Below are 55,850 nucleotides of genomic sequence, written 5' to 3'. Positions count from 1 at the left end.
GAGATGTTCGGCACGCCGGTGACGCGGTTGACCCGGGCGATCGTGGAGGGCGCGACGAAGACGAACACGGCGCAGGCCAGGAGCAGCAGCCCGCCGACGGCGCGCAGCAGCGGGTCGTTCCAGAACCGGATGATGGTGGGCAGTTTGATGGCGAGGGCGGCGGCCAGGACGGTGGCCGGGACCCACCAGAACTCGGTGTAGAACCCGCTGAGGAATCCGCCCATCGCGCCCCCTTCTCGCCCCCGCCCCGCGGCGCTGTCGAGCGTACGCGCTGGAAAGTCCTGCGCAACCCATTGACGGGCCGGGCCCGCGAATCTACGGTCCCGTTCGAAGTTACGAGCGGCATACGAAATATCGAACGTCCGTGGTGGATGCCGACGGACACGGAATCTCGCAACAGATGGGCAGGGCATGGGACGACCTGGCCTGAATCGCAGGCAACTGCTCGCCGCAGCCGGCGGGTTGACGGTCGCCGGGAGCTTCGGCTTCGCGGCACTCGGCACCGGGGCCGACGCACTCGCCTCCGGCGCGGACACCCGGGTGCGCTACTGGAACCTCTTCAGCGGCGGCGACGGCTACAACATGATCGCGATGCTGGACGCCTTCCGCGCCCGGCACCCCGGCATCGAGGTGAAGGACTCCACCCTCCAGTGGGGCAGCCCCTTCTACACCAAGCTCGCCATGGCGGCGGCCGGCAACCGCGCCCCGGACCTCGGCGTCATGCACCTGGGCCGGGTCCCCGGTTTCTCGCCGGGCCGCCTCCTGGACCCCTGGGACACCGAGCTGCTCGCCCGGTACGGCGTGCGGGAGGCGGACTTCAACCCCGAGCTGTGGCGGCGGGCCGTCGTCGACGGCAAGCTCTACGCCCTCCCGCTCGACATCCACGTCCAGCTCTGCTTCTACCGCAGGGACGTGCTGAAGAAGGCGGGACTGCTCGGCGACGACGGCCGGATGGTGCCGGTCACCTCCACCGACGCGTGGTTCGAGGTGCTGAAGGAGGCCAGGAAGGCCACCGGGAAGGGCCTTCAGACCATCGGCCTGTGGCACAACGACCAGAACTTCCAGTGGTGGTTCTTCGTCGCTTTCTACACCCAGCTCGGCGGCACCTGGTTCGACGACGCCCGCACCGGGGTCACCTTCGACACCGACAAGGCCACTCAGGTGCTGGAGTTCCTGCGCCGGCACATCGCCGACGGCTACGCCGACCCGGGCTACGGCGGCGGCGCGGGCGCCGAGCAGTTCGTCAACGGCGCCCCGTTCTGCTGGGAGGGCAACTGGTCGGTGCCGGTCTTCGACAGCGCGAAGCTCGACTACGGCGCCGTCCCGCTGCCGCCCGTCTTCGGCAGGGCCGCCACCCACGCCGAGTCCCACGCCTTCGTGCTGCCGCACCAGGCCGGCCGCGGCGGCGCCACCAACGACGCCGCCCACCGGCTCGCCGCCTACGTCGTCACCCACGCCCGGCAGTGGGCGGCCGGCGGGCACATCCCCGCCTACACGCCGACCCTGTCCTCGGCCGCGTACCAGCAGCTGAAGCCGCAGAGCGAGTACGTCTCGGCGATGGACCACCAGGCCACCGAGCCGAAGGTGTGGTTCGCCGGCTCCACCGGCATCCTCGCCCAGCGCGTCGGTCCGCTCGTGGTCTCCGCCACGACCGGCTCCGCCCGGCCGGACGCCGTCGCCCGCCGGATGAAGAGCGCCCTCGCCCAGCTCCTCGCCGCGAAGAACCCCATGGATGGCAGGACCGCCGCGCAGGGAGGTGCAGCCGCATGACCACGACCGGTGCAGAGACCGTCGTCCGGCCGGTGCGCGCCAGGGCCGTCGCCGCCGACGCCACCGTCCGCCGCAAGCAGGGCTTCCAGCACGGCGGCTGGTTCGTCGCCCCCTTCCTCGCCCTGTTCGCGCTGTTCGTGATCTGGCCGCTGCTGCGCGGCCTCTACCTCAGCGTCACGGACGCCAACATCTCCGGCGAGGGCGCGAGCTTCGTCGGCCTGGACAACTACCGCGAGGCCCTGAACGACCCGCTGATGTGGGACGCGCTCGGCCACAGCACCTTCTTCACCCTGCTCGTCGTGCCCTGCATCACCGTCCTCGCCTTCCTCCTGGCGATGCTGGCCCACCACATCGAACGCGGCAAGTGGCTGTGGCGGCTGTGCTTCTTCATGCCGTTCCTGCTGCCGTCCACGGTCGCGGCCAACCTGTGGCAGTGGCTGTTCAACCCGGGCACCGGCATGGTCAACCACGTCTTCGGCCTGGACACGCCGTGGCTGACCGACAAGTCCTACGCGCTGCTCGCCGTCGTCGTCTGCACCCTGTGGTGGACGGTCGGCTTCAGCTTCCTGCTCTACCTCGCCGCCCTCCAGGGCATCCCCGCGCACCTCTACGAGGCCGCCAAGCTGGACGGCGCGAACGCCTGGCACCGCATGGTCCACATCACCCTGCCGATGCTGCGCAACATCACCGGACTCGTCGTCGCCCTCCAGATCCTGGCCTCCCTCCAGGTCTTCGACCAGGCCGTGGTGATGCAGGACTTCGGGCCGGGCCCCGAGGAGTCGACCCGCACGTTCGTGCAGTACACCCTCGAACAGGGCTTCACCAGCTACCGCGTGGGCTACGCCTCGGCGGTCTCCATCATCTTCTTCGTGCTCATCGCGGCCGTCGCCCTCGCCCGGATGTGGCTGCTGCGCAACCGTGAGGAGGGCGGCCGATGACCACCGCCGCAGCACAGGTACGGACCCGGCCGCGCAGGGCGTGGACGCCCAGCCAGATCGTGCTCACCCTCCTCGGCGCCGCCGTCTCCGCGGTGTTCCTCGCCCCCCTCGCCTGGGCGCTGTTCACCTCGCTGAAGTCGGAGACCGAGGCCGTCGAGGTGCCGACCCACTGGCTGCCCCGGGACTGGACGGGCCAGGCCTGGACGGCCCTGTTCGAGACCGGCAACATCACCAACTGGTTCATCAACTCCCTGGTCGTCTCCGTCTGCGTGACGGCGGTCGTGCTGCTGGTGAGCGCGCTGGCCGGATACGGCTTCGCCCGCACCGAGTTCCGCGGCAAGGCCGTGCTGATGGGCGTGGTGATGGCGGGGCTGATGATCTCCCCGGCGGTGCTCGGCGTCCCGCTGTTCACCACCGTGCAGCAGCTGGGCATGGTCGACACCTACTGGGGCATGATCCTGCCCCAGTGCGCGCCCGCCGCGATGGTCTACATCCTCTACAAGTTCTTCCAGGGCGTCCCGCGCGAGTTGGAGGAGGCCGCCTTCATCGACGGCGCGGGCCGCTGGCGGGTCTTCTTCACCATCATCCTCCCCCTCTCCCGCCCCTCCCTCGCGGCGGTCGGCATCTTCACCTTCATCAGCTCCTGGAACAACTTCCTGTGGCCCTACATGGTGACCAACAACCCCGACCTGATGACCATGCCGAACGGCATCGCGACCGTCATGAACTCCTACGGCATCCAGTGGGCCCAGCTCATGGCCGGCGGTCTGATGGCCGGCCTGCCCCTGATCGTCGTCTTCGTCTTCTTCCAGCGGCAGATCGTGGCGGGCGTCGCCCACACGGGATTGGCAGGACAGTGACCGTGCGCAGAACCCTCACCGCCGTGGCGACGGCGACCCTCCTCGCCCTGCTGCCGCACACGGCGCAGGCCGCCGACCCCTACCCCGACCCCCGTCCGATCACCGGCCAGCAGATCATCCACGACCCCACCGTCTCCCGCCTGAAGTCCGGCGGCTACGTCGCCTACTCCACCGGCGGCGTCATCGGCGCCCGCCTATCCGAGGACGGCCGCCACTGGGCCGACGCGGGCAACGCCTTCACCACACCCCCGGCCTGGTGGTACGAGTACAACGACACCGCCGACCCCTGGGCCCCCGACCTCTCCTGGCGCGACGGCCGCTACTGGCTCTACTACGCCGTCTCCTCCTGGGGCAGCAACCACTCCGCGATCGGCGTGGCCACCTCGCCGTCCGGCCTGCCCGGCACCTGGACCGACCACGGCAAGGTCTTCGCCTCGGAGACGACCGACCCGTACAACGCCATCGACCCGGCGGTCGTCCGGGCCGACGGCAGGCTGTGGATGGCCTTCGGCTCGTACTGGACCGGCATCCGCATGGTCGAACTGGACCCGTCGACCGGCAAGGCGATCGAGAACGCCGAGGTCCACCACCTGGCCACCCGCCCCGACGAGCCGTACGCCGTCGAGGGCCCGGAGATCGTCAAGCACGGCCGGTACTACTACCTCTTCGCCTCCTACGACACCTGCTGCTCGGGCGTGGACTCCACGTACAAGATCCGCGTCGGCCGCTCCACGTCGGTGACCGGTCCGTACGTCGACAGCACCGGCAAGCCGATGCTGGAGGGCGGCGGCGACCTGCTCCTTCAGGGCCACGGCCGCTACATCGGCACCGGCGGCCAGTCGGTCTTCACCGACCGCGGCGAGGACTGGCTGGCGTACCACTACTACGACGCCGAGGACGAGGGCACGCCCAAGCTGGGGCTGAACCTCTTGGACTGGAAGAAGGACGGCTGGCCCGCCGTCCGCCAGGGGCGCGGGGAACTGCGCGAGTGACCACGACGAACCCGCACCGGAACACGTACCGAAAGGACCCCATGCGAACCGCCCACTTCACCCTCGACCCCGCCTTCACCGTCGCCGAGGTCGACCCCCGCCTCTTCGGCTCCTTCGTCGAACACCTCGGCCGCTGCGTCTACACCGGCATCTACGAACCGGACCACCCCACCGCCGACGAGGCGGGCCTGCGCCGGGACGTCCTGGACCTGGTCCGCGAACTGGGCGTCACCGCCATCCGCTACCCCGGCGGCAATTTCGTGTCGGGCTACAAGTGGGAGGACTCCGTCGGCCCCGTGGACGAAAGGCCTCGCCGCCTCGACCTGGCCTGGCGCACGACGGAGTCCAACCGCTTCGGCCTGTCCGAGTACATCGCCTTCCTGAAGAAGATCGGCCCGCAGGCGGAACCGATGATGGCCGTCAACCTCGGCACCCGGGGCGTCGCGGAGGCCATCGAACTCCAGGAGTACGCCAATCACCCCGCCGGCACCGAACTCTCCGAGCGCCGCATCGCCCACGGCGACAAGGACCCCTTCGGCATCAAGCTCTGGTGCCTGGGCAACGAGATGGACGGCCCCTGGCAGACCGGCCACAAGACCGCCGAGGAGTACGGCCGCATCGCCGCCGAGACCGCCCGCGCCATGCGCCAGATCGACCCGTCCGTCGAACTCGTCGCCTGCGGCAGCTCGGGCCAGTCGATGCCCACCTTCGCCGAGTGGGAGGCGACGGTCCTGAAGGAGACCTACGACCTCGTCGACTACATCTCCCTGCACGCCTACTACGAGCCCCTCGACGGCGACGTCGACTCCTTCCTCGCCTCCGCCGTCGACATGGAGTCGTTCATCGAGAACGTCGTCGCCACCTGCGACCACGTCGGCGCCCGGCTGAAGTCCAAGAAGAAGATCAACCTCTCCTTCGACGAGTGGAACGTCTGGTACCTGTCGCGCACCGACGCCCAGGTCGCCGCCCTGGACTGGCCCGAGGCGCCCCGGCTCCTGGAGGACAACTACAGCGTCACCGACGCGGTGGTCTTCGGCTCCCTGCTCATCGCCCTGCTCCGGCACGCCGACCGGGTCACCGTCGCCTGCCTCGCCCAGCTCGTCAACGTCATCGCCCCGATCATGACCGAACCGGGCGGCCCGGCGTGGCGGCAGACGACGTTCTTCCCCTTCGCCCAGGCCTCGAAGTACGGCCGCGGCGAGGTCCTCGACGTCCGCGTCGACTCACCGACGTACGAGACGAAGAAGTACGGCGAGGCCGACCTGCTGCACGCCACCGCCGTCCGCGCCGAGGACGGCACGGTGACCGTCTTCGCCGTCAACCGGAGCCGGACCGAACCGCTGCCCCTCCAGGTGGCCCTGAACGGCCTGGACCTCGGCCGGGTCGTGGAGCACAGCGCCCTCGCCGACGCCGACCCGGACGCCCGCAACACGCTCGCCGAGCCGGAGCGGGTCACCCCGCACCCGGTCGAGGGCACCGAGCTGCGCGACGGCGTGCTGCACGCCGTCCTGGAGCCGCTGTCCTGGAACGTGATCCGGCTGGCGTAGCCGGCACCGCCCCCGCGGTCACCGGCCCCGCGCTCACCGGCCGGGGGAGTCCACCGGCGTCACCGGCACTCCTCCGGCCGCCGCGCCCAGCAGCTTCAGGCGCACCTCACCCGGCCCGGCGGGCGTGCCGCCGTCGGCCAGGACCGCCAGCGCGAGCGTGTTGGCGGCGCCGCGGGTGCGCAGCACGCCGCCCGGCAGGGCGAAGGTGTGCGGCGGTCCGCCCCCGTTCACGTACTGCCCGAGGTTCCAGCCGTTGAGGAAGACCTGGACCAGGTAGGCGCGGTCCGGGTCGTCGGCGAGGGCGAGCCCGATCGAGGCGTCCACGTCCGGGGCGACGTCCAGCCGGAAGGAGGTCCGGTACCAGGTGACGCCCTGCCGCCGGTCGGCCCGGGGGAGCGTGGCCGGCTCCCAGTCGCCGTCGTCGTGGCCCGGCAGGTGCCAGCCGTGCCGTTCCCCGTACAGCCCGCCGTTGTTGAGCGGACCGCGCACCGGGTCGGGCGCGCCGGCCCCCCGCAGCCGCCACCGCACCTCCGGCACGGCGCCCTCGAAGCTCGCGCCGATCAGCCCGCGCGCCGCCTTGTGGGTGCCGTGGGCGTCGACGTCGGCGCTGTGCCCCATGGGGCGGACGAGGACGGACAGCACCGGCGCCCCGGTGGCACCGCCCCCGCGCAACCGCTCACGCAGCCGCGCCGGCACCGGGAAGCGGGCCGTCGCCGTCCGGGTGCGCCGCGCGGCGTCGGCGTCGGCGGCCTCGGGCATCCGCCGGCTGCCCAGCGGCTCGCCGTCCAGCCAGGCCATCAGCACACCGTCGCTGCCCGCGCCCCAGGTGAGCGCGACCGCCTCCAGCCCGGCGGCGTCCGTCAGCCGCCCCCGGTACCAGACGTCGCCGTAGTGGAAGCCGTAGTCGTCGGCGAACAGCACCGGCTGGTGACGCGGCACGGGCGTCGGACTCGCCGACCCGCGCTTGCCGGCGACCGTCCAGTCCCGGTCGTCGAAGCCCGGCGCGGACTCCGGGTTCTCCGTCCGCCGCCGCCAGCCGTCGAGCGCGGGCAGCACCATGGACGGCGGGCCCTGCGGGCGGCGTTCGGCGGTCATGCTCCCGTCAAGGCCGCGCTTGTTGCGCAGGACGGTGCCGTTCCAGCTGACCCGGGTGGCGCCGTGCGGGCCCCACACCTCCACCCCGAGGTCGTCGACGACGTCGCCGGTGAGCACCACGGTGCCCTCGCGCACGGCGGCGGAGCGCAGCAGCGCCGGGCCGTAGACGAGGAACGTGCCCGAGGGGACCGTGCACGGCCACAGGCGCAGCGAGGTCTCGTCGTCGGCGAAGAGCAGCAGCAGCGTCCGGTCCGATCCGCCGCCCTCGACCCGCACCCGGGTCAGGCCGCCCTCGCCGAGCGGCGCGGTCACATGGAGCCGGCCCCGCTGGTAGGCCCAGGCCGCCTCCCGGTCCAGCCGTGTGGGCTGCGGATCGCTCGGGCAGTCCAGCACCACGTGGGCGGTCTCCCCGCGCCGGCCGGTGAACACCGCGATGTCCCACCGTCCGGCGGTCAGGAACGCCATGGGCTGGGCGGTGCTGTACACCAGCTTCCGCTCCCCGCCCAGCGGCACTCCGGTGACCAGCAGCCGGGCGTCGCCGGCCGGCACGGTGACCGGCGTCCCGACGGCGGTGCCGGGCAGCGTCGCGGAGACGGGCGCGTCGGAGTCGTTGCGCAGCACGTACACCTGGGCGTCGGTGTCGGGATTGGCCAGGTGGGTGACGGCCAGCCGGTCGTCCGACGCCCGCACCGCGGGGGCCCGGTCCAGCCGGGCCAGGTCCGGCAGATGGCGCAGGAGATGGCCGAGCTGGTGGGTGACGGCCAGTTCGTCCGTCGGCTGCCGTCCCGCGTCGAGGGCGGCCCCGGCGCCGTGCACCACGGGCGCGCCGGCCGCGGCCAGCCAGCCCCAGGAGGTGCCGCCGAAGGCCAGTGAGGTGCCGGGACGCGCGCCGCCCCCGGCGAGCCGCTCCAGCCGCCGCTGCCGCTCCTCGCCCGCGCCGTGGCTGGGCCGCCCCTCGGCGTACCCGCGCACCAGCGGCACGTCGATGCCGTCGGCGCGCACCCTGCGCCGCAGCCGGGCCAGGTAGCGGCTGTCGGGGGCGTCCTCCAGCTCGTAGAGCAGGACCGTGCCGCGGCCGTGCGTGTACAGGTGCCGGGCGGCGACGGCGTCGACGGCGCCCAACCAGGCCTCGGCGTGCCGCAGATACGCCGGGTCGGTGGTCCGGGCCCGTCCGCCGGTCGCGGTCAGCCAGCCGGGCAGGCCGCCGGCGTCGACGCCGGCCCCGCCCAGGTACGGCCCCGGCCGCAGGACGACGTACAGGCGCTCCTCGGCCGCGGTGCGCAGCAGCAGGTCCAGGTCCCGGACACCGGTGAAGTCGTGGCGGCCGGGTGCGGGGCAGTGGTGGTTCCAGGGGACGGGGAGGCAGACCGTGTTGTACCCGTGCGCCCGCATCCGCTGGAGCACGTCCCGCCACAGCGACGGGCTGGGCAGCCGGAAGGCGTGCAGTTCGCCCGGCCACAGCACCAGCCGACGGCCGTCCACCAGCAGCGAGTCGCGGTCGAAGGCGACCTGGTGCGCGTGCCCGTCGGCGGTGGGCGGCGCGGGCGGGGGGCCGGTGAGCACCTCGGGGCCGCCGGCGGAGGGGTGCGCCGCGCCGATGCTGCCGCCGCCGAGCGTGAGACCGAGGACGGTGGTGCCGGCAAGGGCGCTGAACGTACGTCTGGTCAGCTCCAAGGGAGCGCCTCCTGTTGCCTGTGCTGTGCGGCGTGCCCGGTGCGTCGGCGCGGGTTCACGCGCCGTTCATCACCGGGCCATTGTGTACGTCCGCGCGGCGACGGCCGAATCCCGGCGCGGTGCGGCGCCGGACACCCGTGCGTTTCACGCCCGGTTGTGCGGGTGTGAACGGCCGGGGACGCCTCTGTCCGAGGGGAGGGGAGCGGCGTACTTTCTGGCATGCGCATGACGCGCACAGGATGCACACCTCGTGTGCACACCCCCCTCGCGCACAGGAAGGGAGAGCCATGGCCACCGGCCTGCTCCTCGGCGGCGCGCTCGCCGCGCTGCTCACCTCCGTGCTGCCCGCGCAGCACCCCGCCGACGGGTTCGACGACCCGCCCCCGGACAGAATCGTCATCAAGGTCGCCACGGTGAACGGCTCCGGCTGCCCGCAGGGCACCGCCGCCGTCGCCGTCTCCCAGGACAACACCGCGTTCACGGTGACCTACAGCGACTACCTCGCCCAGGCCGGCGGGAACTCCGACCCCACGGCGTTCCGCAAGAACTGCCAGCTCAGCCTGATCGTCCACGTCCCGCAGGGCTTCACCTACGCCGTCGCCAGCGCCGACTACCGGGGCTTCGCCTCCCTCCAGCCGGGCGCCCGCGGCACCCAGCGCGCCTCGTACTACTTCCAGGGCTCCCCGAACACGGAGTACCGGACGCATCCCTTCGCCGGCCCGTACGACGACAACTGGCAGGCGACCGACAGCACCGACTGGGCCCAACTGGTCTGGGCGCCCTGCGGGGTCCAACGCAACTTCAACATCAACACCGAGCTGCGGGTGAGCGCGGGCTCGACCAACCCCGACGAGGTCAGCTTCATGACCATGGACTCGACGGACGGCGACATCAGCACGATCTACCACTTGGCGTGGAAGGAGTGCTCGCGCAAGTGAGCCCGGGGGCCGCCCGCCGGGCGGGCGGCCCGACGGTCACTTCACGACGTGCGTGAGGAAGTCACCCCAGGCCGTGGGGGAGAGGGCGAGCTGAGGCCCCTGCTTGTCCTTGGAGTCGCGGACGTGAACGGTGCGGGGGCAGGCGGCGACCTCTACGCAGTCGCCGTCGCCGCTGCTGCTGTAGCTCGACTTGAACCAGGTCAGTTCGCTGGTGCTCATAGGTCTCCTCGCATCCGCTCCAACAGGCTCACGGAGTCCTGGAGGGTGAGAGCCTGCGAACGCATCCTGGCATACCGCTTCTGGAGCACGCTGATCTCCTTCGGGTCAGTGACGAGCATGCCCCCGCGTTGCCCCTCGCAGTAGGCGAACCACTTGTTGTCCGGAGTCTCCAGCAACTGCATGGGACCTGCCAGCCCTGCGTGGGACTCTTGCACCAACGGCACGATCTGGATCTCGACGTTGCGTAGTTCGGCGATCTCCAGCACGTGATCGATGAGATCCCCTGTGACCTCCACACCGCCCGTACGCCGTAGGAACAGCTGCTCCTCGAGGATGAAGCCGAACGTCGTGTTTGGCCTTTCCCGCAGCAGTCGCTGCCGCTCGGCCCGTGCTTGCCACTGTGTCTCGGTCTGGGCCTCGTCCAGCAAGGGCCACTGGTCGGCGAACAACTGCCGCGCGTATGCCTCCGTCTGCAACAACCCCGGAATCAACCGGCATTCGTACGTGTACAGCGTGATCGCCGCGACCTCCAACTGCGCCCACCGCCGAAACCACGCCGCCAGCCCCGGCTGCCGGGCCAGATGCTGCGCCGCCCGCTGCAAGGCCCCCGTGTTCCCCAGCACTCCCTCCGCCCGCTCCGCGAACTGCGGATCCGGCATACGTCGCCCCAGCTCCACCGAAGCCACGGTGTGCTTGGACAGCCCCACCAGACCCCCGAATTCCTCCCGGCTCAACCCGGCATGCTCCCGCAGGGCCTGGACGACCGCCCCGAACGTCCGCAGACTGTCCGAGGACTCCGGCTCGCCACCCGTCCCGGCACCGCCCGTACCCGCCACACCATCGACCACCGTCGGTCACCTCCCGCGGCCATGGTCACGGCCGGTGACGAGTACTGTCCAGTCCGTGACCGCGTACGCTCGCGCAGCGTACGCGCCGCCTACCTGGTGAACCGCCCCCGGGCGCGGCCACATTGGCCGCATGACCCCACCGCACACCCCCCAACCGCCGGTCACCGTACGTGTGTTCACCCAGCGCCTCAGCGCCACCCCGCGAGGCGCCCGCCTGGCCCGGCGCCTCGCCCTGGCCCAGCTCCACGCCTGGGGCGTCCCGCACGGCAGTGGCACCTCGGAGGCCGTCGCCGTGATCGTCGCCGAGCTGGCCGCGAACGCGGTGACCCACGGCCGCGTGCCGGGGCGGGACTTCGAACTGCGGCTGTCACTCCCCACGGGCAGCATCCGCATCGAGGTCAGCGACACCCGCACCGACGCGCGACCCCCCGAGCCCGGAGACGTACGCCGCCCCGCCTCCTGGACGAGCACGGCCGCGGACTGGTCCTGGTCGAAGCGCTCGCCGACCGCTGGGAAGTGCTGGACCGCGACCCGCAGCCGGGCAAGACCGTCCGCGCGGAGGTCGACGTACCGGGATGGCTGCCCCTCTTCGGCCCCGTCCGCTGACCGCCGCTGTTGCGCGAACCGTTGACGCGCAAGGGGTTCGATTCTACGGTCCGTTCGAACTTGCGAGCGCTGTCCGAGATGTCGGACAGTTTCGAACCCCATCCGCAAGGAGGATCCGCGTGAGCCGCACCTCCCGCACTCTCCGCAAGCGCACCGCCCTGATCGCCCTCCCCACCGCCGCCCTGCTGGCGCTCATCCCCTCCACGGCCTCGGCGTACCCGAACCCCGGCCGGGTCACCGGCTCCGTCGTCACGCACGACCCGTCGATGATCCGCACCGCGTCGGGGCAGTACCTGCTCTACGCCACCGGCGGCGGCATCTCCCACAAGACCTCGTCCGACCGCATCGCCTTCCGGGCCGGCGCCGACGCGTTCGCCTCGCGGCCGAGCTGGTGGTCGCGCTACTCCTCGGTCCCGGAGGCCTGGGCACCCGACATCTCGTACCACGGCGGCAAGTACCTGATGTACTACTCCGTCTCCTCGTTCGGCTCGAACACGTCGGCCATCGGCCTCGCCGGTTCCACCACCGGGCAGCCCGGCAGCTGGACCGACTACGGCATCGTGTACACGTCCAGCTCCTCCAGCGACTACAACGCCATCGACCCCAACCTCTTCGTCGACGACGACGGCAAGTGGTGGCTGTCGTTCGGCAGCTGGTGGACCGGCATCAAGATGATCCGCATCGACCCGGCCACCGGCAAGCAGCACGCCTCCGACCGCACCCGCCACTCCCTCGCCTCCCGCCCGACCGGCACCAAGGCCGTGGAGGCCCCGTTCGTCGTCAAGCGAGGCGGCTACTACTACCTCTTCGCCTCCTACGACACCTGCTGCGCGGGCACCAGCTCCACCTACAAGGTGAAGGTGGGCCGCGCCACCAGCGTCACCGGGCCCTACCGCGACCGCAACGGCGTCTCGATGATGAACAACGGCGGCACGCCCGTCCTGGAGTCGCACGGCAGCGTCATCGGCCCCGGCGGGCAGTCGATCATGAAGGACACCGACGGCGACCTGATCGTCTACCACTACTACGACGGCAACGACAACGGCACGCCCAAGCTCGGCATCAACCTCCTGGACTGGAGCAGCGGATGGCCCGTCGCCTACTGACCCTGCTGGCCGCGCTGCTGCTCGCCCTCTCGCTCGGGCAGCCGTCGGCGAGCGCGGCCTCGTTCGCCAACCCCGTCAAGGCGGTCAAGGGGGCCGACCCCTGGATCGTCCACCACGACGGCCACTACTACCTGGTGTCGACGAGCTGGACCGACGTCATCACCATCCGCAAGGCGCCCACCCTCGCCGGGCTCGCCACCGCGCCCAGCGTGCAGGTGTGGCAGGGCGACGCCGCCTCCCGGTGCTGCAACATCTGGGCGCCCGAGCTGCACTTCGTCGACGGCCGCTGGTACCTGTACTACGTGGCCGGGCAGAACGTCGCCGACTACAACCCCACCCAGCGCAGCCACGTCCTCCAGAGCGCCGGCTCCGACCCCATGGGGCCCTACGCCTACCGCGGACAGCTCAACCCCGCCTGGATGCTGGACCCGACGGTGGCCACCATCGGCGGGCAGCTGTACCTCTTCGGCAGCACGCACGACGGGACGCAGAACATCGTCGCGGCACGGATGTCGAACCCGTACACGGTCAGCTCCTCGTTCTCCACCGTCTCCCGGCCCACGCACGACTGGGAGCGCTCGGGCGCCCCGGTCAACGAGGGGCCGGAGATCCTCCAGCGGAACGGCCGGACCTTCCTGGTCTACTCGGCGAGCGGCTGCTGGACGCCCGACTACAAACTCGGGCAGCTGGAACTGACCGGCGCCAGTCCCACGTCCGCCTCCTCCTGGACGAAGAGGCCCGTCCCCCTCTTCCAGCGCAGTGACGCCAACGGCGTCTACGGGCCGGGGCACAACGGCTTCTTCACCTCGCCGGACGGCCGGGAGAGCTGGATCGTCTACCACGCCAACGACTCCGCCTCGGACGGCTGCGACAACGGCCGGACGGCACGGGCGCAGAAGTTCACCTGGAACGCCGACGGGACGCCGAACCTGGGCACCCCGGTGCGGCTGGGCGCCTCCCTCGCCGGGCCGTCGGGCGAGCCGTCCTCGGCCTCGACGACGTACACGGTCGTCAACCGCAACAGCGGCAAGTGCCTGGACGTCGCCGGCGGTTCGGCCGCCGACGGCGCGAACGTGGCCCAGTACACCTGCCACGGCGGCACCAACCAGCGCTGGCGTCTGGAGGACCTCGGTGACGACACCCACCGGCTGGTCAACGTGGCCTCCGGCAAGGTGCTCGACACGGCCGACTGCTCCGCGGCCGACGGGGCCGGGCTGCGCCAGTGGTCCTGGCTGGACAACACCTGCCAGCGGTTCCGGTTCCTGGCCACGGACGGCGGCCACGTCCGCATCGTCAACCAGGCCACCGGCAAGGTCGCCGACGTCGAGAACTGCTCCACCGCCGACACCGCCGACGTACGCCAGTGGACCTGGCTGAACAACACCTGCCAGCAGTGGCGCCTGACACCGGCCTGACACGACCGGGGCGGCGAGCCCGGCCGGCGGCGGGTTGACGGTCGGGTGGTGTGGAGCGTCCGGCGTCACTCGTTGCGCGGAGCACATCGACGACCATGCTCGCCGCGGTCGCCCCTCCTAGGAAGCGAGGACACCGCTGGCCCGGCTGACGGCTGCCGCGGCCGTGGCCACCGTGAGGGCGGGGAGGGCGCCGCGCAGGCGTTCGGTCACCGTGCCGACGCCGAGGAGGCGGGCCATGGCCTTCGCGGTGAAGCCCAGGACAACGGCGGCCGCAGTTCCGGTGAGAATCTCGCGGACGAAGGCGGTGCTGCGAGTCAGGCCGCTCCAGCGCAGCGGAGGCACCAGGCGGCCACCGACGGGCCGGCTGATCCCGCCAAGACGCGGGCAGGTCCCACACACCGACGGTGGCGATCAGCCGTTGTCCCTGGGTGCCCGATGCAGGGTGCACCTGGTCGGCCGGGCAATTCTGGAATGATCAGGTCGGTCGAGCTTGTTGGTCACGAGGGTCATGGCGACGGCTCACCAAGGAGAAGCATGGCATCGCAAGGTCAGGAGCCGCCTGGCACACCCGGTCCGTCGGAGCGGCTTCGTAGGGCGGCCGAGACCGCATTCGCGGCCGCCGATGCGGACGAGGCCCACCGGCTGGCCATCGAGGCGCTTTCTACGGCCGACACTGATCCGACGGCATCGCGTGCGCTGATCCTGGAGAACATAGGTCGTTACATCGATGCGAGCAGCCTGAGTTGGGAGCACGACTACTACGAGCAGTCGCTGGCGGAGTTACGGGACTCCGAGCCGCTCGCCACCCGAGTACGCGTGCTGTGTTCTGGAAGCCTCGCACTCGTGCAGCGCAATCGCTTCAACGAGGGGAGAGACAAGCTCAGGGAAGCGCTCGCTCTGGCCCAACGCGACGACGACCCCGCTCTGCGGGCAGCCGCGTACGCCACCGCATCCGAGGTGTGCCTGGCACTGGGTGAACTGCACGCCTCCATCAGCCACACGCGCAACGGTCGGCGCTTCGCCATCCGCTCCGGCCAGACCGGCCTGGTTATCCGGTCCTTCTTCAACGAGGCCCGCGCAACATACCTGCTCAGCGGAAGGATCATCGACTCGTTGCGCATCAGGCGCGCGGGGATGTCGTACGCGGAAAACGTAGGCCAGGCGAGCAGCGAGGAGGGCAACACCCTGCGCATCTCCCTGGTCGAGGACCTGATCGAGGGCGGGTACTGGGAGGAGGCAAGGGGACTCCTCAGTCGCGCTCCCCACGAGGCCCGGTCCTTGAACGAGGTCGAGGAGGTGCTCGTACGCTGCTGGCTGGCGAGTCTCAGCGACACGCGCACGGAAAGCGCCCCACCGCTGGGCGCGTTGGTGTCGACGAGCAGCCCTCTGCACGCGGCCTACTTCCTCAGCTTGGGGCTCGCCTCGGCTACCCGGCTCCAGGACTTCGCTGCCGTGGAGGAGCTGACGGCACGGACGCTGCATCTTGCCCGGGAACACCTGGCGCCGCCCAGCAGCGGCCTCTACGTGGTCGACGCGCTGACCTCGGCGATCCAGGCTCAGACCGGTCAGCCGCGAGTCGTCCTCCCTGCCGAGATGGCCCCTGCACGACTCCTTGAGACGATCACGTCCCTCTACCCGTCTGTGAGACGGCACGTGGCTGCCAGCTGTGAACTCACCGACGGTGTCGTAGAAATCGCCAAGGCCGAAGTCGTCCGGGCGTCCGAAGGGCCGCAGGCCGGCCACTGGGAAGGCGCCGTGTCGGTGTTCCGGCGCACCCACGCCCGCGCCCGTCTGACGTACGCGCTTCTGCGTCACGGAGAGGCAGCCATCGCACGAGGCGAGGACACTCCTGCCCATGCCTTGCTCATCGAGGCATATCAGATCGCTTCGCGCATGGGCGCGCAGCCATGGCTTGCAGAGATCACCCGACTACTCCGCCGCGACGAAGCGGAAGAGGTCGCCGCGTCATCCGTTGCACCGCCCTCCTCACAGGTGTCCTCCCTGCTGTCTCCCCGCCAGCGTGAAGTGATCTCCCTCTTGGCCCTAGGGCACACAGACCGAGAGATCGCTGATTTGCTCGGGATCAGCCTCAGAACTGCCAACGCCCACGTGGCCCACATCCTGACTCGTCTGGGTGTGCGCAATCGCGCTGAGGCAGTTGCGTGGTTCTACCAGTCGGACCTCGCCGACGCCACAGGTAACTGATCCTGCTCCGCAGCGGGCTCCGTCTGGCCATGCCTGCGACCACGCCGACATGCAGCGATGCCCGCAAGACACACAAGCGCCACGCCTGTCGCCTGCCACGGACTCATTCTCTGTGAAAGCATCACGAACCCTACGACTGTCCCCACCGCGGGCTCCAGACTCACGAGCGTGCCGAAAGCGGAAGCGGTGAGATTACGCAGCGCAAATGTCTCCAGCACATGGGGAAGGATCGGCAGCAGGACGGCTGCGAGCGCCGAGATGATCAGGATCCTCGGGCTCCACCAGGCGGAGGTGATCTGGCCAGCGCTGGGAATCGTCATCAGCACCGCGGCGACCCCCGTGGACAGGGCGATTCCCTGGACCCCTGTGAAGCGGTCCGCCACCCGCTGTGTGAGCAGAATGTATCCGGCCAGTCCCCCCGCAGCTCCCAGGGCGAAGGCAATTCCGGTCCAATCCGCGGATGCATGCCACGGCTGGGTCAGGAGCAGCACGCCGGCCAACGCGATGACAGGCCATACCGCATCTGTCGCCTTCCGCGATCCCGCTACCGCGATCACCAACGGACCCGTGAACTCCAGGGCGCTCACAGTACCCAGAGGAAGTCGGCTGATCGCCTCGAAGGAGCAGAGCGTCATGACCGCAGTCGCACCGCCCAACGCCACCGCCGCCCCGGCGTCCCCCCGCGACAATCGACGGACGGCCGGACGGGCCCACAGCAACAACAACACAGCGCCGAAGCCCAGCCGCAGCCAGGCTCCGCCCGCAGGAGTCACCTCATCGAAGATCATGACGGCCACGGCGGCGCCGCTTTGCACACTGACCATGGCCGTCAACGCCGCCGCTGCCGCCGGCAGTGTCCCGCGGCCCGCCGGTAGCGTGTTGGGTGGCATCTCAGTCCGGCACCTTGGTCGCTCGCACGAGGAAGGCTGTCTCGGCGAAGAAGAATTCGCCGCTACGCGCGGCGTCCTCAACGGACCGCACCCACTCGTCGACCTCCGCGACCGACAGCGGTCCGGTGTTGTTGCAGCCCCGCTCACGCAGCGCTCCCGCCATCTGGCGGACCCGGTGATGAGCAAAGCCTTCTAAATCCGTTGCGGTGGTCACATGGGTTTCCACCTTTTCCAGACGCAGCGGACTGCTCCGAACCAGGGAAGCTACTTTGCGGCCCATCCAGGCGTCAGAGAACTCCATCCATTCCTCGGGAAACTCAGCCCAGCCGTGGCACACTGCCCGGGTCAGTTCCTTATTGCCGGCTCGGATGATCAGTGCGTCGTAATCGGTATGCGAGAACACAGCTGTGCCGCCGGGGCGAAGCACCCGCACCGCTTCTGCTATCAGCGACGGTGGGTTGGGTAAGAACTCCAACACATCGTGGCAGACGATGCCGTCCATGCTTCCTGCCGGAAGAGGAGTCGGCTTGGACAGGTCGTGGACCGTGAGTTCACCCTCGGCTCCGAGGTTTGCAAGTAATGTATGAGCGGATTCGACGGCCTCGGGGTTCACGTCGTACCCATGCAGCCGAGATTCCGGAGAAACCTCGGCAATCGCTGCCAGAGTCCCTCCCTCACCGCATCCCAGATCCGCCACGTGCCACCGGGGCGACGGGGCAAGGCAAGAAGCGAGAGCGTGATGAATCGAGTGCCCGGGCTGAGGCATTCCGATGACCTCTCTGATCCGTGAGCAGTTGCAGAGAGATTTCTACCTTCGTACGGGCCGTGCGGCATCGGTAGGACTACCTACTGCCCGACTGACAGCGGCCGCCGAAGCCCATGATGGCGCTTTTTGGCCTCTCTGCTGCTGCCTATGTCTCTGACCGCTTCCTGCACAGCGCTCGGAGTATGGTCGGTTGTGTCTCCGCGGGCGCCGGCGCCCGGGGTTGCCGGGCGTGACAGCCTGCTCTCGCTTTGATGTGATCTGCGCGGGTCGAGGGGTTATGAATCCTGTCCTGAAACGACTGCTGCACGCTCTGGTGGAACTGTCATGTGACTTCCACGTTCGCTTTCACGACGCGGCCTTCACCACGGAGCAGGCGGCACGGTTCGAGGCCAGCGAGCTGACGGGCAACACCAAGTGCCTGGCCCTACGGGACAAGGACGGAGCACGCGTGGTCGCCACGGTCTGCGGCACCAGCCGCCTGGACCTGGAAGCCGTCCGCGCGGCACTCAACCTGCGCCGGCCGCGCATGGCTTCGGCCGCCGAGCTCGGTTCCCAGTTCGGTGTGGAGCAGGGTGGCGTGGCTCCCGTCGGCTATGCCGAGGGCGTAGTGGCCCTGGTGGACACGGCGGTGCTCACGCAGGAGAGGATCCTGATCTCACCGGGCGTCAACGATGCCACGCTGGAGATTTCCGGCAAGGACTTCGCCCGGCTCGCCGACCACTTCGGCGCCACCGTCACCACAATCAGCCGCCGTGAAGGCTGAAGCACTCGGGTAGGACGCTGGTCGGATCCCGCTGAGGCGTGGGGCCGCTCAGTGGTTGCCGTGCAGCCCGGAGCGGGGCGAGGCTCTGACGCGAGCACTAGCCGGTCCGGCCCATCCCCGCCGGGTCCGGCCAGGCCGGGGCGGTGGCCGGTCGGCCGGTGGCCGGGACCGCCTCCAGGCCGTTGGTGCCGCGCACCTGCGCCGCGGTGAGGCCGCCGCGGGCGGGGACGCCGGGGGGTGTGGGGCCGGTCTGGACGGGCGTCGGTGCCGGGACCGGTGCGGGTGCCGGTCCCGGCACCGGCATCTGGGCGGCGGGGGCCAGGGGCTGGGCCGCCGCGGGCAGCGGCAGGGGCTGCGGAGCGGGCGCGGGCTGGGGGACCGGCGCGGGATACGGGGCGGGCGTCGGGTGGGCGGCCGGGGCCGGCTGCGCGGTCGGCGTCGGCTGGGCGGCCGGGGCCGGGGCCGGTTGCGGGGCGGGGGACGGCTGGGCGGGCGGGGCAGGGTACGGAGCCGGCGGGGATGCCGGTCGGGGCGCCGCCGGCAGCGGCATCCCGGCGCCGGGGGCCGGCTCATCGGCCGGAACGGCGGCGGGGAGCGGCATGCCGGTGCCGGCGGCCGGAGCGGGGGCGGCGGTGAGGCCCGGGGCACCGATGCCGGCGGCCTGCGCGGCGAGCCCCCGCACACCGCCCCCGTTGGTCTCGCTCACCAGGCGGTCCACCGCCGCCGTGCCCGAGCTGTAGCCGGTCCCTGTGGCCGGCCCGGGCACGGCGGCTCCCCTCCTGGACGTCCCGTAGAGCACCTCTTCCAGGCCGGACACCAGGCGACGCACGTCCACCTGGGGGCGCACCACGAGACGCAGGAAGCGACTGGACGAACCGATCTTGTTGCCGCACTCGCGGACCAGGACGCGGTGCTCGGTGAGCAGCCGGTCCCGGACCACGGTGCCCTCGGCGCCGAGGGGGAGGCGCACGAAGAGGAAGTTGCCCTGCGAGGGGTAGACCGTCAGGCCGGGCAGCGCCGACAGCCGGCTGGACATCTCCAGGCGGTCGCGGCGGACCTGATCGAGGCTCTGCGCGTACTCGGCGCCGTGGTCCCGCAGCATGAACACCACGTGCTCCGCGAAGGAGTTGAGGTTCCACTTGGGGAGCGCCGCCCGCACCCGGCCGGCCAGCGCCGGGTTGGCGACCAGGTAGCCGAACCGGATGCCGTGCAGGCCGAAGTTCTTGCCGAGGCTGCGCAGGACGACGACGTTGGGCCGCAGCATCGCCTCCTGGACGACGGACGGCTCGGCCTCGGCGTCGGCGAACTCCAGGAAGGACTCGTCGACCACCACCAGGTCCCGGTCGGCCATCGCGTCCATGAACTGCACCAGCGAGTGCTTGTGCAGATAGCCGCCGTCGGGATTGTTGGGGTTGCAGACGACGACGGCCCGGGTGCCGCGCGTCCGGACGAAGTCGGCGTACTGCGCGAGGTCGAGGGCGAAGCCACCGGACTCCTGGAGCGGGAACATGTCGACCCGCTTGCCGGTCTCCATCGGCTGGTCGGTCCAGCGGCCGAAGGTGGGGACGGGGACGGCGAGGGACTCGCGGACCAGCAGATGGTCGAGCCAGGTGATCAGCTCCGTGGAGCCGTTGCCCATGGCCACGCACTGCGGCGGCAGTCGCAGCAGGTCGCACAGCTCCGCCGTGATGGTGTCCGCGCCGCTCGGGTAGTACGTGACGATCTCCCGCAGCCGGGCCGCCAGCTCGTCGAACATCGCCGGCGTGGGGAAGTACGGGTTGCAGGGGATGCAGAAGTCCACCGGACCGGCCACGTCGCCCTCTCGCGTCAGCGCCGCCATCGACGGGCTGTGCGCCGCGGTGCTGCGGAACAGCGAGGTGACGTTGCCGGTCAAGGGAACCTCCGTCTCTGGACGGCCCGCGCGGGGGAGCACGGGCCGCCCATGAGTACGGAGCGGGGCGTAGCGCCGTTCAGCTCATGTGAGGAGAATGTGACGGCCGAGGCGCGAGCGGCCGTCCCCGCGGCGTCACGCGTCGAACGAGTGCACCGTCGTCGTCCGGTACGTCTGCCCGGGCCGCAGCACCGTCGAGGGGAACGCCGGCTGGTTCGGCGAGTCCGGGAAGTGCTGGGTCTCCAGGCACAGCCCGTCGCCCTGCCGGTACACGGAGCCGCCGGTGCCGGTCAGGGTGCCGTCGAGGAAGTTGCCCGAGTAGAACTGCACGCCCGGCTGGTCGGTGGCGATGCGCACGGTGCGGCCGGAGCGGGGGTCGCGCAGGGTGGCGATGTGCTCGGGGCGGTCGGTGACGCCCTTGTCCAGCACCCAGTTGTGGTCGAAGCCCTGGGCCGTGACCAGCTGCGGGTGCCCGGCCCTGATGTCCCGGCCGATCGGCTTGGCCCGGCGGAAGTCGAAGGGCGTGCCCGCGACCTTCGCCAGCTCGCCGGTGGGGATCAGACCCGCGTCGGTGGGCGTGTAGCGGGACGCGGCGATCGACAGCTCGTGGTCCTCGACGGTGCCGCTGCCCTCCCCGGCCAGGTTCCAGTAGACGTGGCTGGTGAGGTTGACGACCGTGGGCTTGTCGGTGGTCGCCGCGTAGTCGATCCGCCAGTCGCCGCGCCGGGTGAGGGTGTACGTCACCGTCGTCCGCAGCGTGCCGGGGTAGCCCATCTCGCCGTCGGCGCTGGTGTAGGACAGCCGCAGGCCCACGTCGGAGCCCTCCCGGAACGGCTCGACGTCCCACACCCGCTTGTCGAAGCCCTGCGCGCCGCCGTGCAGGCTGTTGTCCCCGTCGTTGACGGAGAGCTGGTGCTCGGTGCCGTCCAGGGTGAAGCGGCCGGAGTCGATCCGGTTGCCGTAACGGCCGATCAGGGCGCCGAAGTACGGGCTGGAGGCCACGTAGTCGTCGAGGTTGTCGAAGCCCAGCGAGACGTTCTCGTAGCGGCCCCGGCGGTCGGGGATCTCCAGGGACTGGACGATCCCGCCGTAGGACAGGACCTTCATCCGCGTGCCGCCGTTCTCCAGCGACCAGCGGTGCACCTTCGTGCCGTCGGCGAGCGTGCCGAACTGCTCCTTCACCGGCTTCCTGCCTCCCGTGGCGTGTGCCGTGCCGGTGCCCGCCGCGGTGGCGGCGATGCCGGCCGCGGCGGCCCCTGCGATGACCGTGCGTCTGCTCAGTTCCATGTGCGGCTCCTGTACTCCCGTGAAAAGAAGCGGGCCCCGCCGGCCGGCGGGGCCCAGGTCCGTTACGAACCGACCCTGCGCTTGTTCCACACGTCGAACCCGACCGCCGCCAGCAGCACCAGGCCCTTGATGACCTGCTGCCAGTCGGTGCCGATGCCGACGAGGTTCATGCCGTTGTTGAGCACGCCCAGGACCAGGCCGCCGATGATGGCGCCGAGGACCGTGCCGACGCCGCCGCTCATCGACGCGCCGCCGATGAAGGCGGCCGCGATGGCCTCCAGCTCGAAGTTGAGGCCGGCCTTGGGCGAGGCGGCGTTGAAGCGGGCGGCGAAGACCAGACCCGCCAGGGCCGCCAGCATGCCCATGTTCAGGAAGACCAGGAAGGTGACCTTCTTGTCCTTCACGCCCGACAGCTTGGCCGCGGGCAGGTTGCCGCCGATGGCGTAGATGTGACGCCCGATCACCGCGTTGCGCATCACGTAGCCGAAGCCGACGACCAGCGCGGCGAGGATCAGCAGCACGATCGGCGTGCCCTTGTAGCTGGCGAGCAGCAGCGTGGCGGCCAGGATCGCGGAGACCAGCGCGACCAGCTTGAGCAGGAACAGCTTGGCGGGCGGCACGTCGAGGGAGAACTCCTGCTGCCGGCGGCGGTCGCGGACCTCCTGGAAGACGACGAACGCGATCAGCGCGAAGCCCAGCAACAGGGTGAGGTTGTGGTAGTTCGTCTCCGGACCGACCTCGGGCAGGAAGCCGTTGGCGACCTTCTGCAGCCCCCTCGGGAACGGGCCGAGCGTCTGGCCCTCCAGGAAGATCTCGGTCAGGCCGCGGAAGAGCAGCATGCCCGCCAGGGTCACGATGAACGACGGTATCCCGCCGTAGGCGATGAAGAACCCTTGTACCGCGCCCGCCAGTGCGCCCACCGCCAGGCACAGCACCACGGCGAGCGGCCAGGGTATGTCGTTCCTGACCATGAACACCGCGGCCATGGACCCGACGAACGCCGTCAGCGAGCCCACCGACAGGTCGATGTGGCCGGAGATGATGACCAGCATCATCCCGATCGCCAGGATCAGGATGTAGCTGTTCTGGAGCACCAGGTTGGAGACGTTGCGCGGCAGCAGCAGGTCGCCGTCGGTCCACACGGCGAACAGCGCCACGATCAGGCCGAGGGCGATCAGCATGCCGTACTGCCGCATGTTGCGGCGCATGCCGTCCAGCAGCAGCCGGAGCAGGCCGTCGCCGGTGCCCGCCCCTGACTTGCCGGGCGGCGCGGGGGCCGGTGTCCTGGCGGTCACGTCCGTGCTCATCGGGTTACCTCTTTGTCCTTCGTCATCTGACGCATCAGCGCTTCCTGGGAGGCCTCGGCCCGGGAGAACTCGCCGGTCAGCCGCCCCGCGGCCATCGTGTAGATGCGGTCGCACATGCCGAGCAGCTCGGGCAGCTCGGAGGAGATGAAGACGACCGCCTTGCCCTCGGCGGCCAGTCGGTCGATGACCGTGTAGATCTCGTACTTGGCGCCGACGTCGATGCCGCGGGTCGGCTCGTCGAGGATCAGCACGTCCGGACCCGCGAAGATCCACTTGCTGAGGACGACCTTCTGCTGGTTGCCGCCGGACAGCTTGCCCACCGGTTCGAAGACGGTCGGCGCCTTGATGTTCATGGACGTGCGGAAGTCCTCGGCGACCTGCCGCTCCTCGTGCTCGTCCACCACGCCCCGCCTGGCGACCTTGCCCAGTGCGCTGAGCGAGATGTTGCGGTTGATGGTGTCGATGAGGTTCAGGCCGTAGTGCTTGCGGTCCTCGGTGACGTAGGCGATGCCGTGCTTCACCGCCTCCGGGACGGTCTTCGTACGGATCTCCCGGCCGTCCTTGAGGACCGTGCCGCCCGCGTACCGGCCGTAGGTGCGGCCGAAGACGCTCATCGCGAGTTCCGTGCGGCCGGCGCCCATCAGCCCGGCGATGCCGACGATCTCCCCGCGCCGCACCGACAGCGACACGTCGTCGACGACCTTGCGCTGCTGGTCGATGGGGTGGTGCACGGTCCAGTCGCGGATCTCCAGGGCGGGGGCCGCGCCCTCCTCCGGCTGGTGCGGGGTGCGCTCCGGGAAGCGGTGCTCCAGGTCACGGCCGACCATCCCGCTGATGATCCGGTCCTCGGTGGTCTCCGGCGCCTTGACGTCCAGCGTCTCGATGGTGCGGCCGTCGCGCAGGATCGTCACCGAGTCGGCGACCTTGCGGATCTCGTTCAGCTTGTGGGAGATGATGATCGAGGTGATGCCCTGCTTCTTCAGCTCCAGGATCAGGTCCAGGAGCTTGCCGCTGTCCTCGTCGTTGAGCGCCGCCGTCGGCTCGTCGAGGATGAGCAGCTTCACCTTCTTCGACAGCGCCTTGGCGATCTCCACCAGCTGCTGCTTGCCGACGCCGATGTCGGCGACGCGGGTGTCGGGGTGGTCGGTGAGACCGACCCGCCGCAGCAGTTCGGTCGCGTGCTTGAGGGTCTCGGTCCAGCTGATGATGCCGCGCCGGGCGTGCTCGTTGCCGAGGAAGATGTTCTCCGCGATGGAGAGGTAGGGCACCAGGGCCAGTTCCTGGTGGATGATCACGATGCCGTGCTGCTCACTGGCCCGGATGTCCCTGAAGGCGCACACCTCTCCCTCGAAGAGGATCTCGCCCTCGTAGCTGCCGTGCGGATGGACGCCGGAGAGCACCTTCATCAGGGTGGACTTGCCGGCGCCGTTCTCCCCGCAGATGGCGTGGACCTCGCCCTGCCGGACGGTCAGGGAGACGTCCGACAGCGCCTTGACGCCGGGAAAGGTCTTGACGATCGAGCGCATCTCCAGGACGGGTCCCGCCATGGTCGTGCCTTCCAATCACTAGGGTCCGGCGGTCAGTTGAGGTCGCTTTCCTTGATGTAGCCGGAGTCCACGACGACCTTCTGGTAGTTGGACTTGTCGACCGCCACCGGCTCCAGCAGGTACGCGGGCACGACCTTCGCGCCGTTGTCGTAGGTCTTGGTGTCGTTGACCTCGGGCTTCTTGTCGTTGAGCAGGGCGTCGACCATGTTGGAGGCCACCTTGGCGAGTTCGCGGGTGTCCTTGTACACGGTCATCGACTGCTGGTCGGCGATGATCGACTTGACCGACGCGACCTCGGCGTCCTGGCCGGTGACGACCGGCAGCGGCTTGTCCTTGGTGCCGTAGCCGTCGGACTTCAGCGAGGACAGGATGCCGATGGAGATGCCGTCGTACGGCGAGAGCACCGCGTCGACCCGGTCGCTGCGGTAGGCGGAGGTCAGGATGTCGTCCATGCGCTTCTGCGCGGTGCCGCCGTCCCAGCGCAGCGTGGTGACCTGGTTCAGCTCGGTCTGGCCGGACTTGACGACCAGCTGCTTCTTGTCGATGTAGGGCTGCAGGACGTTCATGGCGCCCTGGAAGAAGTAGCGGGTGTTGTTGTCGTCGTTGGAGCCGGCGAACAGCTCGATGTTGAACGGGCCCTTCTCGCCGCCGTCCTTCAGGCCGAGCTTCTCGACGATGTAGGTGCCCTGGAGCTCGCCGACCTTCTCGTTGTCGAACGAGGCGTAGTAGTCGACGTTCTCGGTGCCGAGGATCAGCCGGTCGTAGGAGATCACCGGGATGTCGGCGTCCTTGGCCTGCTGGAGGACGTTGTTCAGCGACTTGTTGTCGATGGCCGCGACGATCAGCGCCCGCACGCCCTGCGTGATCAGGTTCTCGATCTGCGAGACCTGCTGGTCGGGGTCGTCCTCCCCGAAGACCAGCTTGGTCTTGTAGCCCTTGGACTCCAGGTCCTTCTTGACGTTGTCGCCGTCGGCGATCCAGCGCTCGGAGGACTTGGTCGGCATCGCGATGCCGATGGTGGCGCCTTCGGCGCCGCCCTTGTCCTCCTCGCTGCCGCCCTCGCTGTTCTGACCGCAGGCGGTCAGGGTCAGGGCGAGGGAGGTCGCGGCGGCCAGGGCGGCGAGTGCGGCTCTGCGGTGGGGCATGGTCATCATCCTTGATGTGTGCCTGATGGGACCGAGACGAGGTGTGTGGGATTGTGCGCGGTCGTGTCGTCTTTTGAGAAGGGAGTTTCCGGAACGTTATGACGAGATCTCGAACCGGTGGAGCGTGCCGGGCAGCCGGGATCCGAGCGGCGCCATGTCCGCGTCCGCGCCGTGCCGGGCGAGCAGATCCAGGGCGAGCCGTCCGCGGCGCACCCGCTCCTTGGCGCCGGCCAGGGCCACTTCCCGCAGGTGGTGGCCGTACGGATAGATCCCGGGCGCCTTGGCGAGGCCGAACTTCAGATACAGCGGGGCCCCGCGCCGGATCAGCTCGGCCACCTCGTACATCCGCACATAGCCGCCCAGGTCGTCCGGCGCCTCGATGTACATGTCCATCGGGGCGGCCGAAACCCGTCGGATCTCGGTCAGGTGATCCAGCGTCAGATCGCTGGGCACGTTGACCGAGTCCGCGCCGAGCCGCTCGTAGACCGCGAACGACGCCGGGTTGACCGGGCCGATCAGCGCCGACACCTTCAGCGTGGTGTCGGCCGGGAGCAGGCCGGCCGCCCGCGCCCGGTGCAGGGTCCACAGCACTCCCTCGTCGGCGACCAGCAGACACGTGACGCCCAGTTCGGTGGCGCGTACGGCGTCCTCCACGCACCCGGCGACCGCGTCGTGGCCGCGCGCCCGCAGGCCCGCGCCGCCGGAGTCGGTCCGGGTCGAGCCGCCGATGTCCCAGGTGCCGCGCGGCCCAGTGAACAGGCACAGCTCGATGTCCCGTGCGGCACAGGCGTCGACCATCTCGGTGATCTCGGCGTCGGTCAGCATCCACACACCGCTGCCCTGGCTGATCCGGTGGATCGGCACGTCCAGCCGCGAGGCCTCCTTCAGGACGACCGCCAGCGCCTCCGGGCCCTCGCACGAGGGGATCTCGGTGCGCCAGCGTCCGCCGCCGGGGAAGGAGTGCGGCGAGGCGTCGGCGGGGTCGGGGTCGGGGGCGCCCAGGCCGAGGCTGGTGAGCAGCCGCTCACCGGGCCTGCGGGCAGCGGCCGTGGCGGAGGGGTCGGTCACAGGCTGTCCTTAGTGTTCGATATGCCGGACAAGGTTCGCGGCACAGGGTGTGAAGGGCTTGGAGGTACGCCGGTACGGAGGCCGTCAGGTCGCCCCCGTACCGGCGTACGGCTCGGGGGCGGCTACCGGTGCCCGGGGCGCAGCAGCACCTTGCCGACCTTCGGATCGCCGGAGCCGACCAGCTCGATGGCGTGCGCGAAATCGTCCAGCGGCAGTTCGTGGGTGACCAGCGGCTGCGGATCGAGCAGTCCGGCCGCGAACATCCGCACCGTGTGCGCCCAGGCGTCCGGCGGTGCCCCGAAGACGGTGTGCACCTCAAGCTGGCGCACCACCAGATCGGTCGGGTCCAGGCCGTCGGCGCCCGGTGCCGGGATCCCGGTCAGCACCAGCCGCCCGCCGCGCCGGAGCAGGGCGGCGGCGGTGCGGGCCGCGTCGGCGGACCCGGCCGTCTCGACGACGACGTCGAAGTCGCCGGGCAGCGGCCGGTCCTTGGTGCGGAAGCCGGTGGCCCCGTACCGCCGGGACAGCGCCTCGCGGTCGTCGCGCGTGCCGACGACCAGCAGCTCGGCCGGGGACCCGGCCGCCAGGAACTGCACGGCGAACATCCCGAGGGTGCCGGTGCCGACGACCGCGACCCGCTCACCCGGGCGGGCGTTCGCCTTCAGCGCGGCGGCGGCGATGCAGGCGGCCGGCTCCAGCAGGGCGGCGGCCGTCAGGTCGGCGGCGTCCGGCAGCACGTGCAGCAGCCGCGCCGGGAGCGTCAGGGTCGGGGCCATGGCGCCCGGCTCGGTGAACCCGGTCTCCGCGTACCCGGCGGTGCACAGCGTCGTCTCGCCCGCGTGACAGCGGTCGCAGACCTGGCAGTTGCGGAAGCCCTCCCCGACGACCTTGCGGCCGACGAGCGAGGCGGGCACCCCGGTGCCGGCCGCCTCCACCGTTCCGGACCACTCGTGGCCCGGGGTGAGCGGGTAGCGCACGTACCCCTCGGGCCGGTTGCCCTGGTACACCTCGCGGTCGCTGCCGCAGATGCCGGCGGCGTGCACCCGGACCAGGGCCTCGCCGGGACCGGGGTCGCGCGGCTCGTGCGCGGCCAGCCGGTGCGAGCCCGGCGCCTCGATGACGACCGCGGCGCTCACCGCTGCGTGCCCTTCGGCTTGCGCTGCTCCCACCCCTCGGCCCACAGGTCGAACCGGGCCTGCTGCTGCGGGAACTCGGCCGCCGCGTCCGTGTCCAGCTCGACGCCGAGGCCGGGGGCGTCGGAGAGGTGGAAGTACCCGTCGACCACCTGGGGAGCACCCTTGACGACCTTCTTGATCTCCGCGTCGGCGAAGTCGTTGAAGTGCTCCAGGATCTTGAAGTTCGGGGAGGTGAAGCCGACCTGGAGCGAGGCGGCGGTGAGCACGGACCCGCCGACGTTGTGCGGGGCGACGAGCATGTAGTGCGTCTCGGCGGTGGCGGCCAGCTTGCGGGTCTCCCAGATGCCGCCGAGGTGGCCGACGTCCGGCTGGATGATGTCCACCGACTGGTCCTCGAACAGCTCCCGGAACTCGATCCGGTCGTGGATGCGCTCACCCGTGGCCACCGGCAGGTCCACCTTCTCGGCGACCTTCTTCAGCGCCCGGAGGTTCTCCGGCGGCACCGGCTCCTCCAGCCACGCCGGCTTGAACGGTGCCATCTCCTTGGCGAGCCGGACGGCGGTCGCGGGGGAGAAGCGGCCGTGCATCTCCAGCATCAGCTCGGCGTCGGGACCGATGGCGTCCCGTACGGCCTCGATCAGCGAGACGGCGTACAGGGTCTGCTCGTGGTCGAGTTCGAAGTGCCCGGTGCCGAACGGGTCGATCTTCAGCGCCCGGTACCCGCGCTCCATGACGCCCTGCGCGGCCTTGTGGTACGCCTCCGGGGTCCGCTCGGTGGTGTACCAGCCGTTGGCGTACGCCTTCACCTTGTCGGTGACCTTGCCGCCCAGCAGCTGCCAGACGGGGACGCCGAGGGCCTTGCCCTTGATGTCCCAGCAGGCCATCTCGACGACGGCGATGCCGGACATCACGATCTCGCCCGCGCGCCCGTAGTCGCCGTACTTCATCCGCCGCACCAGGTCCTCGACAGCGAACGGGTCCGAGCCGAGAATGTGGTTGGCCTCCGCCTCCTTCAAGTAGCCCAGGAGAGCGTCGGTGTGCCCGAGCATCCGGGTCTCCCCGACTCCCGTGATCCCCTCGTCGGTGTGCACCTGAACGTACGTCAGGTTGCGCCACGGCGTCCCGACCACGTGCGTGCTGATTCCGGTGATGCGCACGGCAGTTGCCCTTCGCTCTGTTCGATATTTCGGCACTCGTTCGAAATGCTGGCGTGACAGTAAAGACGGCGTGGCGGGGGTGTCAATGGGGTGGACACATAACGGTTTCGGGAGTTTCGGCCTCGCGGGTCCGGCCGGGGCCGGCCGGACCCGGAGGGTTTCCCACACAACCTTCACAGGGGAGTCTGGTGGCGTCACCCGCGCGGAATCTACCCTTCCCGCGTCATGGACTACTGCCACCCGTGCCGACGGCACCTCAACGGCGCCCTCGCCTGCCCGGGGTGCGGCCTCCCAGCCGACCAGCTCCACCACATCGGGGAGGACGGCCGGGAGCCCGACCCCGGACCCGACGTCCACACCGCAGCCTTCCCCGGCGGCACCGGCCCCAGCGACGCCGGCTCCAGTGACGCCGGCCTCGGTGACGCCGGCCCCAGCGACGCCGGCCGGAGTGGCACCGGCCGGGAAGGCGCCGGGCGCAGTGACGCCGGCCGGAGCGGCAACGGCAGGAGCCGTAACGGCCGGAGCGGGGCCGGGGCGAGCCGTCGCGACCGCAAGGCCGCGGCCCACCGCCGGCGCAGGCGCCGTACCCTCCTGATCACGGCCGGCTTCGTGCTCGCGGCCGGCGGCCTGAGCCTGGCCGAACTCGGCATGGACGCACCGGCCGACCCGACCCAGCCCGCCGCCGCAGGCAACGCCTCGCCGGACGGAGGGTCGTCACCGGAGGCCGGCCAGGACCCGGCCGCACCGGGGGGCGGAACCACCCGCACCGGGACACCGACGGCGTCACCGTCCCCGGGTGACACGTCGGCCTCTCCGTCGGCGTCGGCGTCGGCGTCGGAGTCCCCGGAGGAGAAGGAGTCGGAGACCGCCCCCGCGGAGGGCACGACCAGCCCTCCGGCCGCCGACCCGACCTCCGGCCCCCCGCCCACCCGCCCCCCGACCGCGCCGCCACCGGCCGACCCCACGCCGGAGCCCGCCGACCCGACGACGGAGTCCCCACCCCCGGAGCCCACCCCCACGGAAACCTGCGAGCGCTTCCTGTGGTGGTGCACCTGACCCGCCCCGAGGGCCGTGCCCCCTACGGACGCCTAACACCCGCCCGCCCCTGCGGGCGCGCCCGCCGGAGGGTGCCAGGACGGGGCGGCCACCCGCCTGGCCTCGGCGGTGGCTGATCGACGGCATACGGTTTCGTGTCCGGACGGGAGTTCCATGGCGGGACGTCCCCCTCAGACACGGACCATGGAACCGCGTCTACGACCTGTTCCGCCGATGGCAGCGGAACGGCACCTGGCACCGGACACTCACCGTGCCCCTCAGCACGGTGCCGGGGCACGCACCGTCCTCGTCGCTGCCATCGAGGAGTGGCTGTGATCAGCATTTCCAGACGCCCTACGCGACCCTGACCACGTACTTGCCCTGGACGCCGCCCGCCTCCAGCGCCCGGTGTGCCGCTGCTGTCTCCTCCAGGGGGAAGACCGTGTCCACCGCAGGGCTCAGCTTGCCCTCGACCACATGGCGGGCGAGGTCGTCGAAGTCCGCCCGCGTGGGGTTGCCGCTGAAGAAGCGCACCCGGCCGTGCCCGTGGACCGTGCTGGCCGCGAGGTAGCCGAGCGACGCCGCGGGCCGTTTCAGGTCGAAGGCGATGGTGACCATGCGCCCGCCCGGATTCAGTAGGCGCCGGAAGGCCCGCAGGTCGGTCCCCGCGGTGTCCAGGACCACGTCGAAGCGACCCAGCTCCGCCGGCAGCACGGTCCGGTGGTCGACGGCCTTGTGCGCGCCGAGCCCGCGGACGAAGTCGAGGTTGGCTGCACGGGCCAGGGCCGTGACCTCGGCGCCGTACGCCCGTCCGAGCTGGACGGCGGCGTTGCCGACACCGCCCGCCGCGCCCCGGACGAGGAGTCGTTCGCCGGGGCGCAGCCCGGCTTTGTCCCGCAGCGCGGTGATGGCTGTGGTGGCCACCGGCAGTGCGGCGGCGTCCACCAGGTCAAGGCCATCGGGGAGCCGGCCGACCCGCTCGGCGGGAACGGTCACGTACTCGGCGGCGCTGCCGAACGCGGCGGTGCGTCCCAAGACCCCCCATACGCGGTCGCCGGCCGCGAACCGTGCGTCCCCGGCACCCAGTGCGGCGACCTCGCCGGTGAAATCCAAGCCGACGCGCTTGGGGAATTTCCGGCCGCTCAGCAGGCGGAGACGGCCGGCACGGGCTGCCAGTTCGCCGCCGTTGACGCTGAACGCGCGCACCTTCACAAGGATCTCGCCGGGGCCTGGCTCGGGGAGTGGCACGCGGCCCGTGTAGAGCACATCGGGGCTGCCATAGCGGTCGTAGAGCACTGCCTTCATCATGCGGTCTGTCATCGTTCTGCCTTTGGCGCCGGGGCCCGTACAGGGATCTGGCATCGACCGTAAGCTCTTAAACGGACGCAATCGTCCGCTTGGACCGGAAGTGAGAGACAGTGATGACGGAATCCTCTCGTATCACGGCCCGGGACGAGCTACGGGCGGACGCCCGGCGCAACCGGGAGCGCCTCCTCGTCGCCGCCCGTGCGGTCTTTGCGGAGCACGGAATCGACGCCCCGATGGCGACCGTGGCCCGACGGGCCGGGGTCGGCGTGGCGACGCTGTACCGGCATTTCCCGACCCGCGACGCCCTGGTGAGAGGCGCGTTCGCGCAGCAGATGGAGACCTGCGCGCGGGCGCTCACCGAGGCTCTGGCCGCCCCTGACCCGTGGCAAGGCTTTCAGCAGCTGGTCGAGACGGTCTGCGCTCTGCAACGGGAGGAACGCGGGTTCCCGGCCGCGTTCGTCGCGGCCTTCCCGGAAAGCACGTCGGAACACGCGCGGTCCCGGCAACGAGCCGAGCGGGACTTCACGATCCTGGTACGCAGGGCCCAGGCGTCGGGCGCGCTGCGGGCTGATTTTCACCCTTCCGACCTCGCCGTGGTCCTGTTGGCACACTGCGGTCTGGTGACCGCCCTGCCGGCTGACGGTGCAGCGTCCCGGCGCCTGGTGGCCTATCTGCTCCAGTCGTTCCGCACCGACGCGGCCAACTCACCGTTGCCCCCGCCGGCTGCACTGACACTGGGCAGCCTCCCGATCGCAGCTGACGGTCCCGAGGGGCGGCAGTCCTCAAGAGCCTGAAACAACCGGTACCTGCCGCAGGGTGCATACGGTCCGACAACTCCACTTTCGCAACAGGCAGGCCCTAGACGCCCCGGCCCTCCCCCTCGCCTCCGGCCACCCCCAGCATCCGCCGCAGCAGCCCCCGCAGGGCCTCCCGCTCCGCCCCCGACAACCCGGCCAGCGGCTCACGGGCGAAACGCAGTGACTCCCGCAGCTCACGGGCCATCCGCCGCCCGTCCTCCGTCGCCGCCGCCACCTTCACCCGCCGGTCGCCGGGGTCGAGCCGCCGCTCGACCAGCCCCCGCGCCTCCAGCCGGTCCACGATCCCCGTGACGTTCGACGGCTCACACTTCAGCTTGTTCGCCAGCTTCCGCATCGGCAGCGGCTCCAGCGACAGCAGACTCAGCAGCTTCGCCTGCGCCCCGGTCAGCGCCTTCTCCGCGGCAGCCTCCTCGTAATCCGCGGAGAAGCGGGCCACGACCTCGCCGATGAGCTCGACGACTTCCAGGGTCAGCGCGTCCGGACGGCCGGGCCGGGAGTGTGGTGAGGGAGCCATGGCTCCAGGGTACCGATGTTTGACAACCTGAAATGTTCGGGAGCATCGTTGTTTCAGGTACTGAAGTACTTGTCGACTCGCTGAAAGGCGCCGCCATGACCGACTCCCCCTCCCTCCCCGCCGTCAACCGCGAATGGCACCTGCTCAGCCGCCCGGTCGGCTGGCCCGAGCCGGAGAACTTCGCCCTGGTCGAGGCCCCGATGCCGGTGCCGGGCGAGGGGCAGGTGCTGGTCCGCAACCGGTACGTCTCCGTCGACCCGTACATGCGGGGCCGGATGAGCGACGCCAAGTCCTACGTCGCCCCCTTCGAGCTGGGCAAGGTCATGCAGGGCGGCGCCGTCGGCGAGGTCGTCGCCTCCCGCGCCGAGGGCATCGCCGTCGGCGACCACGTCCTGCACTTCTTCGGCTGGCGCGAGTACGCCGCCGTGGACGCGAAGAACGCCGTCAAGGTCGACCCCGAGGCCGCGCCGCTGTCGACGTACCTCGGTGTCCTCGGCATGACCGGCCTCACCGCCTACGCCGGCCTGCTGCGCACCGCCGCCTTCAAGGAGGGCGACGCGGTGTTCGTCTCCGGTGCCGCGGGCGCCGTCGGCAGCCAGGTCGGGCAGATCGCCAGGCTCAAGGGCGCCTCCCGGGTCATCGGCTCGGCCGGTTCCGACGAGAAGGTCAAGCTGCTGGTCGAGGAGTACGGCTTCGACGCCGCGTTCAACTACAAGAACGGCCCCGTCGGCCGCCAGCTGCGCGAGGCCGCCCCGGACGGCATCGACGTCTACTTCGACAACGTCGGCGGCGATCACCTGGAGGCCGCGATCGGCTCCCTCAACCGGGACGGCCGCATCGCGGTCTGCGGGATGATCTCGGTGTACAACAACACCGAGCCCGCCCCCGGCCCGCGCAACCTCGCCCGCCTCATCCAGACCCGCGGCCGCATCGAGGGCTTCCTCGTCGGCGACCACTACGACCTCCAGCCGCAGTTCGTGCAGGAGGTCGGCCCGTGGGTGCGGGACGGCTCGCTGAAGTACCGCGAGACCGTCGTCGAGGGCATCGAGAACAACCTGGACGCCTTCCTGGGCGTCCTGCGCGGCGACAACATCGGCAAGATGATCGTCAAGCTCTGAACCGGCATCCGGCGCCCGGCCCCCGGCGACCCGGCCGGCCAGGGGTTCACCGATTTTCCGGTATGCGGTAGCTTCTTTCCGAAATCCGTCGCGATCGTGGGCGCGAGTCGCGGCGGACCGAGGAGGAAGACAACCGCATGCCCATTCAGCAGTCCGAGGTCCTGTACACCGCCGTCGCCACCGCCGAGAACGGCCGTGACGGCCGGGTCGCCACCGACGACGGCAAGCTCGACGTCGTCGTGAACCCGCCCAAGGAGATGGGCGGCAGCGGCGAGGGCACCAACCCCGAGCAGCTGTTCGCCGCCGGCTACAGCGCCTGCTTCCAGGGCGCCCTCGGCGTCGTCGCCCGCCAGGAGAACGTCGACGTGACCGGCTCGACCGTCACCGCGAAGGTCGGGATCGGCAAGAACGACGACGGCTTCGGGATCATCGTCGAGATCGCGGCCGAGATCCCGACGGTGGACGCCGCCACCGCCCGCTCGCTGGTCGAGAAGGCCCACCAGGTCTGCCCGTACTCCAAGGCGACCCGTGGCAACATCACCGTGACGCTGGCCTGACGCGGTCCGCCGCGCGCGACGGGAAGGCCGCACCCTCGAACAGGGGGTGCGGCCTTCCCGTCGTTCCCCCGCGGCCGGCGACGGCGACGCCGCACGGCCCGATAGAGTGCGGGCATGCGCGATCTTGGGGCGGGATTCGGCCATCTCCTGAAGGGCCAGCGCTGGGTGGCCCGGCACGGCAAGAGCTACGGTCTCGGGCTCGTCCCCGGCCTGATCACCCTGGTCCTGTACGCGGCGGCGCTGATCGCGCTGTCGCTGTGGGGCTCGGACGCCGTCGCCTGGGCGACCCCGTTCGCCGACGACTGGTCGAGCCCCTGGCCGGGGCTGTTCCGCGGCTTTCTGACCGCCGTCCTGTTCGCCCTGGCGCTGCTGCTGGCCGTCCTCACCTTCACGGCGGTCACGCTCCTGGTCGGCCAGCCCTTCTACGAGAACCTCTCCGAGCGGGTCGACCGGGACGTCTCCCCGGACGGCACCGCCCCCGGGTCGGACCTGCCGCTCCTGCGCGAGCTGTGGATCTCCGGCCGCGACAGCCTGCGCATCCTGGTCCGCGCCGCACTGTGGGGCGTGCTGCTCTTCGCGTGCGGATTCATCCCGGTCGTCGGGCAGACGGCCGTACCGGTGGCCGGTTTCTTCGTGACCGGATTCTTCCTCACCGAGGAGCTGACCTCCGTCGCCCTCCAGCGCCGCGGTGTCCAGCTGCGGGACCGCCTCGCTCTGCTGCGCTCCCGCAAGACGCTGGTCTGGGGCTTCGGCACCCCGCTGGGCCTGGCCTTCCTGGTGCCGTTCGTCGCGGTGTTCCTGATGCCGGGCGCGGTGGCCGGCGCGACGCTGCTCGCCCGCGAACTGCTGGGCGAGGAGACCCGCGACGGCGAGGAGACCCGGGGCGGCGAGGAGGCCCCCGAGGGCGAGCAGGTCACCGGCTGACCGGGGGCCTCGCCGTCCAGTCCGCGAGCCCTGTCAGCCCCCCGTCCGCTCCGCCGTACCGGCACCCGCCCGCTCCGCCGTACCGGCACCCGTCCCGGCCCCGACCGCGACGGCCACGATCGCCCGTGTCTGCGCGACGATGTCCAGCCGGTTGCGGACGAACTCCGGGTCGGTGACCTCGGTGGTGTTGCCGGCGCCGAACCGGAGCACCGGCGTGTGCACATGGCCGCCCGGCAGCCGCCCCCGCAGCCCCAGCCGGTCGCGCAGCAGCGTCGCCCGGTAGGCGATCTCGTTGGACAGGTAGTCCCCGCCGCCGCCCGCCCGTGCCGTCGACCCGGGCGTGGGCCCGTCCGGCCGTACGACGGGCTCGGTGCCTCCCGCCGGTATCTCGGTCACGGACGTGTTGTCGAGGACGGGGAACCGACCGGTGTCCGCCGCCACGATGCGGGCGTACGGCAGGGTCGTCGTCGTCCACTGCGGTTGCGAGGCGGGGTCGGCGACCGGGATCGTCCCCGTCCGGCCGATGGTGTCGTTGTCCGGGAACCCGCCCCGCCAGGCCCCGTTGGTCCGCTCGATGTCGAACCGGCCCACGCGTCCCTGGCTCACGGTCGCGAACAGGTCCACCTCGGGCAGCCGGGGCCCGAGCGCCCGCTCCACCGCCCCGGCGGTGAAGTCCGCCCACCGCACCGGGAACACGGCCGCCTCCACCCGGGCCGGGCCCTCGGCCGTCTCGATCACCGTGCCGTCCAGGGCGAGCGCGACGGCACCGGACGGGTTGGAGATGCGGATGTCGCGGTCGAGGGTGAACGGGTCGAAGCCGGTGACCAGGACCCGCTTGAGCCCCTTGCCGCGCGGATAGCGGATGGCGGTCTGCCCCCGGGAGGTCCGCTCCAACTCGCCGAGGAGCGCCTGCCGCTGCCCGTCGGACAGGGCGAAGCCCGGCTGCCAGGCGCGCAGTTCCCGGGTCAGCGCCAGCCGCGCCCAGTACAGCGGCCGGTCGTCGTCCCGGCTGAGGTCCCCGCCCGCCGGGCCGCGTCCCCGCACCCGGTCCACGGCCCGCCGCCACAGGGCCTCGCCCTCGCGGACGACCATGCGGCGGGCGTCCGCGTAGGAGCCCGCGCGGCCCAGCTTCCGGACGAACGCCGGTGCCACCGCGTCGAATCCGGACCGCCGCAGGATCTCCCGCGGCACCTCCTTCTCCAGCCGCCGCTCCTCCACGGTGGGGGAGGACACCGGGCCGGGCGAGGGCGCCGCCGTCGCCGGCGTCGCGAGCCCCGCCACCAGGGCCAGTCCGAGTGCGCCGACGCGCATACGCAGGGGATTCAAGGGAGTTCGGGTCCTTCCGTCGCCGTGGGGTGCGTCCGCTGGACGGGCGCAGTATCGCGTGACGGAAGTGATGTGCGCTACGGGGCGGCCGGGCCGTTCAGTCCTCGCCGAGCAGGGTCAGGAGGTCGCGGAAGGCGGCCGGCATGTCCACCGACTCCGGGTCCAGCAGCCACTGGTACTGCAACCCGTCGAGGACCGCCACGATCAGCGGGGCCGCCCGCTCGGGGGTCAGTCCGCCCGGCAGCCGGTCGCCGTACTCGGCGCGCAGCAGGTCCGCCATGGAGGCGCGCACCCGCTGGTAGCGCTCGGTGAAGTACTCCCGGGCCGGATGGCCCTCCGTGACGCTCTCGCCGAGCAGCGCGGAGAAGGTCTGGATGATGGCCGGCCGCATCGCGTTGTACTCGACCAGGGAGACCAGCAGGTCCAGCCGGAGCCGCTCGGCCGGCACCGCGTCCCAGCGGTCCCGCTCCTTGAGCACCGCCACCAGCAGGGCCTCCTTCGTCGGGAAGTGGTGCAGCAGCCCCTGCTGGGTGAGGCCGACCCGCTCGGCGACCGCGGCGAGGCTGGCTCCCCGGTAGCCGCGCTCGGCGATCACCTCCAGGGCGGCCTGCACGATCTCCGCGCGCCGTTCCCCGCTCCTGGCCCTGGTCGTCATGACGTCACCGTACGGCACCCCGGGCAGTGCTTCATAACGCTAGAGTAACGAAACCTACCGATCGCCAGGTTGCGGGGCAGGATGGCGGCAACCCGACGGCTTCGGCGAGGAGGTGCCGCGATGGCGCGGACACAGGCACAGGCGGATGCGGAGGCGGCCCGCGAGGCGGCCGTGGAGGCGGCACTCGGCAAGCTCGACCTGGACGCCAAGACCCGGTTGCTGGCCGGGCAGGACATGTGGTCTTTGCCCGCCCTGCCGGAGATCGGCCTGCGGTCCCTGGTGATGTCCGACGGCCCGATCGGCGTCCGGGGCGTGCGCTGGAGCGCCGACGACCCGTCCGTGGCGCTGCCCTCACCGACCGCGCTGGCCGCCTGCTGGGACCCCGGCCTGGCCCACCGGGCGGGCGTGCTGCTCGCCCAGGAGGCCCGCCGCAAGGGCGTCCACGTCCTGCTCGCCCCCACGGTCAACCTGCACCGCTCCCCGCTCGGCGGCCGGCACTTCGAGGCCTACAGCGAGGACCCGTACCTGACCGGCCGCATCGGCACCGGCTACGTCACCGGCGTCCAGTCCGGCGGCGTCGGCACCACCGTCAAGCACTTCGTGGCCAACGACGCCGAGACCGACCGCTTCACGGTGGACAACCGGGTCTCCGAGCGGGCCCTGCGCGAGCTGTACCTGGCGCCCTTCGAGGCGATCGTCGCGAGCGCCCGCCCCTGGGGCGTCATGACCGCCTACAACCAGGTCAACGGCACGACGATGACCGAGCACCACCACCTGGTCAACGAGGTCCTGCGCGGTGAGTGGGGCTTCGACGGCTGCAACGTCTCCGACTGGACGGCCGCCCGGTCGACCGTGGGCGCGATCGAAGGCGGGCTCGACATCGCCATGCCGGGCCCGGACACCGTGTACGGGGAGGCGCTCGCGCGGGCCGTACGGGACGGCGAGGTCGCCGAGGCCACCGTCGACGCCGCCGTCCGCAACGTCCTGCGGCTCGCCGCCCGCGTCGGCGTCCTCCAGGGCGCCGAACCGGTCGTCACCGAGCCGCCCGCCACCGTCGACGGCGAGGCCCTGGCCCGCGAGATCGCCCGCCGCTCCTTCGTCCTCCTGCGCAACGACGACCGTGCCCTGCCCCTGCGACCCGGTCGCACGGTGGCGCTGATCGGCGCCGCCGCCCGCGACGCCCGGATCCTCGGCGGCGGCTCCGCCACCGTCTTCCCGTCCCGTGTCGTCTCCCCGCTCGACGGCCTGACCGCCGCCCTGCCGGAGGGCACGCTGACCTACGCCCTGGGCGCCGACCCGAACACCGAACTCTCCGTCTTCGACCAGGGCTTCGAGCTGCGCGCCGTGTGCCGGGACGCCGACGGGACGGTGCTCGGCTCCGCCTCCGCACCGGGCGGCCAGATCAAGTGGATGGGTCCGGCCCTGCCCGACGGCGTCACCCACGACCGGCTGCACAGCGTGGAGCTGACCGGCACCTTCACCCCGCGCGAGAGCGGCACGCACACCTTCGGCGTCCAGGGCGTCGGCGCGTTCCGGCTCACCGTCGCCGGCACGTCGTACTTCGACGGCGTCCAGCGCCCCGCCGAGGGCGACCCCTTCACCACCTTCTTCGGTGCACCCGTGCCCCGGGCGGAGGTGGAACTCACCGCCGGCCGGCCGGTCGACGTCTCCCTCACTTACATCGTCGAACTCCCCGAGGGCATCGGCATGCGGGCGGTCATCTTCGCCCTCGCCCACCAGGACCCCCGGCGCGACCCCGACGAACTGATCGCCGAGGCCGTCGAGACCGCGCGGAACGCCGACACCGCCGTGGTGGTCGTCGCCACCACCGACCGCGTCGAGTCCGAGGGCTTCGACCGCACCGACCTCACCCTCCCCGGCCGCCAGGACGACCTGGTCCGGGCGGTCGCCGCCGCCAACCCGGACACGGTCGTGGTGGTCAACTCCGGCTCCCCGGTGGAGCTGCCCTGGCGCGAGGACGTCGCCGCCGTGCTGCTGAGCTGGTTCCCCGGCCAGGAGGGCGGAGCCGCCCTCGCGGACGTGCTGACCGGCACCCACGAGCCCGGCGGGCGGCTCCCCACCACCTGGGGTTCCCTCCAGGACGCCCCGGTCACCCGGGTCACCCCGGTCGACGGCGAACTGCCCTACGACGAGGACCTGTTCCTCGGCTACGCCGCCTGGGAGAAGGCCGGCCGCACCCCCGCCTACCCCTTCGGGCACGGCCTCGGCTACACCGACTGGGCCTACGAGCGGGCCGAGGCCGACGGCGCCACGGTCCGGGTCCGTCTGCGCAACACCGGCGACCGGCCCGGCCGCGAGGTCGTGCAGCTCTACCTCGCCCCGCCCGCACCCGACCCCGCCCGCCCCGCGCGCCGGCTGGCCGGTTTCGCGGCCGTCGAGGCGGGCCCCGGCGAGACGGCGGAGGCGACCGTCGAGATCCCGCGCCGCGCCTTCGAGGTCTGGGACGAGACGACCGGCTCGTGGACCCTTGTGAAGGGTTCGTACGAACTCCGGATCGGACGCTCGTTCGCGGACTGCCGGCTCACCACGACGGTTACCGTCTGAGGCGGGACGACCGTCCCCCGCGAGCAGCCCCGGTCCGGGACCTGACGGCCGGGCCGGGGCTCGGCGCCCTCACTCCCGCTCGGCCGTGACCGCGCGGTAGGCGATCTCCGCCAGCCGCGCCTGGCCGTCCACACTGGGATGGAACCAGTCCCACCGGCTCAACTGCGCCGCACCGAAGCGGTACTCGTGCACCGCCCCGCCGTCCGTGCGGCACCGGCGGTCCTCGGCGCAGACCTCGCGCAGCACCTCGTTGTAGTCCCGCACCCGCCGGTCGACCGTCTCCCGGCGCTCCACCGCGGCGGCGTCCACGGAGTCCGCGTCGCCCAGCATCGTCGGGCAGATGCCCAGCTTCCACACCTGCTTGCCCATCGCGCTGGTCCGCCCCTGCGACCACAGCCGCTTCAGATCGGGGATGCTCGCCACATACACCTGGGTCTTGGGCAGAGCCTTGCGCAGCGACCTCATCGCGCTCTCGAACTGGGCCCGGAAGTCGGCCACCGACGTCATCGCCGACGTCGACGCACGGCAGGCGTCGTTGGCTCCGACCAGCACCGTGACCAGCTCCGGCCGGTGCGCCGCCGCCCGGGTCAGCTGCCCGGCCAGATCGGCCATCCGGGCCCCGCTCACCGCGTGGTTCCAGCTCCGCTCCGCCGCGTCCGCCTTCCCCAGCAGCCGCACCGCCAGACTGTCGACCTCCGGGCGCGTGCCGGTCGCCCACGACACCTCGGGGCAGTCCGACAGCACCGCGCAGGCGTCGAAGCCGGTGGTGATGGAGTCGCCCACGGCGGCGACCGACTCCGGGCTGGTGTCCCACACCGGCGCGGGGGAGGGCCTGGCGCTCCGCTCGGCGGGGGCGGAGGCGTCACCGCCGACGGCGTCGCAGCCCGCGAGCCCCAGCACGGCCGCGCTCAGCACCGCGAGGACAGCCCGCCGACGGCGACCGCCCCTGGCCTGCTCCATGCCGCTACCGCCCCTCACTCGTCCGCCACGCGTCCGCGCCGGCCCCTCATGCTCCTCAACCCATGACACCGCGCCAGGGTTCCCCGAGGCCCCCGATGCGACGGCTCACACCCGTACAAGCGTCCTGCCGGGTGAAAGGCGGAGGTTTCCCGGCACCGGGACCGACGGTACGTCACACTCCTTGCGCCGCCGCACGGTAGCCTCGCCATCAGCACGGCCCGCCCGGCCGCGGCCGTTCCGCCCGTTCTGCCCCATCAGAGATGTCCCGCTCAGCCCGGAGGTTCCGGTGACGACACGTGGAGTTCTGTACGTGCACTCCGCTCCGCGCGCGCTCTGCCCGCACGTCGAGTGGGCCGTCGCCGGGGTGCTCGGCACGCGCGTGAGCCTCGACTGGATCCGGCAGCCCGCCGCGCCCGGCACCTGGCGCTCGGAGTTCTCCTGGCAGGGCGAGGCGGGCACCGCCTCCAAGCTCGCCTCCGCGCTGCGCGGCTGGCACCTGCTGCGCTTCGAGGTCACCGCCGAGCCCTGCGCCACCGCCGAGGGCGAGCGCTACAGCTGCACCCCCGACCTCGGCATCTTCCACGCCGTCACCGGCATCCACGGCGACATCCTCATCCCCGAGGACCGCCTGCGCGCCGCCCTGACCCGCGCCCAGCGCGAGGAGACGGACCTGGAACTGGAGATCGCCAGACTCCTGGGCAAGCCCTGGGACGACGAACTGGAACCCTTCCGCTACGCGGGCGAGGGCGCCCCGGTGAGATGGCTGCACCAGGTCGTTTAGCACGCCGGCAAGGGCAGTGCCGTCAGGGGCGCGGGGAACTGCGCGACCAGCCGCATTCGGCCCGCACCCGGAACATCACGGTCACCCGGACGGCGATGGCCCGGACCCACTCTCGGGGTCCGGGCCATCGCCGTTCAGGTCAGCCGGAGTCACACCGTCCGGAACGCCAGCACCACGTTGTGCCCACCGAACCCGAACGAGTCGTTCAGGGCGGCGATACGGCCCTCGACCGGCAGCTTCCGCGCCTCACCGCGCACGACGTCCGCGTTGGCCTCGGCCTCGGGGTCGAGGTTCTCGACGTTGATGGTCGGCGGCGCCACCCGGTGGTACAGCGCGAGCACGGTCGCGACCGACTCGACACCACCGGCACCGCCGAGCAGATGCCCGGTCATCGACTTCGTACCGGACACCGCGATGTGGTCGGCGTCGTCGCCGAACACCTTCCGCAGCGCCTTCAGCTCCGCGATGTCACCGGCCGGCGTCGACGTGGCGTGCGCGTTGACGTGCACGATCTCCGCCGGCTCCAGGTCGGTGCGGTCCAGCAGGTTCTGCAACGCGTGCGAGATGCCGCGCCCCTCCGGCTCCGGCTGCACGATGTCGTGGCTGTCGGCGGAGATGCCCTGGCCGACCGCCTCGGCGTACACCCGCGCGCCGCGGGCCGCGGCGTGCTCGGCGGACTCCAGGACGATCACACCGGCGCCCTCGCCGAGGACGAAACCGTCGCGGGCCACGTCGTAGGGACGGGACGCGCCCTGCGGGTCGTCGTTGTTCTTGGACATCGCCATCATGTTGCCGAACGCGGCGATGGGCAGCGGGTGGATCGCCGCCTCCGTACCGCCGGCGACGACGACGTCGGCGCGGCCGGTGCGGATCATCTCGATGGCGTAGCCGATGGCCTCGGCGCCGGACGCACAGGCGGAGACCGGCGTGTGCACGCCCGCGCGGGCACCCACGGCCAGCCCCACGTTGGCGGACGGGCTGTTCGGCATCAGCATCGGCACGGTGTGCGGGGAGACCCGGCGGACGCCCTTCTCCTTCAGCACGTCGTACTGGTCGAGCAGCGTCGTCACACCGCCGATGCCGGAGGCGATGACCGCGCCCAGCCGGTCGGGGTCGACCTCCGCGCCCTCACCGGCCTTCGCGGTGAAACCGGCGTCCTGCCACGCCTCCTGGGCCGCGATCAGCGCGAACTGCGCCGAGCGGTCCAGCCGGCGGGCCTGCGGCCGCGGGATGACCTCGGTGGGCTCCACGGCGATCTGCGCGGCGATGCGGACCGCCTGCTCGGCGGCCCAGTCCTGCTCCAGGGGGCCGACGCCGGAGCGCCCGGCGACCAGACCCTCCCAGGTCGATGCCGCGTCGCCACCCAACGGTGTGGTTGCGCCGATACCGGTGACGACCACGGTGCGATTGGTCGAGCTCACGGAAATCTTTCTCCAAGAAACGAGGATTCGTACGGCGCCACCGCCGGGTGGCGGGGCAGTGGGTCCGGGCCGGGCGGCCCGGACCACGCCCGAGTGATCGGTCGATCAGCTCTGGTGCTTGAGGATGTAGTCGGTCGCGTCGCCGACCGTCTTGAGGTTCTTGACGTCCTCGTCCGGGATCTTCACGTCGAAGCGCTCTTCGGCGGCGACGACGACCTCGACCATGGACAGCGAGTCGACGTCCAGGTCGTCGGTGAAGGACTTGTCCAGCTGGACGTCCTCGGTGGGGATCCCGGCGATCTCGTTCACGATCTCCGCGAGACCGGCGACGATCTCTTCCTGAGTGGCGGCCATGGTGGCGCTCCTTCGTAGATATTCAGAGGGTGTGGCGGCCCGCCGCGTCGGCGGCAGGTGTGTGCTTCTCCCGCACCGGACCACATGATCCGGCACGGAGTGCCTAGGGGAGGGTAACGACCGTCGCGGCGTAGACGAGACCCGCCCCGAAGCCGATGACGAGCGCGGTGTCGCCGCTCTTCGCCTCGCCGGTCGCCAGCAGCCGCTCCATCGCGAGCGGGATCGAGGCGGCCGAGGTGTTGCCGGTGGTGCGGATGTCACGGGCGACCGTGACGTGCTCCGGCAGCTTCAGCGTCTTCACCATCGAGTCGATGATCCGCACGTTGGCCTGGTGCGGAATGAAGACGTCCAGGTCGTCCGGGCTGATTCCGGCCGCGTCCAGCGCCTGCTGGGCGACCTTCGCCATCTCGAACACGGCCCAGCGGAAGACCGCCTGGCCCTCCTGCGTGATCGCAGGAAACTTCACGTTGCCCTCGCCGTCGAGGGGCAGCTGGGAGACGTCCCCGATGCGGAACTTGTCCCAGGGGACGGTCTGCTTGATCGTTTCGGCCTTGTCGCCCTCGGAGCCCCACACGGTCGGGCCGATCGCCGGTTCCTGGGACGGGCCGACGACGACCGCGCCCGCACCGTCGCCGAACAGGAAGGCGGTGGCCCGGTCCTCCAGGTCGGTCAGGTCGGACAGCCGCTCGACGCCGATGACCAGGACGTGCTCCGCCGAGCCCTCGACGATCATGCCCTTGGCCAGGGTGAGGCCGTAGCCGAAGCCGGCGCAGCCCGCGGAGATGTCGAAGGCGGCGGCCTTGTCGGTGCCCAGCTTGTCGGCGATCTCGGTGGCGACGGCCGGCGTCTGGCTGAAGTGCGACACGGTCGAGACGACCACCGCGCCGATCTGCTCGGCGCCGATCCCGGCGTCCGCGATCGCCTTGCCGGCCGCCTCCAGGGACATCGCCGCGACGGTCTCGTCCGGCGAGGCCCAGTGCCGGGTCTCGATGCCGGAGCGGGAGCGGATCCACTCGTCGGAGGAGTCGATCCGCTCGAGGATCACCTCGTTCGGCACCACACGGGTCGGGCGGTAGCCGCCGACGCCGAGGATGCGCGCGTACGGGGCGCCCTTGCTGGGCTTGATCTTCGGCATGCTCTCGGGCTCCTTCAGCCGTGCTCTGCGATCAGCTCGCGCGCGGCGTCGAGGTCGGCGGGGGACTTCAGGGCCAGCGTCTTCACGCCCGGCAGGGCGCGCTTGGCCAGCCCGGTGAGCGTGCCGCCCGGGCACACCTCGATCAGCGCGGTGACGCCCAGCTCCTTGAACGTCTCCATGCACAGGTCCCAGCGGACCGGGTTGGCGACCTGGCCGACCAGCCTGTCCAGCACCTCGGCGCCGGTGGCGACGGTCCGGCCGTCCTTGTTGGAGACGTAGGCGACCTTCGGGTCGGCGGGCGTCAGCTCCCCGGCGGCGGCGGCCAGCTTCTCCACCGCGGGCGCCATGTGGTGGGTGTGGAAGGCGCCGGCCACCTTCAGCGGCACGACCTTGCGCACGCCCTCGGGCTTGTCCTCGTTCAGCGCGGCGAGCTGCTCCATCGTGCCGGCCGCGACGATCTGGCCCGCGCCGTTCATGTTCGCCGGGGTCAGGCCGAGCTTCTCCAGGTGCGCGACGCTCACCTCGGGGTCGCCGCCGAGCAGCGCCGACATGCCGGTCTCGGCGGCGGCGGTGGCCTCGGCCATGGCCAGGCCCCGGGCCCGCACCAGCCGGACGGCCTCCTCGTCGGACAGCACCCCGGCGAGACCCGCGGCGGCCAGTTCGCCGACGCTGTGTCCGGCGACGGCGCCGACCTTGCGCGGCAGCTCTGCCGGGTCGTCGAAGAGCAGGTAGGCGGAGGCCAGCGAGGCGGCGACCAGCAGCGGCTGGGCGACCGCCGTGTCGCGGATCTCCTCCGCGTCCGCCTCGGTGCCGTAGCGGATCAGGTCGAGCCCTGCGGCCTCGGACCATGCCTCGAAGGCACCGCGGACACCGGGGAAGTCGAGCCAGTCAGTCAGGAAGCCGGGCGTCTGGGCGCCCTGGCCGGGAGCGACGAGTACGAGCACTCTCACACTCTCTCTTGGGGACGGCCACGGCCGCCCGTGGGGACAGGGACGAAGAACACGAGGGGGATTTGTGGGCCCCCGACAAAAGACTAGAGTTGCGGATCTCCATCGGCCAGACGCCCCAGGATCAGCGCGATTCGCAGGGTGAACGCAGACCGTACATCAGACGGCGACCATCCGGTGACGTCAGTCACACGTCGGAGCCGGTAGCGCACGGTGTTGGGGTGAACGAACAGCATCCGCGCGGCGCCCTCCAGGCTGCTGGCCTGTTCCAGATAGACGCTGAGCGTCTCCAGCAGCGCGGCCCCGGCCTCCTCCAGCGGTCTGTAGATCTCCTCCACCAACTGCTCGCGCGCACTCGGATCCCCGGCGATGGCGCGCTCCGGCAGCAGATCGTCCGCCAGCACCGGCCGCGGGGCGTCCTGCCAGGCCGAACACGCCTTGAGCCCGGCCGCCGCGGCCTGTGCCGACCGGGTCGCGGCCAGCAGATCCGGCACGACGGGCCCGGCCACCACCGGCCCCTGCGCGAACGGCCCGATCAACGACTTGGCGACGGCCAGCGGATTGTCGCTGCCGCCCGCGATGACGACCAGCCGGTCGCCGAGCACCCCGGTCAGCACCTGGAGCTTGGCGTGCCGGGCCGCCCGCCGGATGGCCTCCACGGTCAGTTCGGAGTCCCCGTCGGGCGCCGTGCCGAGCACCACGCACACGTGCTCCGGCGAGTTCCACCCCAGGGCGGCGGCCCGCGAGACGGCCCCCTCGTCGGCCTCGCCGCTGAGCACCGCGTTCACCACCAGCGACTCCAGACGCGCGTCCCAGGCACCGCGTGCCTCGGCGGCCTGGGCGTAGACCTGGGCGGTGGCGAAGGCGATCTCCCGGGCGTACACCAGCAGCGCCTCGCGCAGCACCGACTCGTCGCCGGGCGCCGCGACCTCGTCGATCGCGGACTCCATCACCTCGATGGTGGTGCGCACCATCTCCACGGTCTGCCGCAGCGTGATCGCCCGGGTCAGCTCGCGCGGGGCGGTGCCGAAGACGTCCGTGGAGATGGCCTGCGGGGCGTCGGGACGCCGGAACCACTCGGTGAAGGCGGCGATACCGGCCTGGGCGACGAGCCCGATCCAGGAACGGTTCTCCGGTGGCATGGCCCGGTACCACGGCAGCGTCTCGTCCATCCGCGCGATCGCCTGCGCGGCGAGCGAGCCGGACGACTTCTCGAGCCGCTTCAGCGTCGCCGAGTGCGGGTGGAGGTCGCGCGGGGCGGGCGGGTTCTTGCTGGATTCGGGTTCGGGCACGGGGACAAGACTGCCTTATCGGGACGGCACGGTGTTCCCCCGGGTCTACGGTGGACCTCGTGATGGACGTACGGCGCGCCGACGAGCGCTACCCAGGGGGCGACCCGGCGGCCGGGATCGAGTCGTGGCACGCCTTCTCCTTCGGACCCCACTACGACCCCGGCAACCTGCGCTTCGGCGCGCTCATCGCCTGCAACGAGGAGCGGCTCGCACCCGGCGCCGGCTTCGACGAGCACCCGCACAGCCACACCGAGATCGTCACGTGGGTGGCCGAGGGCGAGCTGACCCACCGGGACACCACCGGCCACGAGACGGTCGTCCGCGCCGGGGACGTCCAGCGCCTCAGCGCGGCGTCCGGCGTCCGCCACGTCGAACGCAACGACGGCGCGGCCCCGCTCACCTTCGTCCAGATGTGGCTGGCTCCGCGCGAGCCCGGCGGCGAGCCCGCCTACGAGACCGTCCACGGCATCGCCGACGCCACGCCGTACGCCGTCCCCGAGGCCGGCGCGATACTCCACGTACGCCGGCTGGCGGCGGGGGAGCGGACGGCGCTGCCGGACGCCGCGTACGTGTACGTGCACGTGGTGCGCGGCCGGGCCGCGCTGGACGGCACCGAGCTGGGCCCCGGGGACGCGGCACGGATCACCGGCGCCCGGGGGCTGGATGCGGTGGGGACGACGGGCACCGAGCTGCTCGTGTGGGAGATGGCCGGCTAGCGGGCCTCCGCCAGCACCGCGTCCGTGAACGCCGGCCAGGCCTCGATCGCCCACGGGCCGAAGGCGCGGTCGGTCAGGGCGACGCAGGACAGGCCGGCGTCGGGGTCGGTCCACAGGAACGTGCCGGACTGGCCGAAGTGCCCGAAGGTGCGCGGGGAGGAGGCGGAGCCCGTCCAGTGCGGGGACTTGCCGTCGCGGATCTCGAAGCCGAGGCCCCAGTCGTTGGGGTTCTGGTGGCCGTAGCCCGGCAGGACGCCCTTGGTGCCCGGGTACTGCACGGTCATCGCGGCGGCGACCGTCCGCGGGTCCAGCAGCCGCGGCGCCTGCACCTCGGCCGCGAACCGCAGCAGGTCCTGAACCGTCGAGACGCCGTCCTTGGCCGGGGAGCCCTCGAGCGAGGTGGCCGTCATGCCGAGCGGCTCCAGCACCGCCTGCCGCAGGTACTCGGCGAACGGGATGTCCGTGGCCTTGGCGATGTGGTCGCCGAGCTGCTCGAAACCGGCGTTGGAGTACAGGCGGCGGTCACCGGGCGGGGCGGTCGCCCTGTGCTCGTCGAAGGCGAGCCCGGAGGTGTGGGCGAGCAGATGCCGGACCGTCGACCCGGCCGGCCCGGCGGGCTCGTCCAGCTCGACGGCGCCCTCCTCGTAGGCGACCAGCGCCGCGTAGGCCGCGAGCGGCTTGGTGACCGAGGCCAGCGGGAAGCGCTGCCCGACGGGGCCGTGGGTTCCCAGGACCGTGCCGTCGGCCCGTACGACACCCGCGGCGGCGGTGGGGACCGGCCAGTTCTCGATCGACGCGAGGCTCTTCAAGGACATGCCTGCGAGCCTAAGCGCCGCCCCGGGGCGGCCGCATGGAGGGGTCGGGCTCGCGGGCGGGGCGCGCCGGCCGGCGTCCGGCGCTCGTGCCCGTCGCTTCCCGGCGAATCCGCTTGCTTGGAGCGCACTCCAAGGTCCTAGCGTTGAGGCCATGACGGTGACGGAGAGCACGGCCCCCCAGAGCGACAGCTGTGCCGGACCGCCCCGGCGGGACCGCCGGCCGGACGGCGAGGACAAGTACACGATCAGTGAGGTCGCCGCCCTCACCGGCCTCACGGCGCACACCCTGCGCTGGTACGAGCGGATCGGCCTGATGCCGCACATCGACCGGTCCCACACCGGGCAGCGGCGCTACCGCAACCGCGACCTCGACTGGCTCGACCTCGTCGGCAAGCTCCGGCTCACCGGCATGCCGGTCGCGGACATGGTGCGCTACGCCGGACTCGTCCGCGAGGGCGACCACACCTACCCCGAGCGGTTCGAACTGCTGAAGGCGACCCGGGAGGACGTGCTGGCCAGGATCACCGAACTCCAGGGCACGCTTGCCGTGCTCGACCGCAAGCTCACCTTCTACGCGGACGCCGGGCGCGCCCTGGCGTCGGAGAGGTCCCGATGACGGACGGCAGGATCGCGACGGCAGGGCTGGGCACGGACGGCCCCGAGGTGGGCGTCCAGGGCCTGGGCTGCATGGGCATGAGCTTCGCCTACGGCCCGGCGGACGCCGACGCGTCCCGGGCGACCCTGGAGCGGGCGCTGGAACTGGGGGTCACGCTCTACGACACGGCGGACGCCTACGGCGACGGGGACAACGAGCGGTTCCTGGCGCCGTTCTTCCGGGCGCACCGCGACGAGGTCGTCGTCGCCACCAAGTTCGCCCTGACGATCCCGCCGGACGAACCGTGGAAGCGGGTGATCCGCAACGAACCGGCGTACATCCGGCAGGCCGTCGAGGCCAGCCTGCGGCGCCTCGGCGTCGACGTGATCGACCTGTACTACATGCACCGGCGGGACGTGAACGTGCCGATCGAGGAGAGCGTCGGCACCATGGCCGAGCTGGTGCGCGAGGGCAAGGTCAAGCACCTGGGGCTGAGCGAGGTCACGGCCGGTGAGCTGCGCGCCGCGCACGCCGTGCATCCGATCGCCGCCGTGCAGTCGGAGTGGTCGCTGTTCAGCCGGGACATCGAGGCGCGGGTCGTCCCCGCGGCCCGGGAGCTGGGCACCGCCCTCGTGGCGTACTCCCCGCTCGGCCGGGGCTTCCTCACCGGCTCCGTCACCGGCACCGACGGCCTCGCCGACGACGACTTCCGCCACCGGCAGCCCCGTTTCACGGGCGAGAACGCGCGGGCCAACGCGGCCCTGCTGGAACCCGTGCGCACGGTCGCCGCGGCACACGGCGCCACCCCCGGTCAGATCGCCCTGGCCTGGGCGCAGCAGCGGGCGCGGGTGCACGGCCTGCCCGTCGTCCCCATCCCGGGCACCCGCAAGCCCGGCCGGGTGGAGGAGAACACGGCTGCGACCCGCATCGTCCTGACCGACGACCAGCTCTCCCTGCTGGACCCGATCGCGGAGAAGGTGGCGGGGGACCGGTACGCGGACATGACGTTCACGTCGAAGGGGCGGGAGTAGGCGCTACAGCTCCGCCAGCAGTTCCGCCTTCTTCGAGGAGAACTCCTCGTCGGTCACCAGGCCCGCCTGGTGCAGTTCGCCGAGGTGGCGGATGCGTTCGGCGATGTCCGCCGGGTCGCGGCGGGGCCCCGCGGTGGCCGGCACCGCGACGGGGCCCGCCGTGCGGACGGCCGCCAGCACCGCCGCCGCGAACGGCAGCGACTCGTGCACCGCCCCGTACCCGAGCCCGAACACGACGGACGCCGGGTCCTGGTCGGCCTGCGCGGACGCCGTCCCCGCCCCGTCCCGGCTCTGGAGCCGCAGATAGCCCTCGAACACCTCCGGGGACCGCCACTCCACGCCGCTGAGGTCGGCGACCGCGAACGTCTGGTCCCCGGCCTTCCACTTCGCCGAGGACGCGCCGGTCCAGAACCACCGGAACGACACCGACGTCCCGTCGAAGGACGCCTTGCCGTCGTACGCCTTGAAGTGCAGCGGTGCCTCGGGCGCCGCCACCATGAACGCGTCGGCCGGTCCCTGCGCGGTGAGCCGGGCGCGCAGCTCGTCGGCGTAGTACTCGGCGAGCGTGTCCCGTTCCGCCGGCAGCACCAGCCGGTAGGGGTCGGCGCTCTCCTTCAGCTGTCCCGCCGCCGCCTCCAGCAGCGGGTCCGCGCCGGGCCGCAGCTCGGCGCGGAGCACGACGGTGCCGCGCCTGCCGGGTGTCAGCGTCACCCCGGCGATCGCCTCCAGCGGCACCCGGCGCTCCCCGAGCGCCTGGAAGAGCTTCGGTGTCCGAATCCCCCGTTCGTAACGGATGAGCACGGAGTCGGACTCGAACTCCCAGGCGGCATGAAATCCGGCCAGTACGTCACCCATGCGGCTCATCGTATGCGGCACGAGCTTCTTCGTCCCCTCCCCGCGCAGACCGCGGTTCTTCCGCCTCTACGCGCGTCCGGCCGTCGCCGTACCGGACAAACCGGCCCGGCAGGCCTCGCTTCCGTGCGCGCAGTCGACCGCGCGGTATGCGCCGACGCCGATCTCCGCGAAGTTCGTCAGGCTCTCCGTGCCCGGCACGAAGTAGCCGCTGTGCCCCTTGGCGCCCCGCGCCGACAGCACCCGCGCCCCGAACGCGGCCGAGACCGGGTCGGCGCCGTGGCCGAGCCCGCCCAGCTCCAGGTAGGGCACGTCCTGGATCCAGTCGTCGGCGTCCCGCATCGCCCACACCCGCGCCGAGGTGCGCAGCTGGGAGACCGTCTCGGCGCGCATCCCGGGGCTCCCCGCCACCGCTATGTCGGCCACCCGCGCGGGCAGCTTCTGTGCGGCCAGCCCGCACACCACGGAGCCGTAGCTGTGGCAGAACAGCGAGACCGGCCCCTGCCCGGGCAGCGCCCGCACCAGCGCGTTCAGCCGGACGGCCCCGCCGGCGGCGCGCGTGGCGGTGGCCGCGTCCATGCCGACCCCGCTGGGCGCGGTGTAGTCGGCCCAGGCGATCACGGCCGTCCGCGTGTCCGGGCTGATCTCGCGCTCCGCCTTGTACAGCGCCTTCGCCATGCCGACCGGCGCCGCATGGCTGCGGTGGGTGCGCTGGAAGGTGAGCAGCTCGGTGTCGGAGCCGGGGACGACGACGGAGACGCGCTCGGCGCGGTCCAGGTCCCCGAAGACCTCCGCGACACGCCCCGAGCCCGCCGGGTCGAAGGCCAGGATGTTCCGGTCCGGGCGCAGCAGTGACTCGTAGCGGTGCAGCCGGCGGCCCGCCTCCTGCTGCCCGGCGGGCGTCAGACGGCTGTCGTGCAGGCGTTTTCGCTCTTCCGAGCGCGCCTTGCGCAGCGCCACCCGGTTGGCCTCGTAGCGCAGCTGAACGGGAGCGCCGTTCATGTTGCCGACCGCGAGGGGGTAGCGCTGGGCCAGCCGGGCCCGCTGCGCCTCGGTGAGCGAGGCGAAGAACCGGGCCAGCCGGGCCGGGGCCGCCTGCGCGTCGGGCAGGGCCCTGCCGCCGATCCGGCCGTCCTCCCAGGCGGCGACGGAGGCCTCGAGGGCCGGTGTCGCGCGCTGCTGGCGCAGGGCCGTCCAGCCGGTGGTGGCCAGCATCACGAACACCACGGCCAGGGCGAGCAGTGCGCGCCAGACGTTCAGCTGCGGGGACGTCTCGAACAGGTGCGGGGAGGTGTCGAAGGAAGTCACTGGGAGGACACACTAGGAGAACGAGAGGGTCTCGCGTGAACCGAGTGACGCGGATCACGTTTCGTTCATGTGATATGGGGATCAGGTGGTCCGCCAAGTGCCGGTCAGCGCCGGTCCCACCTGGTCGAGATACGTGGCGGTCAGTTCACGCAGCGCGGTCAGGCCCGCGTCCTCGCCCGCCGACCAGATCCGCTCCGTCACCCTCATCACCGCGCCGAAGACGGCCACCAGCACCCGGGGGCGCGGGTCCGTGTCGACATCGAGCCCCTCGCGGTCGGCGACGATGCGCGCGACCTCCTCCTCCAGCTCCGTCGCGCGCCGCAGGTGCGCGGCGAGCAGCGCGGGCGTGGACTCGACCACCCGGTAGAAGCGCATGTGCAGGTCGAGCGGGACCAGCTGTTCGATGGCCGCGCCGATGCCGTCCCAGCTCTCCGTCAGCGCCCGGCACAGCGCCTCGAACGGCGCCTCGCCGGGCGGGCGCCCCCGCACGGCCTCCACGAAACGCCCCTCGGCGAGCCGGGCGACGAAGAACGCCGCTTCCTCCTTGCCGGCGAAGTAGCGGAAGAAGGTGCGCTGCGAGACGTCCACGGCCGCCGCGATGTCGTCGACGGTCGTCTCCTCGTAGCCGCGCTCGGTGAACAGCTCCAGGGAGGCCCGCAGCAGCGCGTCCCGGGTGCGCTGCTTCTTGCGCTCGCGCAGGCCGGGGCCGCCGCCGGCGGTGCCGGGTGCCGGCGCGCCGCCGCTGCCGGTTCTGCTCGACGGGGCGCTCACATGGGCGCTCAAACGGGCTCTCCTCGTCGTTGCTTGGGTGGTTTCCCCAGTTCAGGCTATAGGGGAATGTCGTGTCAGTTACCGACTAGTGAATTCGTTTGTCAATTGTCAGTGGCTGTCATTACTGTCGAACACATGACTAGTCAGACCACCATCGAGCCGGCGGGACCGGGGGACAAGGCGCCCACCCCGTCGGACGCGGCACCGGCCAAGGGGCTGCGCGGGCACCCTTGGTTCACGCTCATAACCGTCGCGGTCGGGGTCATGATGGTGGCCCTCGACGGCACCATCGTGGCCATCGCCAACCCGGCCATCGGCAAGGACCTGGGCGCGAACATCTCCGATCTCCAGTGGATCACCAACGCCTACTTCCTCGCCCTGGCGGTCTCGCTGATCACCGCGGGCAAGCTCGGTGACCGCTTCGGGCACCGGCAGACCTTCCTGATCGGCGTCGTCGGCTTCGCCGCGGCGTCCGGCGCCATCGGCCTGTCGGACAGCATCGCGATGGTCGTCACCTTCCGCGTCCTCCAGGGCCTGTTCGGCGCGCTGCTGATGCCGGCCGCGCTGGGCCTGCTGCGGGCCACCTTCCCGGCCGAGAAGCTCAACATGGCCATCGGCATCTGGGGCATGGTCATCGGTGCCTCCACCGCGGGCGGCCCGATCCTCGGCGGTGTGCTGGTCGAGCACGTCAACTGGCAGTCGGTGTTCTTCATCAACGTGCCGGTCGGTGTCCTCGCCGTCGTCCTCGGCGTCTGGATCCTGCTGGACCACCGCGCGGAGAACGCGCCGCGCTCCTTCGACCTGCCCGGCATCGCGCTGCTGTCCGCCGCCATGTTCTGCCTGGTCTGGGCCCTGATCAAGGCGCCGGAGTGGGGCTGGGGCGACGGCAGGACGTGGGGGTTCATCGGCGCGTCGGTGGTCGGCTTCGTGGTGTTCGCGCTCTGGGAGCAGCGGGTGAAGGAGCCGCTGATCCCGATGGCGCTGTTCCGCTCGGTGCCGCTGTCGGCGGGTGTCGTCCTGATGGTGCTGATGGCCATCGCGTTCATGGGCGGCCTGTTCTTCGTCACCTTCTACTTGCAGAACGTGCACGGGATGAGCCCGATCGACGCCGGCCTGCACCTGCTGCCGCTCACCGGCATGATGATCGTCGGCTCTCCGCTGGCGGGCGTGATGATCACGAAGGTGGGACCGCGGATTCCGCTGGCGGGCGGCATGGTGCTGACCGCCGTCGCCATGTTCGGGATGTCCACGCTGGAGAAGGGCACGGGCAGCGGCCTGATGTCGCTGTGGTTCGCCGTGCTCGGCCTCGGTCTGGCGCCGGTCATGGTCGGCGCCACGGAGGTCATCGTCGGCAACGCGCCGCTGGAGCTGTCGGGCGTGGCGGGCGGCCTCCAGCAGTCGGCCATGCAGATCGGCGGCAGCCTCGGTACGGCGGTGCTGGGAGCCGTGATGGCCTCCAAGGTCGACAGCGACCTTGCGGGCAACTGGGCGGACGCGGAGCTTCCGCCGCTGACGCCGGAGCAGTCGGCGCAGGCCTCCGAGGCGGTGCAGGTCGGTGTGGCGCCGGTGCCCGAGGGCGTGCCCGGGGAGGTCGCCGCGAAGATCACGGACGTCGCCCACGACACGTTCCTGTCCGGGATGAGCCTGGCGTCGCTGGTCGCGGCCGGGGTGGCGGCGGTCGCCGTGCTGGTCGCGTTCCTCACCAAGCGGGGGGCGAACGCGGAGGCCGGTGCGGGCGTGGGGCACATCTGACGGTTCCCCTATCAGGGTGACAAGACCGGTCGGCCCTCCCCCTCTTACGCCGTTTCAGGTCACAGTGGGTCAAGTCCTCCGCAGGGCATGGGGGGCGGAGGAGGCTGCGGCGCGCTGCTGGAGGGGGGCAGCGCGCAGGCAGCCTTGTCCTCGTTTTCGGGGGTACTCGCACATCGAGCCCGAATCGGGGAAACCATCGGGGAGTTGATGATGGCGAGCTTCGGACGAGGAACGCGCAGGTACCCCCGCTCACGTGGCCGGACGGGGTCACGGACCGGGCCGGATCGCGCGACGCTCGGAGTCGTCGGAGTCGTCTGTGCGGTCGCCGGCTTCTTCGTACTGGGGATCCTGCTGGGTCCCGTGGCGATCGTCTGCGGCTGGCTGTCCATGGGCCGCACCTGGGCGGGCTCTCGCAATCTCCCGGCCCTGGTCGCCGTGGTCCTGGGCGCCGTCGACACCCTGCTGGCCCTGACCTGGCTGACCGGGGCGGGCCCGCTGAACAACGGCCTGCTCTGACCCGGCCCGGCCGACGGGCCGCGGCGCCGTGGGGGATGCCCGCGGCGCCGCGGCCTGCACCGGCGCTCCGCCGGGCCGCGCGAACGCCCCCCACCACACCGGCCCCCACCCCGGCCCCGGCGCCGGATCACTCGGCCGCTCGTCGCTCCCGGAGCGTCGTCACCTCCGCCCGCAGGGCCCGCACCTCCTCCGTCAGCTCCCGGATCGCCTCCGTCTGCCGGCGTCCCTCCACGTCCTCCTTCTCGAACCGCGAGATGAACCACGCCGCGATGTTCGCCGTGACGACACCCAGCAGCGCGATCCCGGACAGCATCAGCCCGACCGCCAGCAGCCGCCCCAGCCCGGTCGTCGGCGCCAGGTCCCCGTACCCCACGGTCGTCATCGTCGTGAACGACCACCACACCGCGTCACCCAGCGTCCTGATGTTCCCGCCCGGCGCGTCCCGCTCCACCGACAGCACCGCCAGGGAGCCGAACATCATCAGCCCCGTCACCGACCCGACGACGTACGTCGTCAGCCGGACCTGCGAGGCCATCCGGGCCCGCCGCCCCACCAGCAGCAGCGTCGACACCAGCCGCAGCAGCCTGAGCGGCTGGAGCAGCGGCAGTGCCACC

Annotated in this window: 52 protein-coding genes and 2 pseudogenes (2 of these 54 only partly in view); 24 read left to right on the top strand and 30 right to left on the bottom strand. The window is 71.6% G+C overall.

Going from position 1 to position 55,850, the window contains the following annotated elements:
* Positions 1-224, bottom strand: the start of a protein-coding gene (locus ACZ45Q_RS06940) for an MAB_1171c family putative transporter (RefSeq protein WP_468256024.1). The gene continues 979 nt to the left of window position 1, outside the view; the window shows 224 of its 1,203 coding nt (coding positions 1-224); it begins with the start codon at positions 222-224; the stop codon falls past the left edge of the window.
* Between the two features lie 187 nt (positions 225-411).
* On the opposite strand from ACZ45Q_RS06940, the gene ACZ45Q_RS06935 reads away from it, so the two are divergent.
* Genes ACZ45Q_RS06935 through arfA form a run of 5 tightly spaced genes read left to right on the top strand, consistent with a single transcriptional unit; the run spans position 412 to position 6,107 of the window.
* Positions 412-1,770, top strand: a complete 1,359-nt coding sequence (locus tag ACZ45Q_RS06935; RefSeq protein WP_468256021.1) for an extracellular solute-binding protein — start codon at positions 412-414, stop codon at positions 1,768-1,770.
* Complete coding sequence (locus ACZ45Q_RS06930) at positions 1,767-2,708, top strand: carbohydrate ABC transporter permease (protein ID WP_468256018.1); 942 nt, start codon at positions 1,767-1,769, stop codon at positions 2,706-2,708. Before ACZ45Q_RS06935 ends, ACZ45Q_RS06930 begins: the two co-directional genes overlap by 4 nt.
* On the top strand, positions 2,705-3,568 hold the full coding sequence (locus ACZ45Q_RS06925; RefSeq protein WP_468256015.1) for a carbohydrate ABC transporter permease: 864 nt from the start codon (positions 2,705-2,707) through the stop codon (positions 3,566-3,568). The genes ACZ45Q_RS06930 and ACZ45Q_RS06925 overlap by 4 nt, the downstream gene beginning before the upstream one ends.
* Entirely contained in the window at positions 3,565-4,560 is a 996-nt protein-coding gene (locus ACZ45Q_RS06920; RefSeq protein WP_468256011.1) for an arabinan endo-1,5-alpha-L-arabinosidase, read from the top strand. The genes ACZ45Q_RS06925 and ACZ45Q_RS06920 overlap by 4 nt, the downstream gene beginning before the upstream one ends.
* A 41-nt stretch (positions 4,561-4,601) precedes the next feature.
* Positions 4,602-6,107 (top strand): arabinosylfuranosidase ArfA, encoded by a 1,506-nt coding sequence (gene arfA, locus ACZ45Q_RS06915; RefSeq protein ID WP_468256008.1) that lies wholly within the window; start codon positions 4,602-4,604, stop codon positions 6,105-6,107.
* A 33-nt stretch (positions 6,108-6,140) separates the two neighbouring features.
* Here the strand turns inward: arfA and ACZ45Q_RS06910 are convergent, their stop codons facing one another.
* Entirely contained in the window at positions 6,141-8,876 is a 2,736-nt protein-coding gene (locus ACZ45Q_RS06910) for a beta-galactosidase (RefSeq protein ID WP_468256005.1), read from the bottom strand.
* Positions 8,877-9,163: 287 nt separating this feature from the next.
* On the opposite strand from ACZ45Q_RS06910, the gene ACZ45Q_RS06905 reads away from it, so the two are divergent.
* Complete coding sequence (locus ACZ45Q_RS06905) at positions 9,164-9,814, top strand: DUF4360 domain-containing protein (RefSeq protein ID WP_468256002.1); 651 nt, start codon at positions 9,164-9,166, stop codon at positions 9,812-9,814.
* A gap of 36 nt (positions 9,815-9,850) precedes the next feature.
* Here the strand turns inward: ACZ45Q_RS06905 and ACZ45Q_RS06900 are convergent, their stop codons facing one another.
* Entirely contained in the window at positions 9,851-10,033 is a 183-nt protein-coding gene (locus tag ACZ45Q_RS06900) for a DUF397 domain-containing protein (RefSeq protein ID WP_468255999.1), read from the bottom strand.
* Positions 10,030-10,881, bottom strand: coding sequence for a helix-turn-helix domain-containing protein (locus ACZ45Q_RS06895; RefSeq protein ID WP_468255997.1), 852 nt, complete (start codon positions 10,879-10,881; stop codon positions 10,030-10,032). Before ACZ45Q_RS06895 ends, ACZ45Q_RS06900 begins: the two co-directional genes overlap by 4 nt.
* 130 nt (positions 10,882-11,011) lie before the next feature.
* On the opposite strand from ACZ45Q_RS06895, the pseudogene ACZ45Q_RS06890 reads away from it, so the two are divergent.
* From ACZ45Q_RS06890 to ACZ45Q_RS06880, 3 genes and pseudogenes are all read left to right on the top strand, one after another.
* A pseudogene (locus ACZ45Q_RS06890) lies at positions 11,012-11,487 on the top strand (ATP-binding protein).
* A 119-nt stretch (positions 11,488-11,606) separates the two neighbouring features.
* Positions 11,607-12,593, top strand: a complete 987-nt coding sequence (locus ACZ45Q_RS06885) for an arabinan endo-1,5-alpha-L-arabinosidase (protein ID WP_468255995.1) — start codon at positions 11,607-11,609, stop codon at positions 12,591-12,593.
* Entirely contained in the window at positions 12,575-14,008 is a 1,434-nt protein-coding gene (locus ACZ45Q_RS06880) for a family 43 glycosylhydrolase (protein ID WP_468255992.1), read from the top strand. Before ACZ45Q_RS06885 ends, ACZ45Q_RS06880 begins: the two co-directional genes overlap by 19 nt.
* 117 nt (positions 14,009-14,125) lie before the next feature.
* Here ACZ45Q_RS06880 and ACZ45Q_RS06875 read toward each other — a convergent pair whose 3' ends face one another.
* Entirely contained in the window at positions 14,126-14,350 is a 225-nt protein-coding gene (locus tag ACZ45Q_RS06875; RefSeq protein ID WP_468255989.1) for a hypothetical protein, read from the bottom strand.
* Positions 14,351-14,542: 192 nt separating this feature from the next.
* Between ACZ45Q_RS06875 and ACZ45Q_RS06870 the strand changes: the two genes are divergently transcribed.
* On the top strand, positions 14,543-16,213 hold the full coding sequence (locus tag ACZ45Q_RS06870; RefSeq protein ID WP_468255986.1) for a helix-turn-helix transcriptional regulator: 1,671 nt from the start codon (positions 14,543-14,545) through the stop codon (positions 16,211-16,213).
* Here ACZ45Q_RS06870 and ACZ45Q_RS06865 read toward each other — a convergent pair.
* Both ACZ45Q_RS06865 and ACZ45Q_RS06860 read right to left on the bottom strand, forming a co-directional pair.
* Complete coding sequence (locus ACZ45Q_RS06865) at positions 16,177-17,103, bottom strand: EamA family transporter (RefSeq protein ID WP_468255983.1); 927 nt, start codon at positions 17,101-17,103, stop codon at positions 16,177-16,179. The genes ACZ45Q_RS06870 and ACZ45Q_RS06865 overlap by 37 nt on opposite strands.
* Position 17,104: 1 nt before the next feature.
* The gene (locus ACZ45Q_RS06860) at positions 17,105-17,869 is read right to left on the bottom strand and encodes a methyltransferase domain-containing protein (protein WP_468255980.1); all 765 of its coding nucleotides are present in this window, start codon (positions 17,867-17,869) and stop codon (positions 17,105-17,107) included.
* A 277-nt stretch (positions 17,870-18,146) separates the two neighbouring features.
* Between ACZ45Q_RS06860 and ACZ45Q_RS06855 the strand changes: the two genes are divergently transcribed.
* Positions 18,147-18,632 (top strand): YbaK/EbsC family protein, encoded by a 486-nt coding sequence (locus ACZ45Q_RS06855; RefSeq protein WP_468255977.1) that lies wholly within the window; start codon positions 18,147-18,149, stop codon positions 18,630-18,632.
* Between the two features lie 97 nt (positions 18,633-18,729).
* Here the strand turns inward: ACZ45Q_RS06855 and ACZ45Q_RS06850 are convergent, their stop codons facing one another.
* From ACZ45Q_RS06850 to ACZ45Q_RS06815, 8 genes are all read right to left on the bottom strand, one after another.
* A complete protein-coding gene (locus ACZ45Q_RS06850) occupies positions 18,730-20,526 on the bottom strand; it encodes a pyridoxal phosphate-dependent aminotransferase (RefSeq protein ID WP_468255974.1) in 1,797 nt (598 codons plus the stop codon).
* A gap of 132 nt (positions 20,527-20,658) precedes the next feature.
* Positions 20,659-21,810: an aldose epimerase family protein gene (locus ACZ45Q_RS06845; protein ID WP_468255971.1), complete on the bottom strand. Its 1,152-nt coding sequence runs from the start codon at positions 21,808-21,810 to the stop codon at positions 20,659-20,661.
* Between the two features lie 62 nt (positions 21,811-21,872).
* Positions 21,873-23,117, bottom strand: coding sequence for a multiple monosaccharide ABC transporter permease (gene mmsB, locus ACZ45Q_RS06840; RefSeq protein WP_468255968.1), 1,245 nt, complete (start codon positions 23,115-23,117; stop codon positions 21,873-21,875).
* Positions 23,114-24,664, bottom strand: coding sequence for a multiple monosaccharide ABC transporter ATP-binding protein (gene mmsA, locus ACZ45Q_RS06835; RefSeq protein ID WP_468255965.1), 1,551 nt, complete (start codon positions 24,662-24,664; stop codon positions 23,114-23,116). The genes mmsB and mmsA overlap by 4 nt, the downstream gene beginning before the upstream one ends.
* A gap of 32 nt (positions 24,665-24,696) precedes the next feature.
* Positions 24,697-25,809, bottom strand: a complete 1,113-nt coding sequence (gene chvE, locus ACZ45Q_RS06830) for a multiple monosaccharide ABC transporter substrate-binding protein (protein ID WP_468255963.1) — start codon at positions 25,807-25,809, stop codon at positions 24,697-24,699.
* Between the two features lie 96 nt (positions 25,810-25,905).
* Positions 25,906-26,877 (bottom strand): hypothetical protein, encoded by a 972-nt coding sequence (locus ACZ45Q_RS06825; protein ID WP_468255960.1) that lies wholly within the window; start codon positions 26,875-26,877, stop codon positions 25,906-25,908.
* Positions 26,878-26,999: 122 nt separating this feature from the next.
* Entirely contained in the window at positions 27,000-28,013 is a 1,014-nt protein-coding gene (locus tag ACZ45Q_RS06820; RefSeq protein ID WP_468255957.1) for a zinc-dependent alcohol dehydrogenase, read from the bottom strand.
* Positions 28,010-29,170 carry a mandelate racemase/muconate lactonizing enzyme family protein gene (locus ACZ45Q_RS06815; RefSeq protein WP_468255954.1) on the bottom strand — a complete coding sequence of 387 codons (1,161 nt, stop codon included), beginning with the start codon at positions 29,168-29,170 and terminating at the stop codon, positions 28,010-28,012. Before ACZ45Q_RS06815 ends, ACZ45Q_RS06820 begins: the two co-directional genes overlap by 4 nt.
* 225 nt (positions 29,171-29,395) lie before the next feature.
* Between ACZ45Q_RS06815 and ACZ45Q_RS06810 the strand changes: the two genes are divergently transcribed.
* Both ACZ45Q_RS06810 and ACZ45Q_RS06805 read left to right on the top strand, forming a co-directional pair.
* Positions 29,396-30,226: an SCO2400 family protein gene (locus tag ACZ45Q_RS06810; protein ID WP_468255950.1), complete on the top strand. Its 831-nt coding sequence runs from the start codon at positions 29,396-29,398 to the stop codon at positions 30,224-30,226.
* A gap of 49 nt (positions 30,227-30,275) precedes the next feature.
* Positions 30,276-30,476 (top strand): annotated as a pseudogene (locus ACZ45Q_RS06805) (transposase); the annotation flags it as partial.
* 83 nt (positions 30,477-30,559) lie between these two features.
* Here ACZ45Q_RS06805 and ACZ45Q_RS06800 read toward each other — a convergent pair.
* Positions 30,560-31,525, bottom strand: coding sequence for an NAD(P)-dependent alcohol dehydrogenase (locus tag ACZ45Q_RS06800; protein WP_468255947.1), 966 nt, complete (start codon positions 31,523-31,525; stop codon positions 30,560-30,562).
* 101 nt (positions 31,526-31,626) lie between these two features.
* Here ACZ45Q_RS06800 and ACZ45Q_RS06795 point away from each other — a divergent pair, with 101 nt between their 5' ends.
* The gene (locus ACZ45Q_RS06795) at positions 31,627-32,307 is read left to right on the top strand and encodes a TetR/AcrR family transcriptional regulator (RefSeq protein WP_468255945.1); all 681 of its coding nucleotides are present in this window, start codon (positions 31,627-31,629) and stop codon (positions 32,305-32,307) included.
* Between the two features lie 64 nt (positions 32,308-32,371).
* Here the strand turns inward: ACZ45Q_RS06795 and ACZ45Q_RS06790 are convergent, their stop codons facing one another.
* The gene (locus ACZ45Q_RS06790; protein ID WP_468255942.1) at positions 32,372-32,845 is read right to left on the bottom strand and encodes a MarR family winged helix-turn-helix transcriptional regulator; all 474 of its coding nucleotides are present in this window, start codon (positions 32,843-32,845) and stop codon (positions 32,372-32,374) included.
* 95 nt (positions 32,846-32,940) lie between these two features.
* Between ACZ45Q_RS06790 and ACZ45Q_RS06785 the strand changes: the two genes are divergently transcribed.
* The 3 genes from ACZ45Q_RS06785 to ACZ45Q_RS06775 all read left to right on the top strand — a co-directional run bounded on the left by ACZ45Q_RS06785 (position 32,941) and on the right by ACZ45Q_RS06775 (position 35,444).
* Positions 32,941-33,963 carry an NADP-dependent oxidoreductase gene (locus ACZ45Q_RS06785; RefSeq protein WP_468255939.1) on the top strand — a complete coding sequence of 341 codons (1,023 nt, stop codon included), beginning with the start codon at positions 32,941-32,943 and terminating at the stop codon, positions 33,961-33,963.
* A gap of 137 nt (positions 33,964-34,100) precedes the next feature.
* Positions 34,101-34,520 carry an organic hydroperoxide resistance protein gene (locus ACZ45Q_RS06780; RefSeq protein ID WP_468255936.1) on the top strand — a complete coding sequence of 140 codons (420 nt, stop codon included), beginning with the start codon at positions 34,101-34,103 and terminating at the stop codon, positions 34,518-34,520.
* A gap of 114 nt (positions 34,521-34,634) precedes the next feature.
* Positions 34,635-35,444, top strand: coding sequence for an EI24 domain-containing protein (locus ACZ45Q_RS06775; protein ID WP_468255934.1), 810 nt, complete (start codon positions 34,635-34,637; stop codon positions 35,442-35,444).
* Positions 35,445-35,477: 33 nt separating this feature from the next.
* Here ACZ45Q_RS06775 and ACZ45Q_RS06770 read toward each other — a convergent pair whose 3' ends face one another.
* Positions 35,478-36,755, bottom strand: a complete 1,278-nt coding sequence (locus ACZ45Q_RS06770) for a pyroglutamyl-peptidase I (RefSeq protein ID WP_468256473.1) — start codon at positions 36,753-36,755, stop codon at positions 35,478-35,480.
* Positions 36,756-36,867: 112 nt separating this feature from the next.
* Positions 36,868-37,443 (bottom strand): TetR/AcrR family transcriptional regulator, encoded by a 576-nt coding sequence (locus tag ACZ45Q_RS06765; protein ID WP_468255931.1) that lies wholly within the window; start codon positions 37,441-37,443, stop codon positions 36,868-36,870.
* Positions 37,444-37,545: 102 nt separating this feature from the next.
* Here ACZ45Q_RS06765 and ACZ45Q_RS06760 point away from each other — a divergent pair, with 102 nt between their 5' ends.
* Entirely contained in the window at positions 37,546-39,990 is a 2,445-nt protein-coding gene (locus ACZ45Q_RS06760) for a beta-glucosidase H (protein WP_468255928.1), read from the top strand.
* A 69-nt stretch (positions 39,991-40,059) separates the two neighbouring features.
* Here ACZ45Q_RS06760 and ACZ45Q_RS06755 read toward each other — a convergent pair whose 3' ends face one another.
* The gene (locus ACZ45Q_RS06755) at positions 40,060-40,950 is read right to left on the bottom strand and encodes an SGNH/GDSL hydrolase family protein (protein ID WP_468255926.1); all 891 of its coding nucleotides are present in this window, start codon (positions 40,948-40,950) and stop codon (positions 40,060-40,062) included.
* Between the two features lie 286 nt (positions 40,951-41,236).
* On the opposite strand from ACZ45Q_RS06755, the gene ACZ45Q_RS06750 reads away from it, so the two are divergent.
* Entirely contained in the window at positions 41,237-41,731 is a 495-nt protein-coding gene (locus tag ACZ45Q_RS06750; protein ID WP_468255923.1) for a DUF3145 domain-containing protein, read from the top strand.
* Between the two features lie 149 nt (positions 41,732-41,880).
* Here ACZ45Q_RS06750 and fabF read toward each other — a convergent pair whose 3' ends face one another.
* From fabF to fasR, 5 genes are all read right to left on the bottom strand, one after another.
* Positions 41,881-43,152 (bottom strand): beta-ketoacyl-ACP synthase II, encoded by a 1,272-nt coding sequence (gene fabF, locus ACZ45Q_RS06745; protein WP_468255921.1) that lies wholly within the window; start codon positions 43,150-43,152, stop codon positions 41,881-41,883.
* Between the two features lie 105 nt (positions 43,153-43,257).
* Complete coding sequence (locus tag ACZ45Q_RS06740) at positions 43,258-43,506, bottom strand: acyl carrier protein (protein ID WP_468255918.1); 249 nt, start codon at positions 43,504-43,506, stop codon at positions 43,258-43,260.
* A gap of 103 nt (positions 43,507-43,609) precedes the next feature.
* On the bottom strand, positions 43,610-44,641 hold the full coding sequence (locus ACZ45Q_RS06735; RefSeq protein ID WP_468255916.1) for a beta-ketoacyl-ACP synthase 3: 1,032 nt from the start codon (positions 44,639-44,641) through the stop codon (positions 43,610-43,612).
* 14 nt (positions 44,642-44,655) lie between these two features.
* Positions 44,656-45,585, bottom strand: coding sequence for an ACP S-malonyltransferase (locus tag ACZ45Q_RS06730; protein WP_468255914.1), 930 nt, complete (start codon positions 45,583-45,585; stop codon positions 44,656-44,658).
* Positions 45,586-45,674: 89 nt separating this feature from the next.
* A complete protein-coding gene (fasR, locus tag ACZ45Q_RS06725; protein ID WP_468255911.1) occupies positions 45,675-46,880 on the bottom strand; it encodes a fatty acid biosynthesis transcriptional regulator FasR in 1,206 nt (401 codons plus the stop codon).
* Positions 46,881-46,942: 62 nt separating this feature from the next.
* Here fasR and ACZ45Q_RS06720 point away from each other — a divergent pair, with 62 nt between their 5' ends.
* Entirely contained in the window at positions 46,943-47,596 is a 654-nt protein-coding gene (locus tag ACZ45Q_RS06720; protein WP_468256471.1) for a pirin family protein, read from the top strand.
* Here the strand turns inward: ACZ45Q_RS06720 and ACZ45Q_RS06715 are convergent.
* A complete protein-coding gene (locus tag ACZ45Q_RS06715; RefSeq protein WP_468255908.1) occupies positions 47,593-48,411 on the bottom strand; it encodes a serine hydrolase domain-containing protein in 819 nt (272 codons plus the stop codon). The genes ACZ45Q_RS06720 and ACZ45Q_RS06715 overlap by 4 nt on opposite strands.
* A gap of 151 nt (positions 48,412-48,562) precedes the next feature.
* Between ACZ45Q_RS06715 and ACZ45Q_RS06710 the strand changes: the two genes are divergently transcribed.
* Both ACZ45Q_RS06710 and ACZ45Q_RS06705 read left to right on the top strand, forming a co-directional pair.
* Positions 48,563-49,027 carry a MerR family transcriptional regulator gene (locus tag ACZ45Q_RS06710; protein ID WP_468255905.1) on the top strand — a complete coding sequence of 155 codons (465 nt, stop codon included), beginning with the start codon at positions 48,563-48,565 and terminating at the stop codon, positions 49,025-49,027.
* Positions 49,024-50,037 carry an aldo/keto reductase gene (locus tag ACZ45Q_RS06705; protein WP_468255902.1) on the top strand — a complete coding sequence of 338 codons (1,014 nt, stop codon included), beginning with the start codon at positions 49,024-49,026 and terminating at the stop codon, positions 50,035-50,037. Before ACZ45Q_RS06710 ends, ACZ45Q_RS06705 begins: the two co-directional genes overlap by 4 nt.
* A gap of 3 nt (positions 50,038-50,040) precedes the next feature.
* Here the strand turns inward: ACZ45Q_RS06705 and ACZ45Q_RS06700 are convergent, their stop codons facing one another.
* The 3 genes from ACZ45Q_RS06700 to ACZ45Q_RS06690 all read right to left on the bottom strand — a co-directional run bounded on the left by ACZ45Q_RS06700 (position 50,041) and on the right by ACZ45Q_RS06690 (position 52,896).
* Complete coding sequence (locus ACZ45Q_RS06700; RefSeq protein WP_468255899.1) at positions 50,041-50,892, bottom strand: DUF4429 domain-containing protein; 852 nt, start codon at positions 50,890-50,892, stop codon at positions 50,041-50,043.
* Positions 50,893-50,958: 66 nt separating this feature from the next.
* Positions 50,959-52,197, bottom strand: coding sequence for an alpha/beta hydrolase (locus ACZ45Q_RS06695; RefSeq protein WP_468255896.1), 1,239 nt, complete (start codon positions 52,195-52,197; stop codon positions 50,959-50,961).
* 81 nt (positions 52,198-52,278) lie between these two features.
* Positions 52,279-52,896: a TetR family transcriptional regulator gene (locus tag ACZ45Q_RS06690; RefSeq protein WP_468256469.1), complete on the bottom strand. Its 618-nt coding sequence runs from the start codon at positions 52,894-52,896 to the stop codon at positions 52,279-52,281.
* Positions 52,897-53,103: 207 nt separating this feature from the next.
* Here ACZ45Q_RS06690 and ACZ45Q_RS06685 point away from each other — a divergent pair, with 207 nt between their 5' ends.
* The gene (locus ACZ45Q_RS06685; protein ID WP_468255893.1) at positions 53,104-54,720 is read left to right on the top strand and encodes an MFS transporter; all 1,617 of its coding nucleotides are present in this window, start codon (positions 53,104-53,106) and stop codon (positions 54,718-54,720) included.
* Between the two features lie 207 nt (positions 54,721-54,927).
* The gene (locus tag ACZ45Q_RS06680) at positions 54,928-55,236 is read left to right on the top strand and encodes a small hydrophobic protein (protein ID WP_468255891.1); all 309 of its coding nucleotides are present in this window, start codon (positions 54,928-54,930) and stop codon (positions 55,234-55,236) included.
* 127 nt (positions 55,237-55,363) lie between these two features.
* On the opposite strand, the gene ACZ45Q_RS06675 is transcribed toward ACZ45Q_RS06680, so the two are convergent.
* Positions 55,364-55,850 carry the 3' portion of a potassium channel family protein gene (locus ACZ45Q_RS06675; protein WP_468255888.1) on the bottom strand. Its footprint extends 263 nt past the window's final position, so the window shows 487 of its 750 coding nt (coding positions 264-750); the start codon falls outside the window, past its right edge; the stop codon is at positions 55,364-55,366.

The sequence above is a fragment of the Streptomyces sp. NPDC031049 genome, from assembly GCF_055571015.1.
Note: the sequence above shows the minus strand (reverse complement) of the source record. Positions and strands in the feature narration are given on the sequence as shown.

Excerpts from the sequence above, each read along its gene's own strand:
- ACZ45Q_RS06935 (WP_468256021.1), top strand. The coding sequence starts at position 412 with ATGGGACGACCTGGCCTGAATCGCAGGCAACTGCTCGCCGCAGCCGGC.
- ACZ45Q_RS06930 (WP_468256018.1), top strand. The coding sequence starts at position 1,767 with ATGACCACGACCGGTGCAGAGACCGTCGTCCGGCCGGTGCGCGCCAGG.
- ACZ45Q_RS06925 (WP_468256015.1), top strand. The coding sequence starts at position 2,705 with ATGACCACCGCCGCAGCACAGGTACGGACCCGGCCGCGCAGGGCGTGG.
- arfA (WP_468256008.1), top strand. The coding sequence starts at position 4,602 with ATGCGAACCGCCCACTTCACCCTCGACCCCGCCTTCACCGTCGCCGAG.
- ACZ45Q_RS06905 (WP_468256002.1), top strand. The coding sequence starts at position 9,164 with ATGGCCACCGGCCTGCTCCTCGGCGGCGCGCTCGCCGCGCTGCTCACC.
- ACZ45Q_RS06900 (WP_468255999.1), bottom strand. The coding sequence starts at position 10,033 with ATGAGCACCAGCGAACTGACCTGGTTCAAGTCGAGCTACAGCAGCAGC.
- ACZ45Q_RS06880 (WP_468255992.1), top strand. The coding sequence starts at position 12,575 with ATGGCCCGTCGCCTACTGACCCTGCTGGCCGCGCTGCTGCTCGCCCTC.
- ACZ45Q_RS06870 (WP_468255986.1), top strand. The coding sequence starts at position 14,543 with ATGGCATCGCAAGGTCAGGAGCCGCCTGGCACACCCGGTCCGTCGGAG.
- ACZ45Q_RS06865 (WP_468255983.1), bottom strand. The coding sequence starts at position 17,103 with ATGCCACCCAACACGCTACCGGCGGGCCGCGGGACACTGCCGGCGGCA.
- ACZ45Q_RS06860 (WP_468255980.1), bottom strand. The coding sequence starts at position 17,869 with ATGCCTCAGCCCGGGCACTCGATTCATCACGCTCTCGCTTCTTGCCTT.
- ACZ45Q_RS06855 (WP_468255977.1), top strand. The coding sequence starts at position 18,147 with ATGAATCCTGTCCTGAAACGACTGCTGCACGCTCTGGTGGAACTGTCA.
- ACZ45Q_RS06845 (WP_468255971.1), bottom strand. The coding sequence starts at position 21,810 with ATGGAACTGAGCAGACGCACGGTCATCGCAGGGGCCGCCGCGGCCGGC.
- mmsB (WP_468255968.1), bottom strand. The coding sequence starts at position 23,117 with ATGAGCACGGACGTGACCGCCAGGACACCGGCCCCCGCGCCGCCCGGC.
- mmsA (WP_468255965.1), bottom strand. The coding sequence starts at position 24,664 with ATGGCGGGACCCGTCCTGGAGATGCGCTCGATCGTCAAGACCTTTCCC.
- chvE (WP_468255963.1), bottom strand. The coding sequence starts at position 25,809 with ATGCCCCACCGCAGAGCCGCACTCGCCGCCCTGGCCGCCGCGACCTCC.
- ACZ45Q_RS06810 (WP_468255950.1), top strand. The coding sequence starts at position 29,396 with ATGGACTACTGCCACCCGTGCCGACGGCACCTCAACGGCGCCCTCGCC.
- ACZ45Q_RS06800 (WP_468255947.1), bottom strand. The coding sequence starts at position 31,525 with ATGACAGACCGCATGATGAAGGCAGTGCTCTACGACCGCTATGGCAGC.
- ACZ45Q_RS06795 (WP_468255945.1), top strand. The coding sequence starts at position 31,627 with ATGACGGAATCCTCTCGTATCACGGCCCGGGACGAGCTACGGGCGGAC.
- ACZ45Q_RS06790 (WP_468255942.1), bottom strand. The coding sequence starts at position 32,845 with ATGGCTCCCTCACCACACTCCCGGCCCGGCCGTCCGGACGCGCTGACC.
- ACZ45Q_RS06785 (WP_468255939.1), top strand. The coding sequence starts at position 32,941 with ATGACCGACTCCCCCTCCCTCCCCGCCGTCAACCGCGAATGGCACCTG.
- ACZ45Q_RS06780 (WP_468255936.1), top strand. The coding sequence starts at position 34,101 with ATGCCCATTCAGCAGTCCGAGGTCCTGTACACCGCCGTCGCCACCGCC.
- ACZ45Q_RS06775 (WP_468255934.1), top strand. The coding sequence starts at position 34,635 with ATGCGCGATCTTGGGGCGGGATTCGGCCATCTCCTGAAGGGCCAGCGC.
- ACZ45Q_RS06770 (WP_468256473.1), bottom strand. The coding sequence starts at position 36,755 with ATGCGCGTCGGCGCACTCGGACTGGCCCTGGTGGCGGGGCTCGCGACG.
- ACZ45Q_RS06760 (WP_468255928.1), top strand. The coding sequence starts at position 37,546 with ATGGCGCGGACACAGGCACAGGCGGATGCGGAGGCGGCCCGCGAGGCG.
- ACZ45Q_RS06755 (WP_468255926.1), bottom strand. The coding sequence starts at position 40,950 with ATGGAGCAGGCCAGGGGCGGTCGCCGTCGGCGGGCTGTCCTCGCGGTG.
- ACZ45Q_RS06740 (WP_468255918.1), bottom strand. The coding sequence starts at position 43,506 with ATGGCCGCCACTCAGGAAGAGATCGTCGCCGGTCTCGCGGAGATCGTG.
- ACZ45Q_RS06735 (WP_468255916.1), bottom strand. The coding sequence starts at position 44,641 with ATGCCGAAGATCAAGCCCAGCAAGGGCGCCCCGTACGCGCGCATCCTC.
- ACZ45Q_RS06720 (WP_468256471.1), top strand. The coding sequence starts at position 46,943 with ATGGACGTACGGCGCGCCGACGAGCGCTACCCAGGGGGCGACCCGGCG.
- ACZ45Q_RS06715 (WP_468255908.1), bottom strand. The coding sequence starts at position 48,411 with ATGTCCTTGAAGAGCCTCGCGTCGATCGAGAACTGGCCGGTCCCCACC.
- ACZ45Q_RS06710 (WP_468255905.1), top strand. The coding sequence starts at position 48,563 with ATGACGGTGACGGAGAGCACGGCCCCCCAGAGCGACAGCTGTGCCGGA.
- ACZ45Q_RS06705 (WP_468255902.1), top strand. The coding sequence starts at position 49,024 with ATGACGGACGGCAGGATCGCGACGGCAGGGCTGGGCACGGACGGCCCC.
- ACZ45Q_RS06700 (WP_468255899.1), bottom strand. The coding sequence starts at position 50,892 with ATGGGTGACGTACTGGCCGGATTTCATGCCGCCTGGGAGTTCGAGTCC.
- ACZ45Q_RS06685 (WP_468255893.1), top strand. The coding sequence starts at position 53,104 with ATGACTAGTCAGACCACCATCGAGCCGGCGGGACCGGGGGACAAGGCG.
- ACZ45Q_RS06680 (WP_468255891.1), top strand. The coding sequence starts at position 54,928 with ATGATGGCGAGCTTCGGACGAGGAACGCGCAGGTACCCCCGCTCACGT.